We start from the raw sequence: 57671 nt of genomic DNA, 5'->3' as shown, positions 1-57671 counted from the left end.
ATGTACTGTGGCACGTGATACAAGCAAGACAAAGCGTAGATCGTCAGCGAGCTGCGACAATAGGGCATAGTCTTCGCCATTGGCGTAAATGTCGACCTCAGCTGCCAAGGAGGACCCAATTTGCCCAGCACTGCGCACGGCTTCGATTTGACGCATGACTTCAGCACGGATATCGCGGATACGATCCCATTGTGCTTGCAGTGAGGCATTGTCTTGCGCCAATGGAATGTCATGGAAAAGCTCGGTGAAAATGGTTAGCGGTTGCTCTTTACCCACATGCATATCTTTCCAGGCCTCTTCTGCCGTAAACGATAGAATCGGCGCCATGAGCTTGAGAAGGGCGTGAGTGATGTGATAGAGCGCCGTTTGCGCAGAGCGACGGGCATAGCTGTTAGGTTGGGTAGTATAGAGACGGTCTTTGAGGATGTCTAAATAAAACGCACCTAAGTCTTCTGAACAGAAAGTTTGCAAACGCGCCACAATGGGATGGAACTCGTAGACCTCGTAATGCTTTAACGCCTGTGCTTGCATTTGAGCGGTCATGCCTAAAGCATATCGATCGATGTCTAGTAAACGGTCAATAGCAATCCCATCTTTTTCGATGTCAAAGTCGACAATATTGCCTAAAAGGAATTTTAAAGTATTGCGAATACGACGATAGGCCTCGACGACACGTTTGAGAATCTCGTCAGAAATAGAAAGCTCACCCGAGTAGTCTGTGGCGGCTGTCCATAAACGTAAAATTTCCGCACCTAAGGTGTCTGCGATTTCCTGGGGAACCATTACGTTGCCCACCGACTTACTCATTTTGCGGCCTTTGCCATCAACGACAAAACCATGGGTAAGTAGCGCTTTGTAGGGGGCCCGGCCGTACATCATGCAGCCAGTGAGTAAAGATGAGTGGAACCAACCACGGTGCTGGTCTGAGCCTTCTAGGTATAAGTCCGCCGGCCAGGTCAGTTCATCCGCATGGGAACCTTTGATTTGGGGGTCATTATGCCCACCAAGTACCGTAGCATGCGTCGTGCCTGAGTCAAACCACACATCGAGTGTGTCTGTGTTTTTTTCGTATTGGTCGGCTTCGTCGCCCAATAAGTCCGCCGGCTCGATGTTTTGCCAAGCCTCTAAGCCCTCTTTTTCAATACGTTGGGCCACGAGCTCAATGAGCTCAGGAGTACGGGGGTGTAGCTCACCGGTTTCTTTATGTACAAAAAACGCCATCGGAACCCCCCATTGTCGTTGACGCGATAGGGTCCAGTCGGGGCGGTTGGCAATCATGGCGTGTAAGCGAGCCCGACCCCAAGAAGGGTAAAAAGCTGTGTTTTCCACGGCTTCGAGTGCCATGTCACGCAGAGTGCGCCCTGTGCTGTTTTCTACATCCATACCGGCAAACCACTGGCTGGTAGCACGATAGATAATGGGCGTTTTGTGGCGCCAGCAGTGCATATAGCTATGCTGGTGATTTTCTACTTTTAATAATGTGCCTGCTTCATCGAGGGCTTGCACAATATGGGGGTTGGCTTTAAAGATGAACTGTCCCCCAAATAAGGGAAGGCTATCAGCGTAAACACCATTAGCCATTACTGGGGTTAGCATCTCATCGTCGATTAAGCCATGGGCTTTGCAAGACATGAAGTCTTCTACCCCATAAGCCGGTGCAGAGTGTACAACACCAGTACCCGAGTCAAGGGTTACATAGTCAGCCAGATAAACGGGCGCGACGCGATCATAGCCAGCATCAGCTTGGGCGAGAGGATGGTGGAAGTGAATGAGCTCTAAGTTTGCTCCAGCGGTACTAGCCACTATTTCTCCGCTTAAGCCCCATTCCTCTAGGCATTTTTCTACGAGGTCTTTGGCCAGAATGAGCATCGTGCCAGTAGCGCGGGGTTGAGCTAAACGAACTAAGGCATAGTCGAACTCGGGGTGGATATTGAGCGCTTGGTTAGCTGGGATTGTCCAAGGAGTTGTGGTCCAGATAACAATAGCGCCATCCTCAACCTGATCGAGCCCAAAAGCGGCTGCGATTTTTTCTTTTTCGGCAAAAGGAAAAGCGACGTGAATGGAGGGATCTGTACGATCGGCGTACTCCACTTCGGCTTCGGCTAAAGCCGATCTACAGTCAAAACACCAATTAACGGGTTTGAGACCGCGGAAAACAAAGCCTTTTTCCATGATGCGACCCAGCACACGCAGCTCATCGGCTTCGTTGCTGTAGTTCATGGTGAGATAGGGGTTATCCCATTCGCCAAGTACACCCAAACGGATAAAGTCCTCACGCTGACTATTGATTTGTTCTGCAGCATACGCACGGGCTTTGGCTTGGACCTCTTTGACGGGAAGGTTTTTGCCGTAGAGTTTTTCGATTTGGACTTCAATGGGCATCCCATGACAATCCCAGCCCGGCACATACTGTGCGTCGTAACCAGCCATATTACGGCTTTTTACGATAATGTCTTTGAGTACTTTGTTGACCGCATGGCCAATATGAATGGAGCCGTTGGCATAGGGAGGGCCATCATGCAAAACAAATTTTGGGCGGCCTTTACTGGCGGCGCGGATAGCGGCATATACCTTTTTTTCTTGCCATTCTTTCACCCAAGTGGGTTCGCGTTTGGCTAAGTTACCACGCATTGGAAAAGGGGATTCGGGTAGGTTTAAAGTGTTTTTATAGTCCATGGGAGGCAAAATACTCACGAGCGCTGCTAGCATCGTTGTCGATAGCAGCCATCATTGTCTGTAGATCAGGGAATTTTTCTTCGTTTCGTACAAACTGTAGAAACTCAACTTTTACTAGTTTACCGTAAGCGTTTACAACACGGTCTAAAATATGTACTTCTAGCAACAGCTTACCCGCGTCCATGACGGTAGGGCGTACGCCTAAACTAGCAATACCAGGTAAAGGCTGCTCGCCTAAACCGTATAACTTTACTATATATACACCAGAACGGGCAGCGCAACGTGCTGGTACTGGGATATTAAGCGTGGGATAACCAATCGTACGCCCCAGTTTTTGTCCATGCACCACATGCCCACTGATACGGAAAGGGTGGCCCAAAGACTGCTTTACACGTTCTAATTGTCCTTTGGCTAGTGCGGTGCGTATGCTGGAGCTTGAGATGCGCTGCCCCTCGGGCGAGGGCACATCATCTATCGTTTCTACTTGAAAACCATACAGGGCACCGGCCTTTCGCAATAGCTCAATATCACCTTGGCGCTGATGCCCGAATTTGAAGTCTTTACCCACCAGCAGCCACTTGGTATTTAGGCCCTGTACTAAAAGCTCATGTACAAATACCTCGGCCGGTAATGAAGCAAAATCTTGGTTAAAGCGTTGTAAGACAATTTGTTGTGCCCCGTGATGAGCAAGAGCTTGTAATTTATCTCTTAGGGGATTGATCTGGGCAGGGTACAATTCAGGGCGATTCGCTCGCTCGGCAAAATAGGCGCGCGGATGTGGGCTAAAAGTCACCACGGTTGATAGCAGTTGGCGCGCGGCAGCCTCTTGTCGTAAACGTTGCAAAATGGCTTGGTGACCCAGGTGAACCCCATCAAAGTTGCCGATGGTAACGGCACTCGCCGCCTGAGTGTCAAAGCGCGGTAAAGAGCGATAAATAGTAAAGGTAGATTTCACGGGCAAGTTGACTCTTGTCTTGAATACGTTGGAGCAAAAAATTGACGGAATCGAATAAAAAATGCCGCCTGGTTATTTTAATATCAGGGCGTGGTTCGAATATGCAATCCATAGTAGAGACGATAAAAAGCAAACCGCTTCCTGCGGAAGTGGTAGCGGTGATCGCCAATAAGGCCGATGCTCAGGGCATCCAGTGGGCTAAAGACCAAGGCCTTGTGACTGAAATTGTAGAGCATAAACGGTTTGCTGACCGCCAGCAATTTGATAAAAAACTGGCGCAGGTCATTCATCAGTATGAACCTGACTATGTATTACTTGCTGGGTTTATGCGGATTTTAACGCCAGAGTTCGTACAGCAGTTTGAAGGACGTTTGATTAACATCCATCCTTCTTTGTTGCCTTTGTTTCCGGGGTTGCATACGCATCAGCAAGCCATTGATGCTGAGTTACAATGGCATGGTTGCACCGTGCATTTTGTGACTCCAGTGTTAGACCATGGGCCTATTATCGCCCAAGGGATTGTGCCTGTACACCATGATGACACGGCAGAGCGCTTGGCTGAGCGATTGTTACCTATAGAGCACCATGTTTATAACCAAGTAGTAGAGTGGCTAGCTGAGGGTCGCGTTCGATTATTACCTAATGGACGGGTTCAGGTTTCTGATCAGCCACATCGTGCCTTTGTGGCTTAACTTTTAAATAAAACTATGACAACACAACGTCCAACTCGTAAAAAAAACACGTTTTCGAAACGATCTGCACATCAAGCGCCTGTGTCTATGGAACAGCGGCGTATTGATCAGGTCACCGAGGTCTTAGGCCAGATCCTACAATGGGAGCACCCCGCTGATCAGGCGTTATCGCAATGGATGAGAAAGCAAAAGCATATGGGCGCACGTGACCGTTCTGAAGTCACTAATGCCGTTTTTGATGTTTTGCGTCATTTGCGCCGTTATCGTTATTTGGCGGAAAGCGGGACCGGTTCGGTGACACGCCGGTTGGCGATTTTAGGTCTAGGGAACACATGGCAAAAAGACTTAGCCCCTGCGCTGGATGCGGAGCAGAAGCTCTGGCTTGAGCATGTGCGTACACTTGATACGATGCCAATGTCTTTTGCGCAGCGTTATAGCTTGCCTGATTGGTTAGCTAGTCAGATAGCCTCTTTAGCAGATGCGGAATCGTTGGCGCAGGCTTTAAACACCGAGGCCCCACTGGATTTACGTGTAAACCCATTAAAAACGGATCGCCAAACGGTGTTAGCACAATTACAACACGGTGATACAGCGCGTTTTGATCCGCAGCCAACCCCTTACTCGCCTTGGGGTATTCGTTTGGCAGGTCGTCCTTATTTGGCAAACTGGCCACAGTTCGAAAAAGGGGAAATCGAGGTTCAAGACGAGGGTAGTCAGCTCTTAGCGGCATTAGTAGCGCCCAAACGGGGCGAAATGATCATCGATTTTTGTGCTGGGGCGGGAGGAAAAACGTTGTTGATTGGCGCGTTGATGCGTTCAACGGGGCGTCTCTATGCATTTGATACGTCTGCGGCACGCTTAGCGCGAGCAAAGCCACGGTTTGCACGCAGTGGGTTGTCAAACGTCGTTCCTGTGGTGATTAATGAAAGCAATGATGCGCGAGTGAAACGCTTGCAAGGCAAAGCACAACGAGTATTGGTGGATGCACCGTGTAGTGGGACAGGGACTTTACGACGTAATCCTGACCTAAAATGGCGCAATCATGAGCAAAGTATTGCGCATTATGTACAGGTGCAGCGTGAAATTTTGCAACGGGCTGCAAAATGTGTCGCACCCGGCGGTCGTTTGGTTTATGCTACGTGTAGTTTGTTAAAAGCAGAGAATCAGGAGCAGGTCTCTTGGTTTTTGGCACAACACCCCCACTTTGAGCTTATGGATGTTAATCCTATAATAGCCACACGTAGTCCTGATCTACATTTATCAGGACCTTTTTTGGAACTGCGCCCAGATTATCATCAGACCGATGGTTTTTTTGCGGCCGTATTACAACGTAAAGTGGAATCGTCTTGATATGGCTCAAGTCACTTTATGACTCAAGCTGGCTAAACTAAAACTTTGATTCCTCCCTGTTGTAATTCACATGGATCACTTGTACTAGGTCTATGCAAAATATACTTAATTTTCTCGCTGGCGGGCTAATGCAATGGTCATGGTGGCAAATTGTTTTGTTCACTTTGGCTGTTACGCACGTCACTATTATTTCCGTTACGTTGTTTTTACACCGTAGTCAGGCACACCGGGGCTTGGATTTACATCCTGCCGTCATGCACTTTTTTCGCTTCTGGTTATGGCTAACAACCGGCATGATCACCAAAGAGTGGGTTGCCATTCACCGTAAACACCATGCCCGCTGCGAGCGCGAGGGCGATCCGCATTCACCTGTGGTTTTTGGTTTAGGTATGGTGTTTTTCCGTGGCGCTGAACTCTACCGAGAGGAAGCGAAAAACGAGGAAACCCTGAAACGATTCGGTCATGGCACGCCCGATGATTGGTTAGAGCGTAATCTTTACTCCAAACATAACTTGCTTGGCATTTTAATTATGCTTGGCATTGACCTGGCTTTATTTGGTCTAGTTGGTTTGGCGGTTTGGGCGGTACAGATGGCTTGGATTCCTTTCTGGGCGGCTGGGGTAGTTAATGGAGTAGGTCATGCAATTGGCTACCGTAATTTCGCTAGCCCTGACACAAGCACTAACGTATTTCCTATCGGCATCATTATTGGGGGCGAAGAACTCCACAATAACCATCATGCCTATGGGACCTCTGCTAAATTCTCCAGCAAGTGGTACGAATTTGATTTGGGTTGGGTATATATCAGCATTTTGCGCTTTTTTAAACTTGCTACGGTCAAAAAGGTTGCTCCGAAATTACGCCTAGAGCCAGTAAGCAAAGCGGCAACCGCCGATATCAATTTGGATACTTTGCAGGGCGTTATTACTCACCGCTATGAAATCTTAGCGCGTTATGCAGATGTCATTCGTCAAGCGGCATCCGAGGAAATTGCTCGCTTAAAACACAAAGACGATCATAGTCAGCTTTCTTTGCTTAAGCGTTGTAAAGACTGGATCGGGCGTGGGGATGAGGTCTTAGACGAAGAGCAGCGCGCCCAACTGCAAAAAGTCTTAAATGAAGACGGTAAGCTTTCTACTGTAGTACAAATGCAAGTCGAGCTAGCACGGCTTTGGGAAAGCTCCAGCGCAACCAGCGAGCAGCTACTTGCTGACCTACGTGCTTGGGTACAGCGCGCCCAGCAAAGCGGTATCGATAGCCTAGAGCAATTTGCTTTGCGTCTACGTCGATACGCCGCATGATTGATAGTCTTAACCCTCAACAACAACAAGCCGTTACACAGCCCGCCCAACATACGCTGATCTTAGCGGGGGCGGGAAGTGGAAAAACGCGGGTGCTAACCACCCGCATGGCTTGGCTCATGCAGCAAGGTCTTAGTCCATATGCGTTAATGGCAGTGACCTTTACCAATAAAGCCGCGCGCGAGATGCTGACGCGGCTTAGTGCTTTATTGCCGATTGACACCCGTGGCATGTGGGTGGGTACGTTTCATGGACTATGTAATCGCTTATTGCGCTTGCATCATCAAGACGCGGGTTTAGTACAAAGTTTTCAGATATTAGACAGCGCTGATCAGCTTGCAGCAATACGGCGTTTACTCAAAGCTAATAATATCGATGATGAAAAATATCCTGCGCGTGATGTACAGCGTTTTATCAATGCTGAAAAAGAAAAAGGACTACGTCCCCATGCCATAGAGGCCTATGATCCCCATACACGGCGTTTAGTCGAGCTTTATGAGCTCTATCAAGCCCAATGCGAGCGCGAGGGTGTGGTGGACTTTGCCGAGCTTTTGCTGCGTGCTTATGAACTATTACTACATCATGCACCGTTGCGTCAGCATTATCAGCAGCGCTTTTCTCATATTTTGATTGATGAGTTCCAAGACACGAATCCGCTGCAGTATGCCTGGTTGACCCTGCTTGCGGGGGATCAAGCCTGCTTATTTGCCGTGGGTGATGATGATCAATCCATCTATGCTTTTCGTGGCGCAGACATTAGCAACATGAAATGCTTTGAGCGTGATTATGCCAAAGGGAATGTGGTGCGCTTAGAGCAGAATTATCGCTCCAGTGGGCATATTTTGGATGCGGCTAATGCTTTAATTTCGCATAATGCGGATCGTTTAGGAAAAAAGCTCTGGACCGATTCGGGTCAGGGTGAAGCCGTGCGAGTGGTGGAAAAGCCCTCTGATGCATTAGAAGCGCAGTGGGTGGTAGAAGAAATCAAAGCGCTTTTAAAAGATGGTTATGCGCCAGATCAGGTTGCCGTGCTCTATCGTAGTAATGCGCAGTCTCGGGTTTTAGAGCATCAGTTATTTAGTTCCGCGATTCCCTACAAGGTCTATGGCGGACAGCGTTTTTTTGAGCGCCAAGAGATCAAGCATGTGTTGGCATATTTGCGTTTGATTGATAACCCTAACGCTGATACGTCTTGGTTACGTGTGGTGAATTTTCCTACGCGTGGCATAGGTGCGCGCTCTTTAGAGCAGCTGGGTGATTATGCGCGTCAGTATAATTGTAGTTTATACCGCGCTGTACCCTATATGACAGGTCGTGCTGGCACCAATCTTGGGAAATTTGTTGCTCTTATTAATCAATTGGCGGCACAGGCACAAATGCTGCCCCTGCCTGATCTGATCGAGCAGGTGATTCATGATAGTGGCTTGCTTGAACATTATAAAAATGACCGTGAGGGTGCGGATCGTTTAGAAAACTTACAAGAGCTCGTTAATGCAGCGACCGTTTTTGTTATGGAAGAAGGCCTGACAGAAGAGGTAGCAGGTCGTATTCCTGTGAGTCCAGAGCCGGCAGTAGATGAAAATGGTATGGCTGTTTTATCTGCGATGTCTCCTTTGGCGGCTTTTTTATCGCATGCCTCGTTAGAAGCCGGAGACAATCAAGCTCAAGCCGGGCAGGCCGCAGTGCAGTTAATGACAATTCATGCAGCCAAAGGACTAGAGTTTGATGCCGTATTTATTACGGGCTTAGAAGAGGGGTTGTTCCCTCATGAAAATAGTCTAGCTGAATTAAACGGCTTGGAAGAAGAGCGTCGACTGATGTACGTAGCACTGACACGGGGACGCCGGCGCGTGTATTTGACGTTAGCGCAGAGTCGTATGCTGCATGGAAAAACACGTTATGCGACGCGTTCGCGTTTTTTGGATGAGCTGCCTGACGCACATTTAAAATGGCTAACTCCTCGTCAAGCCGCGCCTGTTGCACAAAGTGCTTGGGTAGGAGGTTTTGGTCGAGAGGCACATGGCTGGAATCAGGCGCGTCAACGTGCTACCGCTGGCATGGCTTCCACAGTGGCTAAAAGCGGCTTAATTGTAGGGGACCAGCATTTTCGGGTGGGGCAAGGTGTGGCTCACCCCAAATTTGGCGAGGGCACGATTCTGACCTTAAGTGGTAGTGGTAACGAAGCTCAAGCACAAATTCATTTTCGTGAGGCTGGCACTAAAACCTTAGCACTCGGCGTAGCGAAACTGACGATTATTGCTGGAGGCTAATAACGGTGCGAGCATCAGCTATTTAGCTGATGCTCGGCCTCGATCTGTTCGATTTGCTCGTGTAGTGCTAGCCACTGTTCTTCTAGCTCTGTTAGGCTTTTATTCAGTTCCCCATGCTCGGCGAGTCGCTCTGGGCGCTCTTGTTTGTAGGCATCTTCATAAAAAGCGGGGTCGGCAATCAAACTATCCAGCTCATCTAAGCGTTGCTGTTGTTGTTCCATACGTTTTTCGATATAGGTGATTTGCTTTTCTAATGGACGGCGCAACGTGGCTATTTTTTGGCGAGCCTCAGCTTCTAAGCGTCGCTGAGTGCGGCGATCGATAATAAGCTCGCCTGACAAGGCGGGTTTGTCTTGTTGACGCTGAGTCGAGGCTCGAGCTAACAACCAGTTTCTATAATCTTCTAAATCACCATCAAACTCGTTAATTTGACCATCTGCCACAATCCAAAACTCATCGACTGTAGAACGTAAGAGTTGACGGTCGTGGGATACGACGAGCACACTTCCTTCGTACTCAGCCAGTGCCGCAGCCAGTGCTTCACGGGTTTCTACATCTAAGTGGTTGGTCGGCTCGTCTAATAACAGCAAGTTTGGTTTATGCCAGACAATAAGCGCTAAAGCGAGGCGGGCTTTTTCTCCACCAGAAAAGCCAGCGGTTGTGTCGGTGGCCATGTCTCCACTAAAAGCAAAGCGTCCTAAGTAATTACGTAGTTCTTGTTCACGCATATCGGGGGCAATGCGTTGTAAGTGCTGAATAGGGCTAAGCCTGGCATCAATCATATCAAGTTGATGCTGAGCAAAATAACCAATGGTTAAACGTGCGGAGGGAATGAGTTCTCCGGTTAAAGGTTTGAGCTCGCCTGCTAGGGTTTTGATCAAGGTACTTTTACCGGCTCCGTTCATACCGAGTACGCCAATGCGACTGCCGCTGCGTATATCAACGGTGACTTTTTGGAGAATAGTGCTCACAGAGGGGTGGGTATAGCCCAGGTCCGTTTCGACTAAACGGAGCAAAGGGTCTGGCATGTGCTCAGGGGTTGGCAGCGTAAACTGGATACGACTATCTAAGCGTACGGGAGCCAGTTCCTGCATACGAGCTAAGGCTTTTACGCGACTTTGGGCTTGTTTGGCTTTGGTGGCTTTGGCTTTAAAGCGATCAATAAAGGCTTGGAGATGAGCGACCTCACGCTGTTGTTTTTCCCAGGCCAGCTGGTCCTGACGTAAACGTTCGGCGCGTTGGGAAAGGAATTGAGTGTAGTTACCCCGATATTTAATCAGTTGTTTTTGCTCAAAGTGGAGAATGTGAGTACTAATAGCATCTAAAAACTCGGTATCGTGAGAGATAACAAGCACAGTGCCCGCATAGCTTTGTAGCCAGCGCTCCAGCCATATCATGGCGTCTAAATCAAGGTGGTTGGTGGGCTCGTCCAATAAGAGTAAATCCGAAGGAGCCATCAGCGCTCGAGCCAATGCCAATCGCATTTGCCACCCCCCCGAAAACTGAGCCACAGGTAGTAGCCATTGGTCGGGACGAAAGCCTAAGCCAGCGAGCAGCTGTTCGGCTCGAGCATGAGCACTCCACGCATCGGCCTCGATAAGCTCCGCTTCGAGCTGGGCAATGCGTTCACCCTCAGAGTCAGGGGTTTGGGCGCGTTGTGCTTGAAGCTGACGTAGGTGTTGATCCCCATCTATAACAAATTCGCGAGCTGGGCGCTGTAGATCGGGGATCATTTGCTCTACGGCTGCAATGCGCCAGCTAGGTGGTAGAGACAGCGAGCCGCTATCGGGGTCGATTTGCTGTTGCAAGAGGGCAAATAATGTGGTCTTGCCGGCGCCATTTTTGCCTACCACACCAACGCGTTCGTTTGGATTAATAACGAAATCGGTTTGTTCCAACAGGGTTTTGACGCCCCGGCGTAAGCTAAGTTGCGTGGCTCGAATCACGGATATTCCTCTATTAAAGCAAAGATAAAAGCTGTGTTTTGTCTAGAAGCAGAATTTGATCGTCAGCAGTTGCGGTGCTTAACCAAATAGGGGCTAAGTCGGGAAAAGCAGCGCAAAAATGGTCGTATTCATGCCCGATTTCCAGAATCAGAACGCCTCCATCATTGAGATGGAGCGCAGCTTGTTTCACAATGGTGCGAACCAAATCCATACCATCTTCTCCACCAGCCAAGGCTAAACGCGGCTCATGCTGATACTCAGCCGGTAATTGCTGCATGGATTGCTCGTTCACGTAGGGTGGGTTCGAGATAATGATGTCATAGCTTTTATTTGCTACGGCTTCGTATAAATCACTTTGTAAGGCGCAAACGCGCTCCGTGAGACCATGATCCTCGATGTTTTCTTTGGCGATGGCTAAGGCGGCAGGGGATATATCCACCCCATCGACGTGAGCTTCTGGGAAGGCATAGGCCGCTAAAATGGCCAAGCAACCTGAACCAGTGCAGACATCTAACACAGAGCGAATCGCAAAAGGGTCTTCAACCCACGGTGAGAGCTGGGTGCTAAGAAGCTCAGCAATGGGGGAGCGTGGAATAATGCAATCGGGACTAACTTTAAAGCGAAAACCTTGTAACCAGGCTTCTCCTGTTATGTAGGCCGCGGGTAAGCGCTCTTCACAACGACGGCGGATCAATTGGATGACCTGTTGACGTTCACTAAAAGTAAGACGTGCATCCAAAAAGGGCTCTAACTGATCTAAGGGTAGATGTAGGCCATGCAAAATCAAATAAATGGCTTCGTCCCAGGCGTTATCGCTACCGTGGCCAAAAATTAGTTGATGACGTTGAAATTGACTGAGTGACCAACGTAGTAAATCGCGAACGGTGCGTAGTTCTTGAGCCGCCTCTGTATAAAGGCAGTTATGGATTGAATTTACTCCATCACACTTATGGTTAGCAGACGGGTAATCATGGGTGTTTTGTTGGGAGGCTGTCATATAAAAATCATTAACTAATTGATTTCCCTAATATTGCGCATAAGCGTAAGCTTTTATGCGCTCTCTATAAAGTATTGACTTGTAAGGGATTAAGCGGGTTACTAGAATGGAATCAACGATAAGAACAAGGTAGTAACGGAGACAGCTATCAATGCGGGCAGAAATAGATCCTAAAGGACAGTCGTGCCGGAGCATTGTTTAACCAGGGAGGATAGTGATGCAGACTCACTATACAACCATCAACGAGCAGCCCCATCGGCGTAAAAGCTATTGGGAGCAGGTCGTTACAAAAACCTACTTTTCTTTAAGCGTGGATTTTAATACCGAAACACAGTTTCAGGGGCATTTATGTGCCTGGGACCTGGGGCCGATTTCTTTGTCTCGGCTTGATTCGGACGGATTATTATATCAGCGAAAAGATGAACATTTGCGCCATGAGCACGAAGAAAACTATTTGGTCACTATACCAGATAAGCAGCCTATTGATTTCACTCAGGGGAATCGTGATGTGGGTTGTGAGCCGGGTGCATTTATTTTGCAACGTAGCCATGAGCCTTATCGTTTGAGTTATACCCAGGCAAATCGGTTGTGGGTTTTAAAAATTCCTGCGGCGGTTTTGGGAAGTCGCATTAGTTTTCCACAAAAACTGGTTTCGTTGGCGTTTGATGCGCGTGCTGGTGCCGGTGAGCTGATGGTAGAAATGGTACGTTTGCTATCGCACCGACTAAGTCATATGGATGGTTTGGCTAAGCAAACCATTGGCAATCATTTAGTGGATTTGTTGGTGTTGGCCTTAGCGGATGTGACGCCGCAACAGTCTAATCTTAGCTCGGTGCAGGCGGCTCATTTAGCCAGAGCAGAAAAGTATATTCGTGATCACTTAAGACGAGCCATTCGCCCCCATGATGTAGCGGCGGCGTGCGGGATCTCTGTGCGCTATTTACATGCTTTATTTCGTGCGCGTGGGCAAACCGTAGGGAGCTGGTTACAGGAGCAGCGCTTATTGATGGCGAACTCGACCCTTCAGCAAAATCGAGACAACCGAACGATTGCTGAGATTGCGTATGAGTGGGGATTTACGAGTCCTGCGTCATTTAGTCAGCTTTATAAAAATTATTTTGGGCGTACTCCCACAGAGGCGAGGGCATATTATCGCGAGCAAGCACAGCAGCGCGAGCAAAGTCACCGTCAATTTATTGTAAAAACCAATCACTAGTGGCGTTTCGCTTTTTTAGATATGCCTTTAAATGGGTAGGGGCAGCTGTTGTCTTAAGCAATGAGGAGTTTGAGATGAGACATATTCGAGTGGCGGTGGATGTAGGTGGAACCTTTACAGATATTTGTGTCATGGATGAACACACGGGAGCGATTACCATCGAAAAAACTTCTTCGACGACGAATCCTATCGAGGGCATTTTGAACGCTGTCGATAAGGTTGGCGCAGACCTAAGTCGCGTGTCGTTATTTTCTCATGGTACGACGGTAGCGACGAATGCGTTAATTACTCGTCGCTTGCCGCGAACCGCCATGATTTGTACCGAAGGCTTTAGGGATGTGATAGAGATTCGACGAGCCAATAAAGAGGACCTTTGGGATATTTATAAGGATGTGGCTCCGCCGCATGTGCCGCGTCGTGATCGACTCACCGTGACTGAACGTATTGACGCGCAGGGGCTGGTGGTCACGCCTTTGGATAAAGAGCAAGCGCGTCAGGTGGCTCGCATTCTGAAACGTAGAGGTGTAGAAGCCATCGCGGTTTGTTTTATGAATGCGTATATGAATCCAGAAAATGAACGCGCCATGCGTGCCATTTTACAAGAAGTGCTGCCTGAAGTGCCCGTGTCTATTTCTTCTGAGGTGATGCCTGAGATTTTTGAGCATGAGCGCTTTTCTACAACGGTGATGAATGCGGCATTAAGTCCGGTTGTAGTTAGCTATACCAAACAGTTAGGTCAAGAGCTCAAGCGTCGTGGCTACGAGAGTGATTTGTTGCTGCTGCATAGTGGTGGTGGTGTGATGACCACCGATGCGGTAGAGCAGTATTCAGCGCGGTTGGCTGGTTCCGGCATTGCAGCGGGAGCGATTGCAAGTCGTCATATAGCGATGTTGTGTGGTTTTAAAAACTCTATTGGGCTGGATATGGGAGGGACCTCAACGGATGTGTCATTGGCTTATGACGGGCAGTCGCGGATTACCAATGACTGGTTTATTGAGTTTGGTTATCCCATTCGTTTTTCCAGTATTGAGGTATTAACCATTGGCGCAGGAGGTGGGTCGTTAGCGTGGCGAGATGAGGTCGGTTCTTTACGTAACGGCCCACAGTCTGCTGGAGCAAATCCAGGGCCGGCTTGTTATGGCAATGGTAATACACAGCCAACGAATACCGATGCCAATGTGGTTTTAGGCCGATTAGGGACTCGGTTAGCTGGCGGGCAGGTGACCTTACAGCCAGAGCTAGCGTTTGAGGCGGTGCAAGCAGGAGTAGCCATGCCTTTTGGCTTATCCGTGCAGGAGGCCGCTCAAGCTATTATTGATGTGGCAAATGCCAATATGGCAGATGCCGTTCGGTTACTGTCGATCAGCCGAGGTTATGACCCGCGAGACTTTGCCTTGGTGTCGTTTGGTGGCGCGGGGGCACTACATGGGGTCGCTATTGCGCGGGAGCTATCTATTCCCGCGGTGATTGTTCCCCCTAACCCAGGAGTGGCTTCTGCTTTAGGCTGCTTGCTGGTGAATGTACAACATGATTTTTCTGAAAGCTATATCAAAGAAGCCAGCGAGGTAGATATACAAGAGCTAGAGGCGGCTTTTACGCGCTTAGAACAAACCGCCATCGAGCATTTGGCACACGAAGGGGTGGCCCATGAGCAGATGGTATTAGAGCGCACAATAGACATGATGTATCAAGGACAATGGCGTTCTTTAGCCATACCGGCCCCACGGCCTGTGACCGACCTAACAGAGCTAATAGCTATTTTTAATCAAGAGCATTTACGGGAATATAACTATAAACGGGAGGATGCTCCGGTCAGTTTATTTAGATTAAATCTCAAAGCGGTGGGTTTAGTCCCGCAGGCTCAGTTGCCAGAGCATGAGCCAACGGGACGCATACCCGAGCCAATATATCAGCGTCAGGTGTGGTTTTCTGATGTGGGTGCAGTGGAAACTCCTGTTTATCATCGTTCTGATTTGCCAGCAGGGCTAGTGCTAGATGGCCCTGCTGTGATTGAGCAGCTAGATTCGACGGTTGTGGTTCCACCGCAGAGTCGTGCCGAAATTGATACTTATCTCAACATTATTATCCGTTTATAGGGGGTGTGTAATGACCACGCAACCACCACGTAAATCGCTTGATCCGGTAACTTTTGAGGTGTTGAAAAACTCGTTTATTACGAGTGTAGATCAAATGGCTGAGCAGATTTTGCGCACCTGCTATTCCTTTGTTATCTATAACCGAGATTTTTCGAGTGGTTTACATGATGCGCAGGGAAACTCAGTGGCTCAGGGAAATCAAGATATTGCGGTACATGTAGGAACCCTGCATTTCACATGTAAGGCCGTGATTGAAGCCTTTGAAAAAGATATTCATCCAGGAGACGTGTACGCAATTAACGATCCCTATGCAGGCGGTACCCATTTTAATGATGTACGCTTGATTCGGCCTATCTTTGTACAAGACACGTTATTGGGTTTTAGCCAGTCAAATGGGCATTGGTCGGACGTAGGGGGAAGTGTGCCTGGTTCATTCGATGTCACGGCAAGAGAGATGTTTAAAGAGGGGCTACGTATTACACCAGTGCGGTTATTTGCTAAAGGGCAGTTTTGTAAAGATGTAGCACAGCTCATTGCTTCGAATACTCGTGATCCTGCTTCGATTATTGGAGACATTCATGCGCAAGCTCAGGCAACCCAGGTTTGCGAGCGTGAAATGATCCGTTTAAGTGAAAAGTATGGCGTGGAGACGGTGATCGAGGGCATGGGTGCCGTACAAGACTACGTAGAAAAAGCAGTCCGACAGCGATTGGCGGCTTTACCAGATGGTGAGTGGGAGACACAAGATTTTATTGATTGTGATCCGCTTTCGGGGGAGGGCATGATTCCTATTAAAGTGAAGCTCACCATTCAAGGCGATCGTGCCATTTATGATTTTAGTGGCAGTCATCCGACCATTGGCTCCATTTATAACTCGGCCTTTGGCTCGACTTTTTCTGCTGTGGTGGCTGGGATGAAAACCTTTTTCCCTGACTTGCCCCTAAATAGCGGCTTTTATCGCGTTTTTGAAGTGATAGCGCCTGAAAATAGTATTGTCGATGCGCGTTGGCCTGTTGCCGTCACAGGGTTTTTAATGCCTTTTGAAAAAATCATGAACGCGATTTACGAAATTTGGTCGCAGATCATGCCAGAGCGAGCTACGGCTTGTGCTTTTAATTTGGAGTACCTGTTAACGGGTGGGCGTGACTTACGCCATAAAGAAAAACCCATTTTTATGTTTTATGATTGGTTGCCAGGGGGTTGGGGCGGGCGTAATGGTAAAGATGGGGCAAATGTCACTACGGCTTCTTTTGGAGTGGGTTTAATGTCGCAGCCGGTCGAAGGCCAGGAGCGTGCCAACCCCATTTTAACTACTGCGTTTCAAATACAGACTGACTCGGCTGGGCCTGGAAAATGGCGAGGCGGGCTAGGTGTTGTGAAAACCTCAATAATGCGTGATGCACAAGACCCCGTGATTTCATATATTTGTGATCGAGAGCGCGCTGTCGTATGGGGGATAAACGGTGGATTGCCGTCGATGCCGCATGGATTAACATTGACTCGCGCTAAGACGGGTAAGCCTGAGTGGTTAGGTTCTGTTTTCTCGGATATGCCCATTGAATCAGGGGATATATTTAGCCGACCTACAGCAGGTGGGGGCGGTTTTGGTGATCCGCTTGAGCGTGACCCGTCTTTAGTTTTAGAGGACGTGATTGATGAATATGTGTCCATAGAGCGCGCGGCTAAAGATTATGGGGTAGTGATTCATGCGATAGATCCAGAGATTTGTGCTTATGAATTAGACATGCCCGCTACCGAGCAGTTACGCGAGCAGATTCGATCGCAGCGAGTGGCGTGGATGCGCTCTGATCCAACAGAGGTAGCTCGTTGGTATCAGGAAGGGAAAATCGATCAACTGGATGCGGTGCGTCAGTATGGAGTGATTTTGGAGTGGGACACGGGTACGCTGCTACCAAAAAGCACACAACAATTTCGTGAGATGCTAGAAAAGCGTACAATAGCGCAATGGCAACAATAACAAAAAAGCCGTTGATTTTAAAGGATTGTATTCCCACAAAATCAACGGCTTTCAGTATTTGGTGCGAACGGAGAGACTCGAACTCTCACACCTCTCGGCGCCAGAACCTAAATCTGGTGCGTCTACCAATTCCGCCACGTTCGCAAATAAAAGTAAATAGTAACGCAAAAAAAATAAAATGTAAAGTTTTTCTGCGTAGTAGGTATTTTGCCTGTGCTTGCAAATAACCAAAGACGTAACTATAGTCCGGTTTTTTTTGTTTGTCCAGTCTTTTTTTAAAAAGAGCGGAAAAGGTGCTGAGCGTGCTTGGTTCAAGATCAAAGCCTTGTTAAAAGCGCGGTTTAACAGCGGAAAAATCCCCAAAATGGCACAATGAGTGGTATAAATAGCGTCTTAGTCTTGTTTTTTATGCATATTTACCCCCATTTGGCTTAGCTTGCTGGCTTTGGCGGTTATGTTTTGAATGGATTTCCGGTAAAATATGTGTTTTTTGTTAAACCACTTATTTATATAGGTCTCTAATGCAGCCCGAGGTTGAAATTCTGTCCGGTTTGGAGCGCCGAATCGATGTCGTCGTATCCACGGCCGATGTCGAAAAAGAAGTCCAAGCGCAACTTAAACGTGTGGCGCGTACCGCCAAGATCCAGGGTTTTCGCCCCGGAAAAGCCCCTCTATCTATTGTAGAGCGCAGCCACGGTCCTAGCATTCGTTACGAAGCCATCAACAATGAATTGGGCAAAGCGCTCGATGAAGCCATTGAAAAAAGCGGATTGCGTGTAGCGGGTGTACCATCGATTGAACCCAAAGAGGACGCCGCCGAGGGCACCATGGCTTTCACAGCCACCTTCGAGGTCTATCCTGAAATCACTTTGCCTAACCTAGCAGAGCTAGAGGTCACTCGTAGCAACGTCAATGTTGGCGATGCAGAAGTCGATCGTACTATTGATATTTTACGTAAGCAGCGTGCTAACTACGAAGCACGTGAGGATCGTGCGGCTCAAGACGATGATCGCGTCACACTTGACTTCACTGGTAAGATTGATGGTGAGGCCTTTGAAGGCGGTTCGGCTGAAGCATTCTCTTTTGTTTTAGGTCAGGGACGTATGTTGCCCGAATTCGAGGAAGCCGCTAAGGGTATGAAAGCAGGTGAAGAAAAAACCTTCCCCTTAACTTTCCCCGAAGACTATGCTGGCACCGAGGTCGCTGGCAAAACAGCCGAGTTCACAATTAAAATCACCGAGGTCGCTGAGCCTATTTTGCCTGAGCTAAACGATGAGTTTGCTAAGCAGTTAGGACAAGCCGAAGGCGATATCGATGCCTTGTTGGCAGACGTACGTGCTAACATTGAGCGAGAGGCCAAGGCTCGTGTTCAAGCTCGCACCAAAGCCAGCGTGATGGATGCTTTATTAAAAGCTTCTGAGTTTGATATTCCTAAAGCGCTGGTAGATAACGAAGTTCAGAATCGTGTGGCGATGGCACGTCAGGAGCTTCAGCAACGTGGTTTGCCTAATGCTGACTCCATGCCTATTCCCGAGGAAATCTTCAAAGACGAAGCCGAGCGTCGTGTACGTTTGGGTCTGTTGCTCTCCGAGCTCGTACAGCAAGCCGATTTAAAAGCGACGCCCGAGCAAGTACGTGCTCGCATCGAGGAATTTGCTCAAAACTACGAGCAGCCTGAGCAGGTGATCAGCTACTACTTATCAGACGCCCAACGTCGTGCTGAAATCGAAGCGATCGTATTGGAAGACAACGTGGTCGAACATGTTGTATCCCAAGCTAAAGTTACCGATGAAGACGTCGCGTTTGAGCAACTAATGGGAAATAACTAATGTCGTCTCGTTTTATCGACTTCTATGCTTCCATGTATGGTGGACAGTCCGTGACCCCTACGGGGCTGGGCTATGTGCCTATTGTGGTGGAGCAGTCTGGCCGCGGAGAGCGTTCTTATGATATTTACTCACGCTTATTGCGTGAACGCATTATCTTTTTGGTTGGGCCGGTTAATGACCACTCCGCAAACTTAATTGTGGCGCAGTTGTTGTTCCTAGAGTCGGAAAACCCAGATAAAGATATTTCGCTATATATCAACTCGCCTGGTGGGTCGGTGTATGCGGGTATGGCTATCTACGATACGATGCAGTTTGTGAAACCCGATGTGTCGACATTGTGCACGGGCATGGCAGCTAGCATGGGGGCCTTTCTTTTAGCCGCTGGTAAAAAAGAAAAGCGCTTTGCTCTACCTAACTCGCGTATTATGATTCATCAGCCATCGGGGGGAGCCCAAGGGCAAGCGACGGATATCCAGATTCAAGCCAAGGAAATCTTAAGCTTGCGTGAGCGCCTGAATGCAATTTTGGCCGACAATACGGGTCAAAGCATAGAGCAGATTGCCTTAGACACAGAGCGAGACCGTTTCATGGATGCCCAAGAGGCGGTCAGCTATGGTCTGATAGATCAGGTACTAACACATCGTTCTGACGATAATTAATTAGCAGCGGCGCGATAAGTAGCGCCGCTATGCCCATGCCATTTGCGGTTTTCCGCACTTTTTGACTGTATATTCTTATGTCCGACAAACATTCGGCCGACGATAAAGCCCTACACTGCTCTTTTTGTAATAAAACACAAAGCGAAGTAGCGAAGCTTATTTCAGGTCCTGGCGAAGTCTACATTTGTAATGAGTGCATTAGCCTCTGCAATGAGATGATCCTAGAGGACAAACAAGAGCAGAGCACGGCAGAATTACTCGGTACGCAGTTACCCACGCCACAAGAAATCAAACATTTTTTAGATGATTATGTTATTGGTCAAGATCAACCAAAACGTAATCTGGCTGTGGCGGTTTACAACCACTATAAACGTATTCAGCATACAAGTGCCGCTGATGATGTGGAGCTATCCAAAAGTAATATTTTGCTGATTGGGCCCACGGGTTCAGGCAAAACACTGTTAGCTCAAACCTTAGCGCGTATGCTAAAAGTACCATTCGTGATGGCAGATGCTACCACCCTAACCGAAGCCGGTTATGTGGGCGAGGACGTGGAAAATATCGTCCAAAAGCTCTTGCAATCATGTGATTACGATGTAGAAAAAGCACAACGTGCCATTATTTACATTGACGAAATTGATAAAATTTCTCGTAAAGCCGATAACCCTTCTATTACCCGTGATGTTTCTGGGGAAGGCGTACAACAAGCTTTATTAAAAATTATCGAAGGCACAGTGGCTTCGGTACCGCCACAAGGGGGGCGTAAACACCCTAACCAAGATTTTATTCAAGTCGATACCACCAATATCTTATTTATTGTCGGCGGTGCGTTTGATGGTCTGGAAAAAGTGATTCAAAATCGCACGGAAAAATCCGGCATTGGCTTTGGTGCAAAAGTCAGTGTAAAAAGCGAGCGTGGGGTGGGAGAGCTTTTCGCCGAGGTCGAGCCCGAGGATTTGATTAAATTTGGCTTGATTCCAGAGCTGGTCGGGCGCTTGCCTGTTGTCACCACCTTACAAGAGCTGGATGAGGAAGCGTTGATTCGTATTTTGACGGAGCCTCGTAACGCCTTAATTAAACAATTCCAAAAGCTTTTCGAAATCGAAGGCGTGGAGCTAGAGGTCGAGGACGCCGCATTACAAAGCATAGCGCAAGCAGCGATTAAACGTCGCACGGGCGCACGTGGTTTGCGCTCCATTGTTGAAAAATCACTATTAGACACCATGTATGACCTACCGTCTTTACAAAATGTGAGCAAGGTCATCTTGACTAAAGACGCCGTAGAGGGCAAAGACAAGCCCGTTTTGGTCTATCAAACCTCAGGCCAAACCGCATCCGATCAAAATGCGGTGGCGTAGTCTGACTGGATACGCATCATTCGGTACCTTTTGATACTTGAAATTATCCGATTTGCCACAATCTGTAAGTCAGAAGCTAGAACCACAGGGGAAGCTATCTTGCTTCCCCTTGTGGTCTGTAGGTAATTAAAAGGAAATTACTATGTCTGCAAGCCAGATTTTAACTATGGAATCCAAGGAATTGCCACTGTTGCCATTGCGCGATGTTGTGGTGTTTCCGCATATGGTGATTCCTTTATTTGTTGGACGTCCACGCTCCATTAAAGCATTAGAACTAGCGATGGAGTCAGGCAACACCATTTTGTTGGTGGCGCAAAAAACGGCTAGCAAAGACGAGCCCACCGCCGACGATATGTATGAAATCGGCTGTGCGGCAACGATTCTACAAATGCTTAAGCTCCCCGATGGCACAGTTAAAGTCCTTGTCGAGGGGGTTGAGCGCGCCAAAATTGAACAGGTTGTAGATAACGAAACCCACTTTAGCGGCTTTGCGGTAGCTGTAGAAAGCACAACCGATGAGCTCGCCGAAGCCGAGGCTTTGCGTCGTGCTGTGGTAGCTCAGTTCGAGCAGTACGTTAAACTTAATAAAAAAATCCCGCAGGAAATTCTGACTTCTTTAAGTGCAATTGACGAAGCTGGTCGATTGGCCGATACCGTTGCCGCACATCTTCCGTTAAAACTTGAGCAAAAACAGTCCATGCTTGAGTCGGTAGCGGTGGTGGACCGTCTCGAAGCATTATTAACACAGCTAGAAACCGAAATCGATATTTTGCAAGTCGAAAAGCGGATCCGTGGCCGTGTGAAAAAACAAATGGAAAAGAGCCAGCGCGATTACTATTTGAATGAGCAAGTTAAGGCAATTCAAAAAGAATTGGGCGAAGGCGAGGACGGTGCAGAGATCGAAGAGCTTGAGCAGCGTATCGAGGAAGCGAAGCTGCCTAAAGATGCTCAGAAAAAAGCAGAAGCGGAGCTAAAGAAGCTAAAGATGATGTCGCCCATGTCGGCTGAAGCCACCGTGGTGCGCAACTATTTGGACACCTTGGTGGGGTTGCCATGGCGCAAACGCAGCCGCATTAATAATTCGTTAGAAAATGCGCAAAAAGTACTGGATGCCGATCATTATGGTTTGGAGAAAGTCAAAGAGCGCATTATTGAATACTTGGCAGTACAGCAGCGCGTCTCTAAGCTGAAAGCCCCTATCTTATGTTTGGTTGGGCCACCTGGGGTGGGTAAAACCTCATTAGGGCAGTCCATTGCTAAGGCGACAAATCGTAAATACGTGCGTATGGCCTTAGGTGGTGTACGTGATGAGGCCGAAATACGTGGGCACCGCCGTACCTATATTGGCTCTATGCCTGGTAAGATCTTGCAAAATATGGGCAAGGTTGGTGTGCGTAACCCCTTGTTCTTGTTGGATGAGATCGACAAGATGGGAGCGGATTTCCGTGGGGATCCTGCCTCTGCATTACTCGAGGTCCTAGATCCTGAGCAAAATCACACCTTCCAAGACCATTATCTTGAAGTGGATTTTGATTTATCGGATGTGATGTTTGTTGCAACCAGCAACACCTTAAATATTCCCCCGGCTCTATTAGACCGTATGGAAGTGATTCGTTTATCCGGTTATACCGAGGACGAAAAGGTAAACATCGCTTTTCAGCACTTGATTCCAAAGTTAATGAAAAACAATGGGGTCAAAGACAACGAGCTAGAGATCACCGAGGACGCGGTGCGGGATATTGTCCGTTACTACACCCGCGAAGCCGGGGTGCGTTCTTTAGAGCGAGAGATCAGTAAAATTTGCCGTAAGGCCGTGCATAAATTCCTCTTGCTACCTAAAGGCAGCAAGGCTGAAGCGCTAGTGGTCACCAGTGAAAATCTGAATGACTACCTTGGGGTACGCCGCTACGATTTTGGTGTAGCGGAGACCGAAAACAAGGTGGGCCAGGTAACTGGGTTGGCGTGGACAGAGGTAGGTGGGGATTTACTCACTATCGAAGTTGCAGATATGCCCGGTAAAGGTAATATTCAACGCACAGGCTCTATTGGCGATGTCATGAAGGAATCGGTAGAAGCCGCACGTACGGTAGTACGTTCACGGGCCCAGCAGTGGGGGATTGCAAGTCCGATTTTCGAAAAGCGCGATTTGCACGTCCACTTCCCTGATGGGGCTACCCCTAAAGACGGGCCTTCGGCAGGGATTGCGATTACCACAGCGATAGTGTCATCGTTAACCGGTATTCCTATTCGTGCTGATGTAGCGATGACAGGAGAGATCACTTTACGCGGGGAAGTGCTTGAAATCGGTGGTTTGAAAGAGAAACTACTAGCAGCCCAACGTGGTGGGATTAAAACTGTCATGATTCCTGAGCAAAACGTAAAGGATTTGGCTGAGATTCCTGATAATGTGAAAAATACGCTCGAAATTATCCCAGTACGCTGGATTGATCGAGTGCTAGAGGTCGCATTAGAAAAAATGCCAACGCCTTTATCGGATGAGGAGCTCGCACGCATTACTGCAGAGGCCGTAGCGGCGAAAAGCAGCACAGAGACAGCTGGGGGATTAACGAAGCACTAAGCTTTGTATAGTCTTAAGGCGTAAAAGACCCTCATGCTCTATGTTGTAGCATGAGGGTTTTTTTTATTTGGTTATTTAGTTAAAGCTTTGGTCGCGGATGAGACCAACTGCGATGCCCTCGAGGGAAAAATCATCAGAGGCTCGAACAATAATGGGCTCGTAGTCGGGGTTTTCAGGAAGTAAATTTAAGCCGTTAGCTGTGCGCTGTAAACGTTTGACAGTGACTTCGTCGCCTAGGCGTGCTACTACAATTTGACCATTACGGGCGTCAGTGGCTTTTTTAACGGCGAGTAAATCGCCATCTAAAATGCCGGCATCGCGCATGCTTAAACCACGCACGCGTAATAAATAGTCTGGGGCTTGGCTAAAGAGAGCAGGCTCTACACCGATTTCGCGCTCGATGTGCTCGGCGGCAAGAATAGGGTTGCCGGCTGCCACACGCCCAATAATAGGCAAAATAGAGGAGCTGGAAGGCGAGACGGGCGGATCAATTAAGAGACGAATACCGCGAGAGGTGCCTGAGATCAGCTCAATCGCACCCTTGCGGGCCAAGGCTTTAAGGTGGTCCTCTGCGGCATTGACGGATTTAAAGCCAAAGGTTTGGGCGATTTCGGCACGCGTTGGCGGAAACCCTGTGCGTTGGATTTCAGAGCGAATAAGATTGAAGATCTGTTGTTGACGAGCGGTTAGTTTCACAGCGTGACCATTAAACTGATATTTTATACAGTTTAATTGTTAACTAAATACTTAGAAAAAGCAAGAAAAAGCCGGCGTAGCCGGCGATTTTTCTATACTTAACGTAAAACTCGTGCAATAGCTGCGGCGACAGTGTCTATATTATGTGCATTGAGCGCCGCTACACAAATACGGCCGGTGTCTAAAATATAGATCGCGTCCTCGTCGCGTAAGGTGTGGACTTGCTCTTGGCTAAGCCCGGAATAAGAGAACATGCCTTTTTGCTGCAAAATAAAGTCCATATTTTGTACAACGCCATGTTCTTTGAGTTTAACAACAAGCTGCTGGCGCATGGACTGAATACGCTCTCGCATGTGTTGTAGTTCTTGTGTCCATTGCTGGAAGCGTTCAGGCTGCCCAAAAACGGTGCTGACGATTTTAGCACCGTGAGTAGGAGGATTTGAGTAGTTCGTGCGTGCTAGGCGCTTAAGCTGGCTTAATACGCGTGGGCTTTGTGCGGCGTCTGTGGTGATAACAGTTAATGCACCGACACGTTCACCATATAAAGCAAATGATTTGGAAAACGAGGAGCTTACTAACATGGGGATGCCTTGTTCGGCGAGCAAACGTACGGCGGCTGCGTCCTCGGCTAGACCGGTGCCAAAGCCCTGATAAGCAATATCCATAAAAGGAATATGCTGCTTGGCAACTAATAGTTCGGCGAGCACTTGCCATTGCTCAGCAGTGGGGTCAATGCCTGTGGGGTTATGACAGCAGGCATGCAAGACCACAATGCTTTGGTCGGGTAGTTGCTCTAAAAAAGAGCACATGGCTTCAAAATCTAAACCCCGAGTATTGGCATCGTAATAGGGGTACTCAACGACTGTAAAGCCAGCTTTTTCAAATAGGGCCCGATGGTTTTCCCAGCTGGGGTTGCTAATAGCTACGGTAGCGTTCGGGCAGAGGCTTTGTAGAAAATCGGCACCAAGCTTCAGAGCGCCGGTGCCTCCTAGACTTTGTACCGTTACAGCACGCTGTTCTGTGAGGGGGCTCGATGTACTGCCCAAAAGCAGCTGTTGTGCGCCTAGGTTGTAGTTATGAATCCCGTCGATGGGAAGATAGCCTCGTGCTGCAGATTGGTCGGCAAGGTCTTGTTCGACCTGAGCGACTACGGGTAATAAGGGCATACGTCCTTGGGCGTCATAGTACACGCCAACCCCAAGATTAACCTTATGCGGGCGAGGGTCTGTGTTGAATTGTTCGTTTAACCCAAGAATAGGATCGCGTGGAGCTTGGGGCACGCTGTCAAAGAGGGAAGTCATAACAAAAATGCAATGGGTGCGAATGAATGAAAAATAATGGGATAATAGCAGTATCTATCAATGTGGGGTCAGTATGCAAACCTTTACGCCGCAATTCGTACAATATCCGAATAGTCCTTTTCAATTATTTCAGCCTTATCCGCCGGCTGGCGACCAGCCTACAGCGATTGCGCAGCTGACCGAGGGGTTGGACGATGGCTTAATGTATCAGACCTTATTAGGGGTGACGGGATCAGGAAAAACGTACACGATGGCGAATGTGATTGCTCGTAGTGGGCGACCTGCTATTGTTTTAGCTCCTAATAAAACCTTAGCAGCACAGCTCTATGCTGAAATGCGAGAGTTTTTTCCTAAGAATGCGGTGGAGTATTTTGTTTCCTATTATGATTATTATCAGCCCGAGGCATATGTGCCATCACGGGATTTATTCATAGAAAAAGACTCTTCCATCAATGAGCATATTGAGCAAATGCGCTTATCTGCGACTAAAAGCTTATTAGAGCGTCCAGACACCATTATTGTTGGTTCGGTTTCTTGTATTTATGGTATAGGAAATCCGGCAGATTATCATGCGATGGTGCTGACATTGCGTGTGGGCGATGAAATAGGTCGCCAAGAGCTATTAGCACGCTTAGTTGCTATGCAGTATGAACGCAATGATACCGAGTTCGAGCGGGGGATGTTCCGAGCTCGAGGCGAGGTAATTGATATTTTCCCAGCTGAAAACGCGGAGCAAGCGCTACGCGTAACCCTTTTTGATGATGAAATTGAAACATTAGCTTTATTTGATCCTTTAACAGGAAAAGTCCAGCAAGAGCTGCCACGCTTTACCGTTTATCCCGGTTCGCATTTTGTGACACCGCGAGATACTGTTTTGCGCGCCATAGAGACTATAAAGCTCGAATTAAAAGAACGGTTGGCAGAGTTAACCGCGCAGGGTATGTTAGTTGAAGCACAGCGTTTAGAGCAGCGTACGCGTTTTGATCTAGAAATGATGTACGAATTGGGGTTTTGTAAAGGGATCGAAAACTACTCACGTCATTTATCTGGAGCGAAAGCAGGTGATCCGCCACCGACCTTAATTGATTATTTACCTAAAAATGCCATTATGTTCATTGATGAAAGTCACGTGACGATAGGGCAAATTGGTGGCATGTACAAAGGGGATCGTTCACGTAAAGAAACCCTGGTGCAGTTTGGTTTTAGATTGCCGTCGGCGTTAGATAACCGTCCATTGAAAATGGATGAGTTTGAGCAGCGTATGCCACAAACCGTTTTTGTGTCGGCGACGCCAGCGGCTTATGAGCAAGCCCATGCGGATCAGGTAGTAGAGCAAGTAGTGCGACCGACCGGTTTGGTCGATCCTGTGGTCGAAGTGCGACCTGCTACCACGCAGGTCGATGATGTGTTTGGCGAAATCACGTTGCGTGTAGCGCGCCAAGAGCGGGTGTTAATCACCACGCTTACGAAGCAAATGGCAGAGGATTTAAGTGCTTTTTTAGCTGAGCATGGGGTCAAGGTTCGTTATTTACATTCAGATATTGACACCGTAGAGCGCGTTGAGATCATTCGTGATTTGCGTTTGGGAGTGTTTGATGTCTTGGTTGGGATTAACCTGCTACGCGAGGGACTGGATATCCCCGAGGTCTCATTGGTTGCGATTTTAGACGCTGACAAAGAGGGTTTTTTGCGTTCTGAGCGAAGCTTAATTCAAACTATTGGTCGCGCTGCACGTCACTTGCATGGTCATGCGATTTTATATGCGGATCGCATCACGGATTCTATGCGTAAAGCCATGGATGAAACCGAGCGACGTCGAGAAAAGCAACTACGTTTTAACGAAGAGCACGGGATTACTGCCCGAGGTGTGAGCAAGGCTGTGCGAGATATGATTGACGGGGTAATTGCACCTCATCAGGTTGAGCTCGAGGCCTTGTCACAGCTTTCCTTGGATGCGATCAAGGACGAAAAAACCCTAGCGCGCGAGCTGAAGCGATTAGAGAAAAAAATGCTGGATCATGCTAAGAACTTAGAGTTTGAGGCAGCAGCACATGTTCGTGATCAGTTACGACAGCTCAAGGAGCAAGCCTTATTGTCCTAGGAACTTTTTTTGTGTAAATCAGACTAATCCCTCGCAATCCCTTACAGAATAAGTGGGTATTTGTTATACTAGACTAAATTGGTCGGGTATAGCTGGGCTATTGGCCATTTACCAACTATTTCAAGGACATCATTATGCGTTTAACCACAAAAGGACGTTTTGCTGTAACAGCAATGATTGATCTGGCCTTGCGCCAACAAAGCGGTCCGGTTACCTTGGCAAAGATCAGTGAACGCCAGAGCATTTCCTTGTCGTATTTAGAGCAGTTGTTTGGCCGTTTGCGTCGTCATGAGCTGGTGGAAAGCACTCGGGGTCCCGGGGGGGGATATAGCTTGGCTCGCTTGGCGCGTCATATTACCGTGGCGGATATTATTTTTGCTGTGGATGAGCCTTTGGACGCAACGAAATGTGGCGGCAAGGGCGATTGCGAGGTCGATGAGCAAGGAAATCGTATTCAATGTATGACGCATGAGCTCTGGGCGACATTAAGCCGTAAAATGGTGGATTATTTAGACTCGGTTTCGCTGCAGGATTTAGTGGATCAACAGCGGATGCGCCAGCTCGAGGCTTCTGTACGCCAACAGCAAAAAACCCAAAGCGTATCGGCTCCTATTCGCACTCAGCAAGCCACTTGCTAAACAGAGGAGTTTATTTTGTCGGCCTCATACCCTATTTATCTTGATTACGCGGCCACCACGCCGATCGATGCGCGAGTACTAGAGCGCATGATGCCGTGGCTAACGACGCATTATGGCAATGCAGCATCTTCGAGTCATGCCTATGGTTGGGATGCGGAAGAAGCTGTAGAAAAAGCTCGCGCACAAATTGCGCAAGGCATTGGCGCGCACCCACGCGAGATCGTTTGGACTTCGGGAGCCACTGAATCCAATAATCTGGCCATTAAAGGGGCGGCTTTAGCGTATGCAGATAAAGGCAAGCACATCATTACTGTTAATACCGAGCATAAAGCGGTCTTGGACACGTGTGCTTATTTGGAAACGCAGGGCTTTGAGGTCACATATTTAGCCGTTGATCCAGAGGGGTTAATTACCTTAGAGCAGCTGCGTGCAGCCATCCGTCCTGATACGATCTTAGTATCTGTGATGGCGGTGAATAATGAAATTGGTGTGACACAAGACATTGAGGCCATTGGGCAGCTTTGTGCCGAGCTAGATGTGTTGTTTCATGTAGATGCGGCACAGGCGGTAGGCAAAGTGAACGTAGCTGTCGATACGCTGCAGGTGGACCTTATGTCTTTCTCAGGGCATAAAATTTACGCTCCAAAAGGAATCGGTGCTTTGTATGTGCGACGTAAACCGCGCGTGCGGTTAGTGGCGCAAATCCACGGTGGGGGGCACGAAAGGGGTTTCCGCTCTGGGACCTTGGCCACACACCAAATTGTCGCCATGGGTTATGCTTTTGAGCTAATGCTCCAAGAACAGCCGCAAGAATATGCGCGTATCCAGCGTTTGCAACAGCAGCTTTGGCAGGGGTTGCAGGAGGCCTTACCGCAGATTTATTTAAATGGCTCCGTGACCAAACGGGTACCACATAACCTAAATATTAGTTTTGCGGGTATCGAGGGCGAGGCCTTGATGATGGCTTTACAGGGGTTAGCTTTATCCAGCGGTTCAGCATGTAATTCGGCTAGTTTAGAGCCATCATATGTGCTGCAAGCTATTGGCCGCGACCCACAGTTGGCACATAGTGCGTTACGTATTAGCTTAGGTAGACAGACGACCGAAGAGCAGGTGCAAGCGGCGTTAACGGAAATCATCACTCAAGTGCGGCGCTTACGTGCGCTCTCACCCGTATGGCAGCCCGATGCTTCGGCAACCATGATGGCATAAGGACAGCGGATGGCTTATTCAAATCGTGTTATGGCTCGCTTTATGCAGCCAACGTTCCAAGGTGAATTAGCACCCCAAGCTCAGCATCGGTATTTGCAGGCTCAGGTTGGGTCGTTAGACCAAGGGGCTGTACTTCAGCTGTCTGTGTTGGTTGATGAACAGACACATTGTATTGATGCCGCACGCTTTAAAATGTACGGTTGTGGTGCATGCATAGCAACAGCAGATGTTTTATGTGAACAGCTGATTGGTTTAAATCAACAAGCGCTTGGGGATTATTCGGCGCAAGGGATCGCAGAATATTTAGCATTGCCCCCAGTAAAGCTTCATTGTACATGGTTAGCCGAGGAGGCTATCCAACAGATTTTGATGGCATGGCAATCTGCCAGTCTTACACATTAAGAGGTGTTATATGTCTATTACGTTGACGGCTCAAGCTGCCGAGCACATCAATAAACACATCGAAAAACGCGGTTCGGGGTTAGGACTACGTTTGGGTGTACGCTTAACCGGCTGTTCCGGAATGGCTTATGATGTGGATTATGTAGATCAAGCAAATGAGAATGATCACATCTTTGAGGATCATGGCGTCAAGGTTTTCGTGGATCCACGTAGTTTGCCTTTTGTGGATGGCACAGAGATTGACTTCGTGCGCCAAGGCTTAAGCGCCACATTCAAATTTAAAAATCCGAATGAAAAAGCCGCATGTGGTTGCGGCGAATCGTTTATGGTATAGGTTTTATATTGTCAGCTATGCGCAGTGATGAGCTGCATAGCCTATAAAAAAATCCCGCTATGCTAACCGGCAAGCGGGATTTTTTATGGGGGTTATTCGGCGCGCCGTAAATGTGGGAATAAAATCACATCTCGAATGCTAGCGCTATCTGTTAACAACATAACCAAACGGTCTATACCAATACCACAACCGCCAGTGGGAGGCATGCCGTATTCAAGGGCGCGAATGTAGTCAGCATCATAATACATGGCTTCCTCATCACCCGCGTCCTTGGCTTCGACTTGAGCCATAAAGCGCGCCGCTTGGTCTTCGGGGTCATTTAACTCAGAAAAACCGTTAGCAATTTCGCGCCCAGTAATAAAGAGCTCAAAACGCTCGGTGATGGCTGGGTCGTGATCGGACGCACGGGCTAAAGGAGAAACCTCGACCGGGTAGTCAACAATAAAGGTGGGGTGCCAGAGCTTGGCTTCGGCGGTTTCTTCAAAAAGCGCTAACTGTAAAGCGCCTATGCCCGCATGCATAAAGGCAGGAGCATCGATATCCACTTTTTTACGGCGTAACTCGGCACGTAAAAAGTCCATATCGTTAAGTTGTTCTGTGGTGTAGTCAGGGAAGTATTTTTGGATGGCCTCTACAATTGTTAGACGGTCAAAAGGCTGGTCCAGACGTAATGCCTCGCCCTGATACTGTACGTGAGCCGAGCCACAAGCAGCTACTGCCGCCGCACGGATAAGGTTCTCGGTGAAATCCATGAGCCAGTGATAATCCGTATACGCCGCGTAGAACTCCATCATCGTGAACTCAGGGTTGTGGCGTGGGCTGACCCCCTCGTTGCGGAAATTACGATTGATTTCAAAAACCCGCTCAAAGCCACCGACAATAAGGCGCTTTAGGTACAGCTCAGGGGCAATGCGTAGATACATTTCCATATCTAAAGCATTGTGGTGCGTGACAAACGGTTTTGCGGCGGCGCCACCAGGGATGGGGTGTAGCATTGGCGTTTCTACCTCTAGAAAGCCGGCTTCAACCATATGCTGACGAATACTATTGATTGCTTTGCTACGCGCTAAGAAGGTTTGACGGGTCTCGTCGTTCATGATGAGATCCACGTAGCGCTGGCGATAGCGTAATTCTTGGTCGGCTAAACCGTGGAATTTATCTGGTAAAGGGCGTAAGGATTTAGCTAATAAACGCAACTCGTGCGCTTTGATGGATAGTTCGCCTTTATTGGTTTTGAAGACCTCACCACGTACCGCCAAGATATCACCAATATCCCAGGTTTTAAACTGCTCGTAGAGATCTTCGCCAAGAGTTTTTTTGTCTAGGTAAATTTGAATACGGCCGCTGCTGTCTTGAAGCGTAGCAAAACTGGCTTTACCCATGACGCGCTTAAGCATCATACGGCCGGCGATAGAGGCAGTATGCTGAAGCGTAGCAAGCGTTTCTTTGTCTTTATCATCGTATTGTTGATGAAGTTGGGCGGCGCTATGCTCGGGCTGATAGTCGTTTGGGTAGGCGTTACCGTGCTCGCGTAAGGCATTGAGTTTGGCACGTCGTTCAGCAATTAAGTGGTTTTCGTCAACATGCGTTGACTCAGTCGTAGAAGTCATGAGTTACACAATTAAAAATAGTGGCGAATGTCATCAATGGTTTTATGACCAAAGGAGGCATCCGCGAGATAACGGGCAATATGCTCAGCGGTGAAAGAGGCTGAAGCAAGCTGTTGGTTCTGATGTAATTGAATGAAGCGGGCACGATTAGGAAAATGGCTTTCCTCGCTTTGGCGAATAGTGGCTTGCATATCTGTATCCACCACGCCAGGAGCGAGGGCTACGCATTTAACCTGAGGGTGTTCCATGGCGAGGGTCTGCGAGTAGTAATCAACAGCGGCCTTGGTGGCGCCGTATACCCCCCAGCCAGGAACAGGTCCACGGCCAGCACCAGAGGAAATGTTAAGTATACGACGATCTGCCGTAGATGGGCTATGTGCCAAAAAGGTGGCGCTCAAGCTCATCAAGCTGCCAATGTTAAGCTGTAGAGCATGAGCAATAGCATGGGGGTCAAGCAGCTGGTGTGATTGCGCCATAGGGTTAACGGTACCGGCATTATTGATTAACCAGTAGGCATGGCTATTAGTAAACCGCGAGAGGGCTTCTTGAAGGTGTTGACTAGCGGCATGAGCCCCATTAGGAAGCGCTAAGTCAGCCATAATCGCCTGATAGGAGGTTTTTTGCTGAGCGCACCATGCCGCAAGCTCGGGGTTATTATGGCGGGCGATACTGATTAAATGGGTGCGATCGTCGGCGAGCTGTTTAGCTAGTGCTAGACCTAGACCACGAGACGCTCCGCTAATAATAATCACGCGCTGCATATTAGACTCCTTGTTTTAGACTGGCTTCAATAAAGGGGTCAAGGTCACCGTCTAGCACCCGTTGCGTGTTTGATATTTCTACATTTGTCCGCAAGTCTTTAATCCGGCTTTGGTCTAAGACATAGGAGCGGATTTGGTGGCCCCAGCCCACGTCGCTTTTGGCATCCTCTAGCTTTTGCTGTTCGGCCATGCGTTGACGCATCTCTTGCTCGTAAAGGCGTGACTTTAGCATTTGCATGGCTTCTGCTCGGTTGCGATGCTGAGAACGGTCGTTTTGACACTGCACCACAATACCGGAGGGCATGTGGGTAATACGTACCGCTGAGTCGGTTTTGTTGACGTGCTGCCCCCCAGCACCACTGGCACGGTAGGTGTCGATGCGTAGGTCGGCTGGGTTAATTTCGATTTCAAAGGAATCGTCAATTTCAGGGTAAACAAATACGCTGCAAAATGAGGTGTGTCGTCCATTAGAGGAGTCAAAAGGACTTTTACGTACTAAGCGGTGTACCCCGGTCTCTGTACGTAATAACCCATACGCGTATTCACCACTGATTTTCAATGTGGCGGATTTGATGCCAGCGACTTCGCCGTCGGATTGTTCTAAGATTTCGACCTTGAAATCTTTATGCTCGGCATAGCGCGTGTATTGACGTAGTAACATAGAGGCCCAGTCTTGAGCCTCTGTTCCCCCTGCACCCGCTTGGATATCCATAAAGCAGTTAAGGTTATCAGCGGGGTTGGAGAACATACGGCGGAACTCAAATTCCTCGATGCGCTGACCAACAGTTTGGCAATCTTGCTCGATAGCAATCAGGGTAGCTTCGTCCTCATCCATAGCGGCGAGCTCAAAAAGCTCTTTAGCATCGGTAAGGGCTTGTTGAATTTCATCCAAGCCATGGACAACGGTTTCTAGGCTTTTCTTTTCGCGTCCAAGCTCTTGCGCCCGTTCGTGATCATCCCAAATATTTGGGTTTTCGAATTCGGCATTGACGACATATAAGCGGTGGGCTTTGTCGTCGTAGTCAAAGATACCTCCGTAATTCGGTCGCGCGCTCTAAGTAGTCGTCGAGTTGCGCTTCGAGTTGATTAAGGCGTTCTGATTCCATCTGTTTTTCCTGAAAAGTTCAAGTCATTGAAGATGGGATCTATTTTAACAGAAACCAGCCTTAAGCCCCGCAAGCTTGAGGTATAGATTTAACGCATGTTGGCGGGCATTAACGACGACGACGGCGAGTGGTGGCGCCAGCAGGTTGGTTGCGCTTAGGTAGGTGACGGAAAGTAATACGACCCTTGGTTAGGTCATAGGGGGACATTTCTAAAGTGACTTCATCGCCAGCAAGAATGCGGATGTGGTGCTTACGCATTTTGCCGCCCGTGTAAGCAATAACAGGGTGTCCGTTTTCGAGTACAACTCGGAAACGAGAGTCAGGTAAAACTTCGGTAACTGAACCGTGCATTTCAATCAATTCTTCTTTTGACATAATGTGTCCTTTTTAGTTCAACGGGCCAATAGATTGACGAGGTCAAACGGGTGTTAACCACAAATGCGTCTGGCCGCAAAGTTATATTTAAAAATAAGAGGGCGGGGCAAGAGCCCCTTGCGCACAAGGCAAAGAAATGACAAAGACGTAGGCCTTAGCCTAGTAAGATTAAGCATTTGCACTACTCAGCTTAGCAAAATAAATGTTTTTTGTCAATGACTTAGATTTTTGGTCGGGGGGGGTGAGCCTAGGTTTTCATTTTGGTTTTCTATATAATTTTTATTTTGTCTTTTAATACGCAAATAAACGAAAGGAAGTCACATGAATGCTAGGCTCACGCCGACGGCCGTATTGCTGTTGGTCATCCCCACTTTTTTATGGGCGGGTAATGCGGTAGTAGGGCGAGTCATTAGCGAAATGGTGCCCCCAATTACGCTGAACTTTATTCGTTGGTTTATTGCTTTTTTTATTTTGGCGGCATTTGGTGGGCAAATATTGCGTCGGGGAAGCGCGCTCTGGCGCCATTGGCGGCATTATGCCATGCTCGGGTTACTGGGTATTGGTATGTATAACGCTTTGCAATACATGGCGCTACATAGTTCAAGTCCCATTAACGTTACGCTGGTAAATGCCAGCATGCCTATTTGGATGTTATTGGTTGGGCGCTTGTTTTTTCATGCGACGATTACGGCTCGACAAATCAGTGGTGCTGTGCTGTCCTTATTGGGGGTAGCCATTATTTTAAGTCGTGGTGATTTGAATGAGCTATTGCAGTTTCGTTTTGTTATTGGTGATATCTACATGGTGATAGCCACCATTGCGTGGGCATTTTATAGCTGGCTGCTTAGTCAGGATAAGCATGAGCCAGAAATTAAGCAAAATTGGTCAACACTGCTTTTAGCGCAAGTCACTTTTGGTTTGATGTGGTCCGGGGGTTTTGCGGCGGGGGAGTGGGCTCTGACAGATTGGCACATAGACTGGAGCTGGGGGTTGGTGTTAGCAATGTTGTATGTGGCCATTGGGCCAGCGATTATAGCTTTTCGCTGTTGGGGGCTAGGGGTGCAGCGAGTAGGGCCTGCGACAGCCGGCTTTTTTGCTAATCTTATGCCTTTGTTTGCCGCCATTTTATCTATGATCTTTTTGGATCAAGCACCTGAGGTCTATCATGGTGTTGCCTTTTTACTGATTGTAGGTGGTATTCTCTACGCCTCTCGGCAGTCAGAAGCATAGTTGCTAGCTCTACACCCCAGCGTCGCCGGGGTGGTCAGAGAGGACTAACTATTTTGCGCGTGATCCACCATGAGCTGGACTTGGCTGTTGCCATTCCAGTGGTTGACTTCTAGTCGATATGCCATGTGAATGCGTTCACTCATGAGCTCGGCGTGGTTAAACCAAATTGCATCAAAAATCACCCCATCACGCTCAACGCGTAATTTAAGATGCTTGTCTTTAAGAACACGTTGAAACACCACATTAAACTCGTCGACAAAGACAGGAGGGGGAAAACCGGCTCCCCAGACTTCGTTGCTGAGTTGTTGAGCTGTGGGAACATCCATATGTTGTAAAGCTAACGAGCCGTCATGCTCAATAATGGGGTCGAAGGAGGTTTTGCCGCTGAACTCAATGACAGCTTGTTCAAAGGCTGGAATGAAATCCGCAAGGCGGTTTGCATGAATGCTTAATCCTGCGGCCATGGCATGCCCACCAAATTTCAAAATGAGTGAAGGGTGTTTTTTAGAAACCAAGTCCAGCACATCGCGTAGGTGAACCTCGGGGACCGAGCGTCCAGATCCTTTTAATTCACCATTTTCACCGGGGGCAAATGCGATAGTAGGGCGCCAGTATTTTTCTTTAAGCCGAGAAGCCACTAAGCCCACCACCCCCTGATGCCAGTCGGGTTGATATACGCAAACGCTAGCGCTTGGCTTTAGTTGCATAAGCTGTTCCGCAGCGTGCAGAGCACTTTGGTGCATCTGGCTTTCGATATGGCGTCGTTCTTGATTAATACGATCTAATTCTTTAGCTAGCTCCATGGCTTCTAAGGGGTCGTCACTGCATAAGCAGCGAATACCGATGCTCATGTCGGCTAGACGTCCAGCCGCATTAATACGAGGTCCGACCGCAAACCCCAAGTCAAATGCATTGGCTTGCTCTGTTTGTCGGCCAGCGATATGAAAGAGGGCTTGAATGCCAGGGTGGGCGCGACCGGCACGAATTTGTTTTAGTCCTTGGGCAACAAGTAAGCGGTTGTTCGCGTCCAGTTTGACCACATCAGCGACTGTTCCAAGGGCGACAATATCAGCGAGTTGATCAAAGCGTGGCTGGTACTCGACATCAAAAGCGCCTCGCTCGCGCATTTCAGCGCGTACAGCTAGCATTAAATAAAAAATGACTCCAACCCCAGCAAGGTGCTTAGAGGGGAAGCCGCAAGCTGGAAGGCTGGGGTTAATGATCGCGACGGCATCGGGTAGCGTATCGCCGGGCAAGTGATGGTCAGTAATTAGGACCTGGATTCCCATTTGATTGGCCACGGCCACGCCTTCTACACTAGCAATACCGTTATCTACCGTAATGATTAGATCCGGTTTGCCGTTAGGGTGCTGGCAGACTAAATGGACGACCTCGGGCGATAAGCCGTATCCCGTTTCAAAGCGGTTTGGAACAAAATAATCCACATCGGCCCCTAGCTCTGTCAATGCACGCATGGCTACAGCACAAGCTGTGGCTCCGTCACAGTCGTAATCGGCCACAATTACAATGCGTTCTTGCGCCTCAATAGCATCAGCCAATCGTTGTGCGCCCTGCTGGATGTGATGCAGACTATGGGGAGCAAGTAAGTGCTGCCAGCGATATTGCGTTTCTTGGATCGTGTGTACATCACGCGCTGCATATAAACGAGCTAATAAAGGGTGCAGTCCCTGTTGCTCAAGGGCGTGGGCAGTTTCTGGGTATTGGGGGCGAGGGACTAGGATTGGGCGAGCCAATGGTTTCTCCAGGTTGGGGTGGATGGGAAAAAACGTTGCCAAAAGCGAGGTGTCGTTGGCGTGAGCGTCATAATATGCTCAAGATTGCTGAGTACCAGCGTGGGGGAGTGAGCGAGTAACGGCATTAGTGTTTTTTCTAGTTCTTGAAGCTGATGCAGCCATAGCCCCCAGTCTTGGCGTAAAGCCGCGTCAGACAGTGTAGCTAGGCGTAGGGGTACGTTGTCTGCTTGCCACGCCGAAGGCGCGAGACCGCCTAAGGGCCATAAGCTATTAACGGCGGCCAGCCCTTGGCTTTGACGTTGCTGATTCACGGGGTGATCAAAATAGAGCATTTGGAGCTCATTGACAAAGCGGCGCCAGTCACGCGTGGCGTGATCTTGATCCCACCATGCATTGACCGCAGTACGGCTGACTAGAGCGCTGCTGGCAAAATGGGCAGGTAGATCGATGTTTGTATGAAGCTGCCAGTGTGTGGTAGACCAGGGTTGGAGCTGAAAAGGCGTGCCCTCGCATAGGGATTGCGCACTTTGTAAAAGCTGCTGGCTGTGAGCTTGATCTATGTGTAAGTCAGAGGCGGGGATGAGAGCAGCGCCGTCGCGAGCTGGGGCGATATGCACCAGCTCCACCAGCCAAAATGGCTTATGAGCAGGAGTGAGTGATTTTTGTTGCTGCTGTGCTAACAAAAGCGCTAGAGCTGCGTTATGCTTTGCTTTAGCAGAATGCCATTGGCCCTGTTCGATTTGCCACGCTTCTTCTGCTACGCATCGGCTTTGATGGATAGGAAAGGATTGAATTGTGCTTTGGCATTGGTCAAAATACTGCACCAACTGAGGTGCATGCTTGGGCAGCTGTTTAAGTAGCTCCGCCGCCATTGGGGCGGGGGGTAAACTATCAGTCAGTAAAATACAGGAATTGGCTGCAATCATTAACGGTAGAATCTATGTTTTATGAATTTTGGATTGGCGCGCGCTATGCGGGTATTGCAGGCTTAGGGCGCCGAGCAAATAAGCGTAAAGACCGCTTTGTGTCTTTTATCGCCGCAAGCTCAATGGCTGGGATAGCACTTGGCGTGGCCGCGCTGATTATCGTGTTATCGGTCATGAACGGCTTTCAGACCCAAGTGCGAGACCGCATGCTGTCGGTATTGCCGCATATTGAATTATATGTGAGTGGTAGTAGTCATCAAGACGTCTTGACACATTGGCAAGCATTAGCTGATCAGGCCAAACATAATACAAACGTAACGGGGGCGGCGCCTTTTGTGGCGGCACAAGCTATGTTAGCACGGGGAGACAGGCTCAGTGGCGTACAGGTTCGTGGTATTGACCCGACACGAGATAACGAAGTGTCCGATGTGGGAAAACAAATGGTGGTGAGCCAGCTTAGTGCTTTGAAAGAGGGCGATTTTGGTATTGTGTTGGGAAACCAGTTAGCCCATGCCTTGGGGGTCACGGTGGGGGATAGCTTAATGGTTCTTGCGCCACAGGGCTCGATTTCTCCGGCTGGGTTTACGCCGCGTATGCGTCAGTTTAAGGTGGTGGGCTTATATTCCTCGGGGCATTATGAGTATGACGCCTCCTTAGCTTTTATCCATTATCAGGATGCGGCGCGCGTGTTTAGAGACAGTGGTAATAGTGGGGTGCGTTTACGCATCAAAGACATGCAAAAAGCCCCTCAGGTTGCCGCACAAATTGCGCAGCAGATGCCAGCACAAGTCCTAGTGAGTGACTGGACTCAAAATAATCGCACATGGTTTGCAGCAGTACAAACAGAAAAACGGATGATGTTTTTGATATTGACGTTAATTATTGCTGTAGCGGCTTTTAATTTATTGTCCTCGTTGGTGATGGCAGTCAAAGACAAACGGAGCGACATTGCGATTTTACGCAGCTTGGGGGCAACACCGCGGGAAATTGGGCGGATTTTTTTGGTGCAAGGGGCCATTATTGGTGTGCTGGGAACAGTGATAGGAGTGGGGTTAGGGGCTTTGGTGGCCTATAACGTGGGTGTGATAGTTCCCTTTATTGAAAACCTTTTGGGTTTTGAGTTCTTGCCCCAACAGATTTATTTTATTAGCGAGCTCCCCTCTAATCCGCAAATTACTGATATGGCAGTGATTGGGGTGACGTCTTTAGTATTGGCTTTGTTAGCCACTATTTATCCAAGTTGGCGCGCTTCGCGCTTACAGCCAGCACAGGTGTTGCGACATGATTAAAACGGATGTGGTTATTGATGCTCAGCGTCTCCAGCGTCATTACGAGGATGGAAACACGCGGGTCGAGGTATTACGGGATGTTAATCTGCGAGTGAAAGCCGGTGAAATGGTAGCCATTGTGGGGGCGTCAGGTTCGGGAAAAAGTACGTTGCTCCATGTGCTGGGGTTATTAGACCGACCGGATCAGGGCGTTTTGAGAGTTCAGGGGCAAAACACAGAGGGGTTAAGCGAGAAGCAGCGCAGTCAAATTCGTAACCAATCATTAGGCTTTGTCTATCAGTTTCATCACTTGCTGCCCGAATTTACAGCGCTTGATAATGTGGCTATGCCATTAATCGTACGACGTTTACCACGAGCGCAGGCACGTGCTGAAGCGCAAAAGATGATTGAGCAAGTTGGCCTGGCGCACCGCCAAGACCACTATCCCGGGCAGTTATCTGGTGGGGAGCGGCAGCGGATTGCCTTGGCCCGTGCTTTGGTTACCCGCCCTGCATGTGTGCTTGCGGATGAGCCCACAGGCAACTTAGATCGAGAAACGGCACAGGAAATGTTTAGCCTACTGCAAAGAATGAATGCAGAGTTCCATATTGCGTTTATTATTGTTACACATGATCCGGCATTGGCCGCGTTAGCTCATCGCCAACTTGCTATGGATCAAGGTATATTAAACGGATGTTAATCGATACGCATTGTCATTTAGATGCTCCGATATTTCGGGAAACACCGGCCGATTTAGTGCGTGCTGCTCGGCAACAGGGGGTTGACTATATTGTCATACCAGCGGTAGAGGCCGCTAATTTTTCTGTTGTACAGCAGTTGGCGCAAACCGACCCGAGCTTGGTGTATGCATTAGGCATTCATCCTTTGTATGTAGCCCAAGCGACCTTGCACGATTTAACGCTATTAGAAAAACAGGTAGAGCAGGCATTAGACGATGCCCGCTTCGTAGCAATTGGGGAAATAGGCTTGGATTTTTTTGTGCCAGAGCTAACTCAAGAGCCGCTACGTAGTAAACAAATCCATTTTTACGAGGCGCAGTTACAGCTGGCGCAACGCTACCAGTTGCCTGTTTTGCTGCATGTGCGGCGTTCACAGGATTTGATTTTAAAATCCTTGCGTCGCCATCAGTTAACCGGTATTGCGCATGCGTTTAATGGTAGCTATCAGCAAGCGCAACAGTTTATCGACTTAGGTTTTGTGCTAGGTATAGGGGGCGCGATGACGTTTACGCGGGCTAAACAGATTCGTCGCTTAGCCAGTGATACGGCACTGCGCCATATAGTCTTAGAAACGGATGCACCGGATATTCCCCCTGCCTGGTTACGTCCAAAAGAGAACCCTGAACAATACAATCGGCCGCAAGAGTTACGGGGCATTGCTTTGGCTTTGGCGCAGTTACGTCAGGAGCCTTTTGAACAAATTGCACAACAAACCACGCACACGGCTATGCGCGTTTTGCCCCGCCTAAGCCAGTGGCACCAACAGCGCTACGCATAATTACGTAGGCGCATTTTCCCCTCTTTACGCACCCATTGGGTGCGTTTTTTTTATATGTTGATAAAACAAGGAGGGCAAAGGTGCAAGGTCGGTTATTAGCAGCTCTATACGCCGCGACGGTTTTATGTGTGCATCAGGCGGCAGAAGTAGCGTCCGCCACTCAGCAGTTCGTGGCGGCTTTAATTTGTTTGGGTTGTTTGCTGTGGGCGTGGCTTAGCAGGTTTACATATCGCTTTTGGGTTGTCAGCCTAGCCGTGGTGTTAGGTGCATGGGCGTATACCCATTATCAGATTGCGCAGGTGCTGGTCGAGCAGCTTCCAGCCCATGAACAAAATAAGCCATTTAAATTGCGCGTGCAGGTGCAGAGTTTGGTACGCCTGGCTCCGGATCGTCGTTATTTCATCGCCACAGTGCTTGGGGCTCAGCCACAGGGTGTGCCAAGTACGATTGCGTTAAGTTGGAATGTCAAAGAGTGGGGTGGGCCTTATGCGCAAGCGAAAGCGTATGATTTTCCAGAAATCAAACCGGGTCAGGTTTGGCAGCTTACTGCGTTTTTAAAAAGTCCACATGGGCTACGTAACCCTTACGCGTTTGATTATGAGGGGTATGTGTTTGCGCAAGGTGTGCGTGCCGTGGGTACAGTGCGGGGTACCCCCGTGCTGCTTGCAGATAGACCAGAGCAACATAGTATTGAGGTTTGGGCGCAGCGATGGCGTCATCATTTACGCGAGGCAATGCTGCCGTATGTGCGTGATTTACGTTGGGGGGGTGTGATTTTAGCTTTATCCATTGGCGATCAAGCCAGTATTAGCCCACAGGATTGGTTGATTTTTAATCGCACTGGGCTTACGCATCTGGTTTCTATTAGTGGTAGCCATGTTACTTTGCTCGCTTCAGTGAGTGCCGTAGCCTTTGCATGGTGTTGGCGTCGTTTTACGTGGCGCGGGCACGCGTTGACGGAGCGGATGCCTGCGGCGATTGTCGCTGGTGTTTTAGCGTTTGTGGTGGCGGGTCTATATAGCCTTACAGCAGGTTGGGAGGTGCCAGCACGTCGTACCTTTATGATGTTTGGGGTGGCCGTTTTTAGCTTATTGCTGCGTTTGCCTTTAAGCATGACGCAGATTATTGCTGTGGCCGTCGTGCTGGTGTTGGTCTTTGACCCTTGGGCGATTTTAGCGAGCGGTTTTTGGCTGTCGTTTGGAGCGGTTTTGGTTTTGGTGGCTTGCGCTCAATGGAGTGGGTTGGCATTGTGGCAGGGGCAGGTTCAAGGCTGGAGAAAGCACTGGGCACAGTGGAAAACAGCTTCTATTTGGCAGCTGATGATTACAGTGGCGCTTTTGCCACCCTTGGCTTTTCTGTTTTTTGAGATGTCTTTGGTTTCGCCATTATCCAATGCATATGCGATTCCTTTAATTGGGCTATTGATTACCCCTTTGGCGTTATTGTTTGCTTTACTTAGCCTGGGCCCGTGGACCCAGTTAACCGAGGCTGTGTTGTGGCTATGCCATCAGCTTTTAACTTTAAATATGGAGCTGACGGTGGTGCTGGGCGAGCACGATTTAGCAAGTCTACCGGCTTCGCGTGCTCCGGTTTGGGTGCTTGGTGCTAGCGTAATCGGTATAGGCGTGGCGCTATGGCTACGAGCTTTACCTTTAGCTTGGTTAGGGTGGTTGCTGGTTTTGCCTACTCTGTTTTGGCGCTCCCCTACGCTACCCGAAGGCGCATGGCGCTTGCATGCGCTGGATGTGGGGCAAGGCAGTGCCATATTGATAGAAACAGCCAATAGTGTGGTGTTGTTTGATACCGGTATGCGCCAAAGCCGTGATCAGGATATGGGTGGACGGGTAGTTGTGCCTTATTTACGGAGCCTAGGTAAAAATCGCATACATCACTTAGTTTTGTCACATGCGGACTTAGATCATGTGGGCGGGAGTCGTAGTGTAATAGAGAGGGTGCAGGTGGATCAAATATATAGCTCATTTGATGTAGATGCTCATTTAAAAAGAGAGTCTCGACTGCTAGCAGCTCCGGACTTGTCTCTACCCATAGCGCTGAACGCTTGCACGCGTGGAGAGCAGTGGGTTATTGATGGTGTACGTTTTGCCTTTTTATGGCCGGATAAGAAGATATTGAACGGGCGAGTTAAGGCAGATAAAAATGCGCAAAGCTGTGTGCTGAGTGTGCAGGGCGCACATCACCGGGCATTATTAACAGGGGATATTGGCTTAGAGCAAGAAAAAAATCTTGTGCAAGCGGGGATTTCACCGCATGAGGTGGTTGTGGTGGGACACCATGGCTCAAAAACATCCTCTAGCTCACTGTGGGTGGATTCATTACAAGCTCAGTTGGCGATAGCGCAAGTGGGGTGGTGGAACCGTTTTTCTCACCCACACCCTCAAGTGGAACAGCGTTGGCAAGCAGCAGGTGCAGCGTTTTTGCGTACGGACCATGAGGGAGCAGTGGTGGTCACCTCTTTGGCTTCAGGGTTGCATATGAACACAGAGCGGCGGCAGCGAGCACGCTACTGGCAAAATCCGATAGGTTTTTATCGATAAAGGGTAATTCCTAGGTGTGTGTTTTTTTCAGTGCGGTACAGTGGAATAAAGCCCAAAAGGCGAATCCAATAAACACAACAAAAGTTGAAATTTCCACAAGATCTTTCACGAGGTAGCGATGAGACAAAGCCCTTCTTTACACCTTCGGGTGCCGGAGCCACCTGCGCGTCCGGGCACACCTTCGGATTTCTCTTATTTACGCCTGCAGCCAGCTGGCGCAGCGCCCCGCCCCGATCCCTTAACGCCTTTTGCTGAGCTGCCTGACTTGTCACAAGGCTTAGTGCGCGTGTTAGACGACGAGGGGCAAGCCATAGGGCCGTGGGCGTTGCATACCGAGCCCGATTTGCTTTTACATGGCTTAAAAACCATGGTGCTAGTTCGAGCCTTTGATGCACGCATGTTCCATGCGCAAAGACAAAAAAAACTCACCTTTTACACTCAGTCTTATGGCGAGGAAGCTATTAGCACCGCACAAACTTTGATGTTGCAGCCGGGAGATATGCAGTTTCCCTCTTATCGTCAGCTGGGTATTTTATTAGCGCAACATATGCCTTTAAGCGATCTAATGTGTCAGCTTTACTCCAATAGCTGTGACCCGCTTAAAGGACGTCAATTACCGGTGTTGTACTCCTATAAAGATTATGGCTTTTACTCATTATCAGGGAATCTGGCAACCCGTTTTCTTACAGGGGTGGGGTGGGCCATGGCATCGGCAATTAAGGGCGATACAAAAATCGCCGCCTCCTGGATTGGGGATGGCGCGACCGCAGAGGGTGACTTTCATACAGCCCTTTTATTTGCTCAAGTCTACAATGCACCTGTGATTCTTAATGTGGTGAATAATCAATGGGCCATCTCCACTTTTCAAGCCATCGCAGGAGGAGTGGATAATACATTTGCTGCTCGAGGCGTAGGCATGGGGTTGGCGGCTTTACGGGTCGATGGCAATGACTTTTTGGCCTGTTTGGCAGCTTCAGCTTGGGCCGCAGAACGCGCGCGTCATAATGGGGGGCCCACTTTAATTGAATGGGTGACCTATAGAGCAGGCCCTCATTCCAGCTCTGATGATCCGTCCAAATACCGTCCGAATGATGAGTGGCAGCATTTTCCTTTAGGTTGTCCTATTCAGCGTTTAAAGACCTATTTAGTGCAGCAGGGTCACTGGTCCGAGGAGCAGCATCAGGCGCTGCTTAAAGACGCAGAGCAACAAGTGTTGGAGGCACAAAAACAAGCCGAGGCGATGGGCGGAACCATGCAAGAGGCGCACAAAAAACACGCTATGGCGATGTTTGATGACGTTTATTTTGAGAAACCCTGGCATTTACAGCAACAGGAGCAACAGTTCAGGGAGGGCTTATGACGACACAATCACTTAGTATGCTGCAAGCTATTCGTTCAGCCCTTGATATTATGATGCAGCGAGATGCGAATATGGTGCTGTATGGTCAGGATGTTGGCTATTTTGGAGGGGTGTTTAGGGCCACAGAGGGGCTACAGGCCAAATACGGAAAGCAACGGGTTTTTGATGCGCCCATTTCAGAAAGCGGTATTGTTGGCACCGCGGTAGGGATGGCAGCGTATGGCTTAACACCCGTGGTGGAAATTCAGTTTGGTGATTATTTTTACCCCGCGATGGATCAAATTGTTTCTGAGTTGTCTCGTATTCGTTATCGATCAGCGAATGATTTCACTGCTCCCGTGACTATTAGGATGCCCGTCGGAGGGGGAATCTATGGTGGACAAACCCATAGTCAAAGCCCAGAGGCTATTTTTACCCATATTGCCGGGTTGCGTACGGTTATGCCATCTAACCCCTTGGAAGCTAAAGGGTTATTGATCGCTGCCATTGAGTCCCCCGACCCCGTCATTTTTTTAGAGCCCAAGCGACTTTATAACGGTCCTTTTGATGGGTATCATGAGCGCGCGTTACAGTCATGGCGTGATCACCCTTTAGCGCAGGTTCCAGAAGGCTATTACCACACTAAACTAGACCAAGCTGCGGTTCGGCGAGAAGGGCAGGCTCTGACGGTATTAGCTTATGGCACGATGGTACATGTGGCTTTGGCTGCGGCTGAAGAGGCTCAGATTGACGCAGAGATTATAGATTTACGCACTATTTGGCCAGTGGATATAGCGACGATTGCTGAGTCGGTGCAAAAAACAGGGCGTTGTGTGATTTTACACGAAGCCACCCGCACATCCGGCTTTGGTGCGGAACTTAGCGCCTTGGTGCAAGAGCATTGTTTTTATTTTTTAGAAGCCCCTATTGTGCGTGTAACGGGCTGGGATACGCCCTATCCACATGCGCATGAATGGGATTATTTCCCTGGGCCTCAGCGTGTTATTGCGGCTTATCAGTCTGTGATGAAGGAGATATAACCATGTCAAACTACAGTATTAAAATTCCTGACATTGGCGAAGGCATCACAGAGGTCGAGTTAGTTGAGTGGTTTGTGGGGGTTGGAGATAGGGTGACAGAAGATCAAAATGTCGCCAGTGTCATGACGGATAAGGTCTCGGTAGAGATCACGTCTCCAGTCACTGGAGAGGTGACACATTTAGGTGGTGCTCCCGGGGATTTATTAGCGGTGGGGGCCGATCTTGTGCAGATCGCCTTGTCGACAGAAACGGTGGCAACAGCGTCAACAGCTGAAACAGGGCAGGCATCTTCAAAGGGGGCTCATGTGGAGACAGCAACAGCAGTATCAGACTCTGAATCAGAATCCCCTGAGGCAATTACAACGACACCCGCATTTGTCCCCGCCACAACCCCCCATGAACGTTTGCTGCAGACCGTGCAAGCTTCGCCTGCTGTGCGTAAGCGAGCAGCGGAGTTGTCGGTGGATTTGGTCGCCTTGGCACAGCGGTTAGGTAAAACGCGCATACATCACGCAGACCTTGATCAACATTTGGTTGGTTTTGCTGAACAAAAGAGTAGCTTTGCTCGCGAGAAACACGATTCGGTCACCACGGTTCCTGTGCGTGGGTTGCGTCGACAGATTGCGAAAAAAATGCTGGAGTCCACACAAAATATTCCACATTTTACCTATGTGGAAAGCGTTGATGTGACGGCTTTAGAGCAATGGCGTCAGCAGCTTAATCAGCAATGGGAGCAAAGCCGCGGACGTTTAACTTTGTTGCCGTTTTTGATTCGTGCTATGTGTTTGGCCCTAAAAAAACACCCACATTTAAATGCCCGTTATGATGAAAAAACGCAGCAGCTACAACAATATGAGGCAATACACGTTGCCGTGGCCACTCAAACCGATCAAGGGCTGATGGTCCCGGTATTGGAGTTTGCGCAACACCTGGATTTTTGGCAAATGGCCGAGCAGATCCGTGACTTGGCGCAGCAAGCACAACAAGGACAACAGTCCTTAGCGGCTAAGTCCACAATAACGATTAGCAGTTTGGGGGCGTTGGGCGGTGTGATGGCAACACCCATTATCAATGCGCCAGAGGTCGCCATCATTGGAGTAAACCGACAGATGCAACAGCCGGTTGTGGTAGAGGGACAGATACAAATCCGTACCTTGATGCATTTATCCTCCTCTTTTGATCACCGTTTTATTGATGGTTATGATGCGGCCTCGTTCATACAGGACATGCGTAAAATGTTAGAAGCACCTCAGCTATATTTAGTACAGTAAAACGGCATGATTAATTATAGGCGGGGTGACCCGCCTTTTTTTTGGGGAATGCAGCTATGCCAAATACCGCCTTACCACGACGTCACTTTGTTACTTGTGTCAGTCCTGCTGGAGTCCATCGCATGAGCTACTGGGAGTGGGGAGACCCCAATAACTCTAAAATACTGTTGTGCGTGCATGGCTTATTGCGTACTGGGCGTGATTTTGATGCGCTGGCGCAAGTCTTAAGTCCTTATTATCGAGTCGTATGTCCAGATATTGTGGGGCGCGGAAGTTCGGATTGGCTGCTCGACCCAACGTATTACACGGTGCCTCAATATGTAGCTGATATTTTTACGCTGTTGGCGCGCCTGCAGCCTGAAGTATTAGATTGGTTTGGTACATCCATGGGAGGACTCATTGGGTTAGGGCTGAATTACGCGCTGCAGTCTGCACCACATAACCCCATTCCTTTGCGTAAAATGGTGTTAAATGATGTAGGGCCGGAGCTTAACCCTCAGGGCTTAGCGCGTATCGGACAGTATGTGGGGGAGCCTTTGGTTTTTGATACATTTGAGCAAGCGGTGGAGCAAGCTAAGCAACGCTGGGCGGCGTTTGGTGAGCATAACCAAGCTCAATGGGAGCATTTGGCACGGTATGTTTTCCAAGAAAAAGCGGGGCGCTGGCAGCAAGCCTATGATTTGCGTATTGCTGTACCTTTTCAGCAGCAGTTTGCGGCACCGAATACGTTAAATGATGCCGTACTAGAGCAAACAACACAGCTTTTATGGCAGGCATATCGCTCTTTGCCTGATCAGGTGCTGATTGTACGTGGGCAGCAATCTGATTTACTATCAGAGCAAAGTGCAGAAAAAATGCTAGCGCAGCACCCTCAAGCACAATTATACGAGGTGGCTCAGGTGGGGCATGCACCAACATTTATGCAAGCGGACCAACAGCAGCGGCTGCAGCAATTCTTGTTACAGGGTTAAATCATGAACGTAGACCTACATTGTCATTCAACGATATCAGATGGGGTATTGACGCCGGATCAGGTTGCGCAGCGTGCTTACCAAAATGGGGTGGAGCTTTGGGCGTTGACCGATCATGACGAGGTGGGTGGTTTAGCGTTAGCACAAGCCACGGCAGAACAGCTTGGTATACGTTTTGTACCGGGGGTAGAGATCTCGGTGACATGGTTAAATAAAACAGTGCATATTGTAGGTTTGGGCATTGACTACACACATTTGCCGTTAGTGGATGCATTACGTTATGTGCGCTCAGGGCGCAAACAGCGTGCCATAAAAATGGCCCAAGCCTTAGCCGATTTAGGGGTTGCTGATGCCTTAGAGGGGGCTATCCCTTTTGCGAGCAATCCAGAGCTGGTTTCTAGAACACATTTTGCGCGGTTTTTAGTGGAGTCGGGGCATTGTGCTTCGATTAAAGAAGTATTTGATCGCTACTTGGGTGAGGACGGCCCTGCCTTTGTTCCTATGCAGTGGGCAAAATTAGAAAATGCCGTGCGTTGGATTCACGAGGCTGGTGGGGTTGCAGTGATCGCTCACCCAGGGCGTTATGCGTTTGATCCGCTGCAGTTTGATTTGCTATTTTCTACTTTTAAGGAATTAGGGGGCGAGGGGATTGAAGTGGTAACCGGTAGCCATGCACCTGCACAATATGAGCATTATGCCCAGGTGGCGAAACGGTTTGGGTTTGAGGCCTCGTGCGGTTCGGATTTTCATGGACCTGGAGAGGGCCGTATGGATTTAGGTAAGTTGCCAGCGTTGCCGCCCGGCTTAACGCCGATTTGGCAGCGTTGGCTATCATAAGGAGAGCATTCATGAGTAAAGCTTTTGTTAAAGAGGATGCCGATAATCAGGATGACGACCTCGTGCCCGAGGCGGTAGCGCTACCCGCTGGAACAAAGAACTACCTCACTGCTTCAGGCTATAAAGCCTTGCGAGCTGAGCTTAAGCACTTACTAAATGTGGAGCGACCTGATGTGGTGCAAGTGGTGTCATGGGCCGCTTCAAATGGTGATCGCTCTGAAAATGGGGATTACATTTATGGCAAAAAGCGTTTGCGAGAGATTGATCGACGCATTCGTTTTTTAACCAAGCGATTGGAGATCGCCGAAGTGGTAGATCCTGCGCTGCAACCGAATCGCGATCGTGTGTTTTTTGGTGCCACGGTAGTTTATAGTGACCAAGAGGGTGAAGAATTTACGGTAACCATAGTCGGGGTAGACGAGGCTGATCCATTGAACGGCAAAATCAGCTGGATCTCTCCTGTAGCACGAGCTTTGTTAAAAGCCCAAGAAGGGGATGTGGTGACCTTACGAACGCCGGGTGGTCTTCAGGAGCTGGATGTTTTGGAAATTCACTATCCAGATGAGCCAACAGACTTGAGCGCGGATGACGTAAAATAAATTTTGTGGTGTTTTGTCCTATGACAGCCTTCAAACATAGGAAAAAACAAAGTCCGCACTGCGTAAAAACCCCCATTTTTTTGGATTGTGGTTAAAATAGCGTGCATTTATAACACTTTTGCATTGACTCACATCGTGTCCTCCATTCTTTATTTCTCCGGTTCTTCCGCATTGCCCGCTTTTCAAAGCGCGCGCCTTTTGCAACGTTTTCAATCCTTGGGTTTACCTGTTCAGCAGATTGCTGCTTATTACGAGTATTATGTCTGGACAGAAATGTCCGGCATAGATACGGATCAGCATCAGCGCTTGACTGCTTTGCTGGATGATGGGCTTCCTGCTTATGACCCAGCCACCCAAACTAAAGATCAGCTTGTGTTGCGCGTTGTGCCGCGTTTGGGTACGGTTTCGCCGTGGGCCAGCAAGGCAACGGATATTGCACGCAATTGTGGACTGACTCAAGTGCGTCGTATAGAGCGCGGAATTCGTTATGTGCTGGATCCTGTACGCGGCATGCTTGGTGCGAAAAATCTCAGTGCTGAGCAACTGCAACAGCTCGCCGCTCAGTTACATGACCGCATGACAGAAAGCGTCGTGGATCAGCAGTTTGATGGTCAGGCGTTATTCCAAGAGCTGCCGCCCAAGGCGATGCAGTCGGTTGATATTCTAGGGCAAGGCTTAGAAGCCTTGGTCGAGGCCAATCGTAGTATGGGGCTCGCCTTGTCCGAGGACGAGGTCGAGTATTTATACGCCGCCTTTAAAAAGCTAGGGCGTAATCCCCATGATGTGGAGCTTTTGATGTTTGCGCAAGCAAACAGTGAGCACTGCCGCCACAAAATTTTTAATGCACAATGGGTGATAGACGGTCAGCCCCAAGATAAAACGCTGTTTGGTATGATCCGCGAAACCCATGCGGCCCAACCACGTAAAACAGTAGTCGCGTATTCGGATAACGCCGCCATTATGGAGGGCGGGCCAGCTAAAGTCTTTTATGCGAGCCTGCCTGATGCAGAAGCTAAGGGCGCTTATACGTCCTATCAAGGCTTAATCCATACCTTGATGAAAGTGGAAACGCACAACCATCCTACCGCTATTGCCCCCTATCCGGGAGCAGGCACGGGGTCAGGTGGGGAAATCCGAGATGAAGGGGCGACCGGACGGGGCTCTCGGCCCAAAGCTGGTTTAACCGGTTATACCGTTTCTCACTTGCAGTTTCCTGATATGCCCGAGCCATGGGAAAAAGACTCCATTGGCTTTCCGGAGCGTATTGCTACAGCCTTAGATATTATGACCGAGGGACCTTTAGGGGGAGCCGCGTTTAATAATGAGTTCGGGCGAGCAAACCTTTTAGGATATGTGCGCAGTTTTGAGCAGACCATTGCTGGGCAGCACTGGGGCTATCATAAACCCATCATGATTGCAGGTGGTTTGGGTTCTATTGATGACCGCCAAACGCATAAAGATCCGTTGCCGGTGGGAGCGTTGTTAATACAGCTCGGTGGCCCAGGGATGCGCATTGGCATGGGGGGCGGAGCGGCCTCTAGTATGACATCAGGGGTGAACTTAGCAGAGTTGGACTTTGACTCTGTGCAGCGCGGTAACCCTGAGATGCAGCGCCGTGCCCAAGAGGTGATTGATCGCTGTTGGCAGCAAGGTGATAACAACCCGATTATTGCGATTCATGATGTGGGAGCAGGTGGGCTGTCTAATGCTTTCCCTGAACTCGTGAATGATGCGGAGCGCGGGGCGATTTTTGATCTTACACATGTGCCCTTAGAGGAATCCGGTTTATCACCTGCTGAAATTTGGTGTAACGAGTCGCAAGAGCGCTATGTGTTAGCCATTGATCCTAAAGACCTAGAGCGCTTTAAAGCTATCGCCGAGCGCGAGCGCTGTTTATGGGCGGTGGTTGGGGTCGCTACCGAGGAGCGTCAACTGCGTGTTACCTATGGTGAAGGGATTCCTGGTTATGCACCGGCCAAGGCAACGGCGCAAACCCCAGCTCCTGTAGACATGCCCTTAGAGGTTATCCTTGGCAAGCCTCCTCGCACGTTGCGCGATGTGACACGTACGCAGCCTATTCAAGGCGAATTAGATTTACCCGCTATTGCGCTAGAGGAAGCCATTTGGCGTGTAATGCGTCATCCTACGGTAGCCAACAAAAACTTTTTGATTACGATTGGCGATCGCAGTGTAGGGGGACTATGCAGTCGTGACCAGTTGGTTGGTCCATGGCAGATTCCGGTGGCGGATTGTGCCGTGACCTTGGCAGATTTTGAGCAGGTGCGTGGCGAAGCAATGGCTATGGGTGAGCGCAGCCCAATAGCGGTGTTTGATGCGCCGGCCTCAGGGCGAATGGCTGTGACAGAGGCCATGACTAACCTACTAGCGAGTGATGTACGCAGCTTTGAGGATGTGAAGCTCTCGGCTAACTGGATGGCTGCATGTGGAGTCGAGGGACAAGATGCCGCTTTGTTTGACACAGTTACGGCAGTTAGCCAGTGGTGCCAAGAGCTGGGTCTTGCGATCCCTGTAGGCAAAGACTCATTGTCGATGCGCACCGCATGGCAAGATGAGCAAGGCAATGAACAAGATGTCATTGCCCCCGTATCCTTGGTGGTTACGGCTTTTGCACAAGTGGGCGATGTACGTAAAACCCTTACACCAGAGCTAAAAACCGATGCTGACAGTGTATTGATCTTTATTGATCTGGCCGAAGGGCAGCAACGCATGGCGGGGTCGGTACTGTGTCACGCCTTTAATCAAGTAGGGCAGCAAACGCCTGATTTTACGAATGCAGCGCTTTTAAAAGCTTTTGCCCAAGTACTACGCCAGTTAGCGGATCAGGGGCTGATCTGGGCCTATCACGATAAGTCCGATGGTGGTCTGTTGGCAACGGTAGCAGAGATGGCCTTTGCTGGTCACACCGGTGTGGCGCTTAATATCGATATGCTTACCATCGATCCGCATGCGGCGGATTGGGGGGATTTTAAAATCCGTGCGGACCAAGTAGCTGTGCAGCGTGATGAGCTAACCTTAAAAGCGCTCTTCAACGAAGAAGCTGGGGCGGTTATTCAGGTTCCCGCCGCGCAGCGTGATCAGGTGCTACAGCAGCTACGCGAAGCGGGGCTGTCGGCTTGCTCACATGTGATTGGTAAACCAAACACCACCGATACCATCGCGATTTATCGTGATGGGCAGTGTGTGTATGAGATAGCACGTGCCGAGCTTGGTAAAGCGTGGTCAGCCATGACGCATCAGATGATGCGTTTGCGTGACAACCCAGAAAGCGCGGATGCCGAATTAGCTTTGTGGGATGATGTTAATGACCCTGGGCTTAACGCACAGGTGGACTTTGATCCCCAAGAAAACATTGCCGCACCCTATATCCAAACGGGGGCTAAACCCAAAATTGCCGTGATGCGTGAGCAAGGCAGCAATAGTCAACTAGAGATGGCATGGGCGTTTGATCAGGCCGGATTCGAGGTGATTGACTTGCCCATGACTGATTTGCTCAGTGGTCGTCGTCGCTTGGATGATTTAAAAGGGATTGTAGCGGCCGGTGGCTTTAGTTACGGCGATGTATTAGGCGCCGGGCAAGGCTGGGCGCGTACTATCCGTTTCAATACGATGCTCAACGAGCAGTTTGCGGATTTTTTCCAGCGCACGGATACCTTTGCATTGGGTGTGTGTAATGGTTGCCAGATGATGGCTGCACTAGCACCCATGATACCGGGAGCAGAGCACTGGCCTTTGTTTACTGCGAACCAATCCATGAAATACGAAGCTCGCTTGGCCTCTGTGGAAATTGCTGATTCGCCTTCGATTTTCTTACAAGGAATGGCGGGCACCCGCTTGCCTATCGTGGTGTCCCATGGCGAAGGCTACGCAAATTTTGCTCGCCAAGGCAATGCGGAACAAGTACACACGGTACTGCATTACACTGATAACCGAGGGCAACGTACGGAGCAGTATCCGTTTAACCCCAATGGAAGTCCTCAAGGGATAGCAGGGGTTACCACTGCTGATGGGCGTTTTACTATTATGATGCCGCACCCTGAACGAGTGATACGTAACGTGCAGCTATCCTGGGCGCCTGAGCGTTGGGGGCAAGCAGATACGGGTGGTGCTGATGCAACACATGGTGGCTTAACGCCTTGGATGCGTTTGTTCTATAACGCTCGGGTCTGGCTCGGATAAGCACTTAAGCGTATAATCAGGTTTTGGACGGGATATAAAGACATGCGTCTTATCAAAAAAGCTCTTACTTTCGACGATGTATTGCTAGTACCTGCTTACTCGCAGATTCTACCTCGCGATACAGATCTTAGCGCTCAATTTACGCGCGACATTCAACTCAACATCCCCTTGGTTTCTGCGGCGATGGATACGGTCACAGAATCACGTTTGGCTATAGCCATGGCCCAAGAGGGGGGGATCGGGGTTATCCATAAAAACCTTTCTGCCGAACGCCAAGCACGCGAAGTAGCTCGGGTTAAACGTCACGAGTTTGGTATTGTGATTGATCCAATCACCGTGACCCCCGACATGAAGGTACGTGATGCCATTAAACTGCAAAAAGACAATGGGTTTTCTGGCCTGCCTGTGGTAGAGAACGGCAAGCTAGTCGGTATTGTGACCAACCGCGACTTGCGCTTTGAGGATCGCTTAGATCTGCCTATTCGCGAGGTCATGACGACGCAGGAACGTTTAATCACCATGCCCGAAGGCGCCACACTTGAACAAGCGCAGGCGTTAATGCATAAGCATCGCCTTGAGCGTGTGCTCATCGTTAACGATGACTTTGAGCTACGTGGCTTGGCAACCGTTAAAGATATTGTCAAAAACACAGAACATCCTTTTGCTTGTAAAGACCAACACGGTCAATTGCGTGTAGCCGCCGCCGTAGGGGTGGGTGGTGATACCGAAATGCGGGTTGATCTGCTTTCGAAGGCAGGGGTGGATGCGATTGTGGTTGACACGGCGCATGGGCATTCCAAAGGGGTGTTAGAGCGCGTGCGCTGGGTAAAAGACAATTACCCACATATCCAAGTCATTGGTGGCAATATTGCTACAGCAGCCGCGGCGCGAGCTTTAGTGGATGCTGGGGCAGACGGTGTCAAGGTTGGTATTGGACCCGGCTCAATTTGTACCACACGTGTGATTGCTGGCGTAGGTGTTCCACAGATTACCGCCATTGCCGATGTGGCTGAAGCCCTTCAAGGCACAGGCGTTCCTTTGATTGCTGACGGCGGGATTCGCTTCTCTGGTGACGTTTCTAAAGCTTTGGCAGCAGGGGCTTCGGCGTGCATGATGGGTGGTATGTTTGCTGGTACCGAAGAATCACCTGGTGATGTGGTGCTGTATCAAGGCCGCTCTTATAAATCCTACCGTGGTATGGGTAGTTTAGGGGCCATGGTAGACGGCTCTGCAGACCGTTATTTCCAAGACGCGGGTAGCAATGCGGACAAACTTGTCCCCGAGGGTATCGAGGGGCGCGTGCCTTATAAAGGCTCGGTGTTAGCAATCATTTATCAGCTAGTGGGGGGGATCCGTGCCTCTATGGGGTATTGTGGTGCCGCTTCGATTGCTGAGCTACATGAAAAAGCCGAGTTTGTGGAAATCACAGCGGCTGGGGTGCGTGAATCCCATGTTCATGATGTTCAGATCACCAAAGAAGCCCCTAATTACCGGGCTGACTAAACGCGTTTAGTACCATACTTTATGCTTTGATCGGCCAGGCTGCAGCTATGTGGCTTGGCCGATTGTCTTCTTACTTCATAAAATTATCATGCACCAACGCATTCTTATTCTTGACTACGGTTCACAAGTCACCCAACTCATCGCACGCCGTGTACGCGAAGCCGGCGCCTATTGTGAAATCCATCCTGGCGATGTTTCCGATGAGTTCATCCGCTCCCAACCTAACTTACATGGCATTATTCTTTCCGGTAGCCACGCTTCGGTTTATGCTCAAGACGCTTTAGCCGTGCCTGCGGCTGTCTTTGAGGCGGGTGTGCCCGTTTTGGGTATTTGCTATGGGATGCAAGCCATGGCTTTGCACCTAGGGGGTAAAACAGAACAAGCACAACGACGCGAGTTTGGGCATGCTCAAGTGCGCGCGCATGGTCATACCGCTTTGCTAAAAGATATCCAAGACTTCCAGACGGCGGAAGGGCACGGCATGCTGAATGTTTGGATGTCTCATGGGGATCAGGTTACAGCTTTGCCCGAAGGCTTTGTACTGATGGCCTCCACCGAGTCATGCCCTATTGCTGGTATGGCCGATGAAAATCGTCGGTTTTATGGGGTGCAATTTCACCCCGAGGTGACACATACCCAACAAGGGGCTGCCATTTTTAATCGTTTTGTGCGTGATATTTGTGGCTGTAGTGGTGACTGGAATATGCCCGATTATGTTCAGGAAGCCATTGCCGCAATTCGGGAACAGGTAGGTTCGGATCACGTGATTTTAGGCCTGTCTGGAGGAGTGGATTCGTCGGTTGCTGCTGCTTTAATTCACCGCGCTATTGGCGATCAGCTAACGTGTGTGTTTGTGGACCATGGGTTGTTGCGCTTGAACGAAGGGCAGCAGGTTATGGAGACCTTCGCGCAGCATTTTGGCATGAATATTATTCACGTGGATGCGACCGATCAGTTTATGAGTAAGCTGGCTGGCGTGACGGACCCAGAGGCGAAGCGTAAAATCATTGGTAAAGAGTTTGTGGAGATTTTCCAAGCAGAAGCCGCTAAACAAACGAACGCCAAATGGCTGGCCCAAGGCACCATTTATCCTGATGTCATTGAGTCTGCTGCCGCAAAATCAGGCAAAGCCACTGGAATTAAATCGCACCATAACGTAGGCGGGCTGCCTGATACCCTGAATTTAAAGCTGCTTGAACCATTGCGTGAACTGTTTAAAGACGAGGTGCGCAAACTTGGTATTGCCTTAGGTCTACCCCATGACATGGTATATCGACATCCTTTCCCTGGGCCCGGTTTAGGGGTGCGTATTTTAGGCGAAGTTAAAAAAGAATACGCCGATTTATTACGACGGGCGGATGCGATTTTTATCGAAGAGCTACGTAATACAGTGGATGAGGCTACCGGTAAGAATTGGTACGAGCTCACTTCTCAGGCATTTACTGTGTTTTTACCAGTAAAAAGTGTAGGTGTTATGGGCGATGCGCGCACTTACGAGTATGTCGTAGCGCTACGAGCGGTAGAAACCTCTGACTTTATGACTGCAGATTGGGCTGAGTTGCCTTATGCTTTATTAAAGCGGGTATCGAGTCGCATTATCAACGAGGTCCGTGGCATAAATCGCGTTACTTACGACGTCTCTAGCAAGCCCCCCGCCACCATCGAGTGGGAATGATTCCGCGTCTGGCACAGCCAGGCACCTGATGGCATGAAATGCCGCTAAGCCCGCGTAATTGCGGGCTTTTTTTTGTTTGTGTTTGGCACGATCTGGCAACGGGAGGAAGCGCCAAGCACCGTTTGAGCATGGCATTAAAGCTGGTATTATGGTTTGGCGATGCCATGATTGATGCCGATACCATGCTGCGTTCTTTTGTGTGTTCATGGTATTAATATTCTATAAGTTACTGTTTCGTAAGAAAAAATACGATAAATTCGAGATTTTTTCAGCATGGTATCGGAGACGAAGAAGGACAAGGTACATGCTGACCGATACCAAGCTGCGCAATCTCAAGCCCAGGGACAAACTCTACAAAGTGAATGACCGGGAAGGTCTCTATGTGGCAGTGACTCCAGCCGGCTCCATCTCGTTCCGTTACAACTACTCAATCAACGGTCGGCAGGAGACCATCACCTTTGGGCGTTATGGTGTCGGTGGCAAAACGGGGCAGGGGCAACAAGGTCAGGGTGGCTGATGAACCGGCAACACCAGCACAACGGCGAGCGTCG

The 57671-nt window shown here is 49.2% G+C and carries 42 protein-coding genes, 1 tRNA gene and 1 pseudogene (1 of these 44 running past the window's edge); 31 read left to right on the top strand and 13 right to left on the bottom strand.

Translation table 11 applies throughout. From position 1 onward, the window contains the following. Both ileS and ABD980_RS01895 read right to left on the bottom strand, forming a co-directional pair. Positions 1 to 2676: the 5' portion of an isoleucine--tRNA ligase gene (gene ileS / locus ABD980_RS01900; protein WP_345369639.1), read on the bottom strand. 165 nt of this gene lie to the left of the window's left edge; 2676 of the gene's 2841 nt are visible here — the first part of the coding sequence; the start codon lies at positions 2674 to 2676; the stop codon falls past the left edge of the window. After that, entirely contained in the window at positions 2666 to 3631 is a 966-nt protein-coding gene (locus ABD980_RS01895; protein ID WP_260649567.1) for a bifunctional riboflavin kinase/FAD synthetase, read from the bottom strand. Before ABD980_RS01895 ends, ileS begins: the two co-directional genes overlap by 11 nt. Before the next feature lie 41 nt (positions 3632 to 3672). Here ABD980_RS01895 and purN point away from each other — a divergent pair, with 41 nt between their 5' ends. The 4 genes from purN (at position 3673) to ABD980_RS01875 (ending at position 9244) form a co-directional block, all read left to right on the top strand. Then, positions 3673 to 4323, top strand: coding sequence for a phosphoribosylglycinamide formyltransferase (purN, locus tag ABD980_RS01890; RefSeq protein ID WP_345369205.1), 651 nt, complete (start codon positions 3673 to 3675; stop codon positions 4321 to 4323). An 87-nt stretch (positions 4324 to 4410) separates the two neighbouring features. Then, positions 4411 to 5673 carry an RsmB/NOP family class I SAM-dependent RNA methyltransferase gene (locus ABD980_RS01885; protein WP_377536160.1) on the top strand — a complete coding sequence of 421 codons (1263 nt, stop codon included), beginning with the start codon at positions 4411 to 4413 and terminating at the stop codon, positions 5671 to 5673. Between the two features lie 92 nt (positions 5674 to 5765). Further along, positions 5766 to 6974 (top strand): DesA family fatty acid desaturase, encoded by a 1209-nt coding sequence (locus ABD980_RS01880; protein ID WP_345369201.1) that lies wholly within the window; start codon positions 5766 to 5768, stop codon positions 6972 to 6974. Beyond that, positions 6971 to 9244: a UvrD-helicase domain-containing protein gene (locus tag ABD980_RS01875; RefSeq protein WP_345369199.1), complete on the top strand. Its 2274-nt coding sequence runs from the start codon at positions 6971 to 6973 to the stop codon at positions 9242 to 9244. Before ABD980_RS01880 ends, ABD980_RS01875 begins: the two co-directional genes overlap by 4 nt. A gap of 14 nt (positions 9245 to 9258) precedes the next feature. On the opposite strand, the gene ABD980_RS01870 is transcribed toward ABD980_RS01875, so the two are convergent. Beyond that, the gene (locus tag ABD980_RS01870) at positions 9259 to 11190 is read right to left on the bottom strand and encodes an ABC-F family ATP-binding cassette domain-containing protein (RefSeq protein ID WP_345369197.1); all 1932 of its coding nucleotides are present in this window, start codon (positions 11188 to 11190) and stop codon (positions 9259 to 9261) included. A 13-nt stretch (positions 11191 to 11203) separates the two neighbouring features. Next, complete coding sequence (prmB, locus tag ABD980_RS01865; RefSeq protein ID WP_300646541.1) at positions 11204 to 12187, bottom strand: 50S ribosomal protein L3 N(5)-glutamine methyltransferase; 984 nt, start codon at positions 12185 to 12187, stop codon at positions 11204 to 11206. Positions 12188 to 12404: 217 nt separating this feature from the next. On the opposite strand from prmB, the gene ABD980_RS01860 reads away from it, so the two are divergent. From ABD980_RS01860 to ABD980_RS01850, 3 genes are all read left to right on the top strand, one after another. Continuing rightward, positions 12405 to 13403 (top strand): AraC family transcriptional regulator, encoded by a 999-nt coding sequence (locus ABD980_RS01860; RefSeq protein ID WP_260649579.1) that lies wholly within the window; start codon positions 12405 to 12407, stop codon positions 13401 to 13403. Between the two features lie 74 nt (positions 13404 to 13477). After that, positions 13478 to 15499: a hydantoinase/oxoprolinase family protein gene (locus ABD980_RS01855; RefSeq protein ID WP_345369194.1), complete on the top strand. Its 2022-nt coding sequence runs from the start codon at positions 13478 to 13480 to the stop codon at positions 15497 to 15499. 10 nt (positions 15500 to 15509) lie between these two features. Continuing rightward, on the top strand, positions 15510 to 17477 hold the full coding sequence (locus ABD980_RS01850; RefSeq protein WP_345369192.1) for a hydantoinase B/oxoprolinase family protein: 1968 nt from the start codon (positions 15510 to 15512) through the stop codon (positions 17475 to 17477). Between the two features lie 59 nt (positions 17478 to 17536). Here ABD980_RS01850 and ABD980_RS01845 read toward each other — a convergent pair. Beyond that, positions 17537 to 17621: transfer RNA gene (locus ABD980_RS01845), tRNA-Leu, on the bottom strand. 377 nt (positions 17622 to 17998) lie between these two features. Here ABD980_RS01845 and tig point away from each other — a divergent pair. From tig to lon, 4 genes are all read left to right on the top strand, one after another. Beyond that, positions 17999 to 19306: a trigger factor gene (gene tig / locus ABD980_RS01840; protein ID WP_260649582.1), complete on the top strand. Its 1308-nt coding sequence runs from the start codon at positions 17999 to 18001 to the stop codon at positions 19304 to 19306. Further along, positions 19306 to 19965 (top strand): ATP-dependent Clp endopeptidase proteolytic subunit ClpP, encoded by a 660-nt coding sequence (gene clpP / locus ABD980_RS01835; RefSeq protein ID WP_300646546.1) that lies wholly within the window; start codon positions 19306 to 19308, stop codon positions 19963 to 19965. Before tig ends, clpP begins: the two co-directional genes overlap by 1 nt. A 77-nt stretch (positions 19966 to 20042) precedes the next feature. After that, positions 20043 to 21323: an ATP-dependent Clp protease ATP-binding subunit ClpX gene (clpX, locus tag ABD980_RS01830; protein ID WP_260649583.1), complete on the top strand. Its 1281-nt coding sequence runs from the start codon at positions 20043 to 20045 to the stop codon at positions 21321 to 21323. A gap of 142 nt (positions 21324 to 21465) precedes the next feature. Further along, positions 21466 to 23901 (top strand): endopeptidase La, encoded by a 2436-nt coding sequence (gene lon / locus ABD980_RS01825; RefSeq protein ID WP_300646548.1) that lies wholly within the window; start codon positions 21466 to 21468, stop codon positions 23899 to 23901. A 75-nt stretch (positions 23902 to 23976) separates the two neighbouring features. Here lon and lexA read toward each other — a convergent pair whose 3' ends face one another. Both lexA and ABD980_RS01815 read right to left on the bottom strand, forming a co-directional pair. Next, the gene (lexA, locus tag ABD980_RS01820; protein WP_465263287.1) at positions 23977 to 24597 is read right to left on the bottom strand and encodes a transcriptional repressor LexA; all 621 of its coding nucleotides are present in this window, start codon (positions 24595 to 24597) and stop codon (positions 23977 to 23979) included. Between the two features lie 98 nt (positions 24598 to 24695). Continuing rightward, positions 24696 to 25898, bottom strand: coding sequence for an amino acid aminotransferase (locus ABD980_RS01815; protein ID WP_345369187.1), 1203 nt, complete (start codon positions 25896 to 25898; stop codon positions 24696 to 24698). 73 nt (positions 25899 to 25971) lie between these two features. Here ABD980_RS01815 and uvrB point away from each other — a divergent pair, with 73 nt between their 5' ends. The 5 genes from uvrB (at position 25972) to iscA (ending at position 30585) form a co-directional block, all read left to right on the top strand. Next, entirely contained in the window at positions 25972 to 27999 is a 2028-nt protein-coding gene (gene uvrB, locus ABD980_RS01810) for an excinuclease ABC subunit UvrB (RefSeq protein ID WP_300646552.1), read from the top strand. A 134-nt stretch (positions 28000 to 28133) separates the two neighbouring features. After that, positions 28134 to 28637 carry a Fe-S cluster assembly transcription factor gene (locus ABD980_RS01805; RefSeq protein ID WP_260649590.1) on the top strand — a complete coding sequence of 168 codons (504 nt, stop codon included), beginning with the start codon at positions 28134 to 28136 and terminating at the stop codon, positions 28635 to 28637. Between the two features lie 15 nt (positions 28638 to 28652). Next, the gene (locus ABD980_RS01800) at positions 28653 to 29849 is read left to right on the top strand and encodes an IscS subfamily cysteine desulfurase (RefSeq protein ID WP_345369183.1); all 1197 of its coding nucleotides are present in this window, start codon (positions 28653 to 28655) and stop codon (positions 29847 to 29849) included. 9 nt (positions 29850 to 29858) lie between these two features. Then, a complete protein-coding gene (locus ABD980_RS01795) occupies positions 29859 to 30251 on the top strand; it encodes an iron-sulfur cluster assembly scaffold protein (RefSeq protein WP_260649593.1) in 393 nt (130 codons plus the stop codon). Positions 30252 to 30261: 10 nt separating this feature from the next. Continuing rightward, positions 30262 to 30585 (top strand): iron-sulfur cluster assembly protein IscA, encoded by a 324-nt coding sequence (iscA, locus tag ABD980_RS01790; RefSeq protein ID WP_260649594.1) that lies wholly within the window; start codon positions 30262 to 30264, stop codon positions 30583 to 30585. Between the two features lie 92 nt (positions 30586 to 30677). Here iscA and lysS read toward each other — a convergent pair whose 3' ends face one another. From lysS to infA, 4 genes are all read right to left on the bottom strand, one after another. Continuing rightward, positions 30678 to 32195, bottom strand: a complete 1518-nt coding sequence (gene lysS / locus ABD980_RS01785) for a lysine--tRNA ligase (RefSeq protein WP_345369180.1) — start codon at positions 32193 to 32195, stop codon at positions 30678 to 30680. An 11-nt stretch (positions 32196 to 32206) separates the two neighbouring features. Next, positions 32207 to 32956, bottom strand: coding sequence for an SDR family NAD(P)-dependent oxidoreductase (locus ABD980_RS01780; protein WP_345369178.1), 750 nt, complete (start codon positions 32954 to 32956; stop codon positions 32207 to 32209). 1 nt (position 32957) lies between these two features. Continuing rightward, positions 32958 to 34062 (bottom strand): peptide chain release factor 2 gene (gene prfB, locus ABD980_RS01775; RefSeq protein ID WP_300647057.1). Its coding sequence is split into 2 segments (ribosomal slippage): positions 32958 to 33980 and positions 33982 to 34062, totalling 1104 coding nucleotides; the frame shifts between segments, so codons are not numbered across the junction. A gap of 108 nt (positions 34063 to 34170) precedes the next feature. Continuing rightward, on the bottom strand, positions 34171 to 34437 hold the full coding sequence (gene infA / locus ABD980_RS01770) for a translation initiation factor IF-1 (RefSeq protein WP_345369175.1): 267 nt from the start codon (positions 34435 to 34437) through the stop codon (positions 34171 to 34173). Positions 34438 to 34758: 321 nt separating this feature from the next. Between infA and ABD980_RS01765 the strand changes: the two genes are divergently transcribed. Continuing rightward, entirely contained in the window at positions 34759 to 35667 is a 909-nt protein-coding gene (locus ABD980_RS01765) for a DMT family transporter (RefSeq protein ID WP_345369173.1), read from the top strand. Between the two features lie 44 nt (positions 35668 to 35711). Here the strand turns inward: ABD980_RS01765 and recJ are convergent, their stop codons facing one another. Further along, positions 35712 to 37421 (bottom strand): single-stranded-DNA-specific exonuclease RecJ, encoded by a 1710-nt coding sequence (gene recJ, locus ABD980_RS01760; protein WP_345369171.1) that lies wholly within the window; start codon positions 37419 to 37421, stop codon positions 35712 to 35714. After that, entirely contained in the window at positions 37403 to 38347 is a 945-nt protein-coding gene (locus tag ABD980_RS01755; protein WP_345369169.1) for a hypothetical protein, read from the bottom strand. The genes recJ and ABD980_RS01755 overlap by 19 nt, the downstream gene beginning before the upstream one ends. Positions 38348 to 38361: 14 nt before the next feature. On the opposite strand from ABD980_RS01755, the gene ABD980_RS01750 reads away from it, so the two are divergent. The 14 genes and pseudogenes from ABD980_RS01750 to ABD980_RS01685 all read left to right on the top strand — a co-directional run. After that, positions 38362 to 39636, top strand: a complete 1275-nt coding sequence (locus ABD980_RS01750) for a lipoprotein-releasing ABC transporter permease subunit (protein ID WP_300648785.1) — start codon at positions 38362 to 38364, stop codon at positions 39634 to 39636. Then, positions 39629 to 40315 carry an ABC transporter ATP-binding protein gene (locus ABD980_RS01745; RefSeq protein ID WP_345369166.1) on the top strand — a complete coding sequence of 229 codons (687 nt, stop codon included), beginning with the start codon at positions 39629 to 39631 and terminating at the stop codon, positions 40313 to 40315. The genes ABD980_RS01750 and ABD980_RS01745 overlap by 8 nt, the downstream gene beginning before the upstream one ends. Next, complete coding sequence (locus ABD980_RS01740; RefSeq protein ID WP_300648789.1) at positions 40309 to 41133, top strand: TatD family hydrolase; 825 nt, start codon at positions 40309 to 40311, stop codon at positions 41131 to 41133. Before ABD980_RS01745 ends, ABD980_RS01740 begins: the two co-directional genes overlap by 7 nt. A gap of 80 nt (positions 41134 to 41213) precedes the next feature. Then, on the top strand, positions 41214 to 43688 hold the full coding sequence (locus tag ABD980_RS01735; RefSeq protein ID WP_345369164.1) for a DNA internalization-related competence protein ComEC/Rec2: 2475 nt from the start codon (positions 41214 to 41216) through the stop codon (positions 43686 to 43688). A 118-nt stretch (positions 43689 to 43806) separates the two neighbouring features. Continuing rightward, positions 43807 to 45048 (top strand): thiamine pyrophosphate-dependent enzyme, encoded by a 1242-nt coding sequence (locus ABD980_RS01730; protein WP_345369162.1) that lies wholly within the window; start codon positions 43807 to 43809, stop codon positions 45046 to 45048. Continuing rightward, positions 45045 to 46067: an alpha-ketoacid dehydrogenase subunit beta gene (locus ABD980_RS01725; RefSeq protein WP_300648794.1), complete on the top strand. Its 1023-nt coding sequence runs from the start codon at positions 45045 to 45047 to the stop codon at positions 46065 to 46067. Before ABD980_RS01730 ends, ABD980_RS01725 begins: the two co-directional genes overlap by 4 nt. A 2-nt stretch (positions 46068 to 46069) precedes the next feature. Beyond that, positions 46070 to 47338, top strand: a complete 1269-nt coding sequence (locus ABD980_RS01720; protein ID WP_300648796.1) for a dihydrolipoamide acetyltransferase family protein — start codon at positions 46070 to 46072, stop codon at positions 47336 to 47338. A 56-nt stretch (positions 47339 to 47394) separates the two neighbouring features. Continuing rightward, the gene (locus ABD980_RS01715) at positions 47395 to 48309 is read left to right on the top strand and encodes an alpha/beta fold hydrolase (protein ID WP_345369159.1); all 915 of its coding nucleotides are present in this window, start codon (positions 47395 to 47397) and stop codon (positions 48307 to 48309) included. Positions 48310 to 48312: 3 nt separating this feature from the next. Beyond that, the gene (locus ABD980_RS01710) at positions 48313 to 49146 is read left to right on the top strand and encodes a 3',5'-nucleoside bisphosphate phosphatase (RefSeq protein WP_300648800.1); all 834 of its coding nucleotides are present in this window, start codon (positions 48313 to 48315) and stop codon (positions 49144 to 49146) included. A gap of 11 nt (positions 49147 to 49157) precedes the next feature. Next, complete coding sequence (gene greB / locus ABD980_RS01705) at positions 49158 to 49745, top strand: transcription elongation factor GreB (protein ID WP_300648802.1); 588 nt, start codon at positions 49158 to 49160, stop codon at positions 49743 to 49745. Between the two features lie 135 nt (positions 49746 to 49880). Beyond that, positions 49881 to 53942: a phosphoribosylformylglycinamidine synthase gene (gene purL / locus ABD980_RS01700; RefSeq protein ID WP_345369157.1), complete on the top strand. Its 4062-nt coding sequence runs from the start codon at positions 49881 to 49883 to the stop codon at positions 53940 to 53942. 42 nt (positions 53943 to 53984) lie between these two features. Next, positions 53985 to 55445, top strand: a complete 1461-nt coding sequence (gene guaB, locus ABD980_RS01695; RefSeq protein ID WP_300648806.1) for an IMP dehydrogenase — start codon at positions 53985 to 53987, stop codon at positions 55443 to 55445. A gap of 88 nt (positions 55446 to 55533) precedes the next feature. Next, positions 55534 to 57120, top strand: coding sequence for a glutamine-hydrolyzing GMP synthase (gene guaA, locus ABD980_RS01690; protein WP_260649620.1), 1587 nt, complete (start codon positions 55534 to 55536; stop codon positions 57118 to 57120). Between the two features lie 304 nt (positions 57121 to 57424). Next, a pseudogene (locus ABD980_RS01685) lies at positions 57425 to 57607 on the top strand (Arm DNA-binding domain-containing protein); the annotation flags it as partial. Positions 57608 to 57671: the final 64 nt, after the last annotated feature.

Source organism: Paenalcaligenes hermetiae, from assembly GCF_039543645.1.
GTDB classification, from domain to species: domain Bacteria; phylum Pseudomonadota; class Gammaproteobacteria; order Burkholderiales; family Burkholderiaceae_B; genus Paenalcaligenes; species Paenalcaligenes hermetiae.
This window is presented reverse-complemented; position numbering and strand designations above follow the sequence as displayed.

Excerpts from the sequence above, each read along its gene's own strand:
- ABD980_RS01885 (WP_377536160.1), top strand. The coding sequence starts at position 4,411 with ATGGAACAGCGGCGTATTGATCAGGTCACCGAGGTCTTAGGCCAGATC.
- ABD980_RS01880 (WP_345369201.1), top strand. The coding sequence starts at position 5,766 with ATGCAAAATATACTTAATTTTCTCGCTGGCGGGCTAATGCAATGGTCA.
- ABD980_RS01875 (WP_345369199.1), top strand. The coding sequence starts at position 6,971 with ATGATTGATAGTCTTAACCCTCAACAACAACAAGCCGTTACACAGCCC.
- prmB (WP_300646541.1), bottom strand. The coding sequence starts at position 12,187 with ATGACAGCCTCCCAACAAAACACCCATGATTACCCGTCTGCTAACCAT.
- ABD980_RS01860 (WP_260649579.1), top strand. The coding sequence starts at position 12,405 with ATGCAGACTCACTATACAACCATCAACGAGCAGCCCCATCGGCGTAAA.
- ABD980_RS01855 (WP_345369194.1), top strand. The coding sequence starts at position 13,478 with ATGAGACATATTCGAGTGGCGGTGGATGTAGGTGGAACCTTTACAGAT.
- ABD980_RS01850 (WP_345369192.1), top strand. The coding sequence starts at position 15,510 with ATGACCACGCAACCACCACGTAAATCGCTTGATCCGGTAACTTTTGAG.
- tig (WP_260649582.1), top strand. The coding sequence starts at position 17,999 with ATGCAGCCCGAGGTTGAAATTCTGTCCGGTTTGGAGCGCCGAATCGAT.
- clpP (WP_300646546.1), top strand. The coding sequence starts at position 19,306 with ATGTCGTCTCGTTTTATCGACTTCTATGCTTCCATGTATGGTGGACAG.
- clpX (WP_260649583.1), top strand. The coding sequence starts at position 20,043 with ATGTCCGACAAACATTCGGCCGACGATAAAGCCCTACACTGCTCTTTT.
- lon (WP_300646548.1), top strand. The coding sequence starts at position 21,466 with ATGTCTGCAAGCCAGATTTTAACTATGGAATCCAAGGAATTGCCACTG.
- ABD980_RS01815 (WP_345369187.1), bottom strand. The coding sequence starts at position 25,898 with ATGACTTCCCTCTTTGACAGCGTGCCCCAAGCTCCACGCGATCCTATT.
- uvrB (WP_300646552.1), top strand. The coding sequence starts at position 25,972 with ATGCAAACCTTTACGCCGCAATTCGTACAATATCCGAATAGTCCTTTT.
- ABD980_RS01805 (WP_260649590.1), top strand. The coding sequence starts at position 28,134 with ATGCGTTTAACCACAAAAGGACGTTTTGCTGTAACAGCAATGATTGAT.
- ABD980_RS01795 (WP_260649593.1), top strand. The coding sequence starts at position 29,859 with ATGGCTTATTCAAATCGTGTTATGGCTCGCTTTATGCAGCCAACGTTC.
- iscA (WP_260649594.1), top strand. The coding sequence starts at position 30,262 with ATGTCTATTACGTTGACGGCTCAAGCTGCCGAGCACATCAATAAACAC.
- lysS (WP_345369180.1), bottom strand. The coding sequence starts at position 32,195 with ATGACTTCTACGACTGAGTCAACGCATGTTGACGAAAACCACTTAATT.
- ABD980_RS01780 (WP_345369178.1), bottom strand. The coding sequence starts at position 32,956 with ATGCAGCGCGTGATTATTATTAGCGGAGCGTCTCGTGGTCTAGGTCTA.
- infA (WP_345369175.1), bottom strand. The coding sequence starts at position 34,437 with ATGTCAAAAGAAGAATTGATTGAAATGCACGGTTCAGTTACCGAAGTT.
- ABD980_RS01765 (WP_345369173.1), top strand. The coding sequence starts at position 34,759 with ATGAATGCTAGGCTCACGCCGACGGCCGTATTGCTGTTGGTCATCCCC.
- ABD980_RS01755 (WP_345369169.1), bottom strand. The coding sequence starts at position 38,347 with ATGATTGCAGCCAATTCCTGTATTTTACTGACTGATAGTTTACCCCCC.
- ABD980_RS01750 (WP_300648785.1), top strand. The coding sequence starts at position 38,362 with ATGTTTTATGAATTTTGGATTGGCGCGCGCTATGCGGGTATTGCAGGC.
- ABD980_RS01745 (WP_345369166.1), top strand. The coding sequence starts at position 39,629 with ATGATTAAAACGGATGTGGTTATTGATGCTCAGCGTCTCCAGCGTCAT.
- ABD980_RS01740 (WP_300648789.1), top strand. The coding sequence starts at position 40,309 with ATGTTAATCGATACGCATTGTCATTTAGATGCTCCGATATTTCGGGAA.
- ABD980_RS01730 (WP_345369162.1), top strand. The coding sequence starts at position 43,807 with ATGAGACAAAGCCCTTCTTTACACCTTCGGGTGCCGGAGCCACCTGCG.
- ABD980_RS01725 (WP_300648794.1), top strand. The coding sequence starts at position 45,045 with ATGACGACACAATCACTTAGTATGCTGCAAGCTATTCGTTCAGCCCTT.
- ABD980_RS01720 (WP_300648796.1), top strand. The coding sequence starts at position 46,070 with ATGTCAAACTACAGTATTAAAATTCCTGACATTGGCGAAGGCATCACA.
- ABD980_RS01715 (WP_345369159.1), top strand. The coding sequence starts at position 47,395 with ATGCCAAATACCGCCTTACCACGACGTCACTTTGTTACTTGTGTCAGT.
- ABD980_RS01710 (WP_300648800.1), top strand. The coding sequence starts at position 48,313 with ATGAACGTAGACCTACATTGTCATTCAACGATATCAGATGGGGTATTG.
- greB (WP_300648802.1), top strand. The coding sequence starts at position 49,158 with ATGAGTAAAGCTTTTGTTAAAGAGGATGCCGATAATCAGGATGACGAC.
- guaB (WP_300648806.1), top strand. The coding sequence starts at position 53,985 with ATGCGTCTTATCAAAAAAGCTCTTACTTTCGACGATGTATTGCTAGTA.
- guaA (WP_260649620.1), top strand. The coding sequence starts at position 55,534 with ATGCACCAACGCATTCTTATTCTTGACTACGGTTCACAAGTCACCCAA.